The 57,127-nt window shown below is 68.5% G+C and carries 51 protein-coding genes and 1 pseudogene (2 of these 52 only partly in view); 31 read left to right on the forward strand and 21 right to left on the reverse strand.

Annotated elements, in window-relative coordinates; genetic code table 11:
* A protein-coding gene (locus A176_RS15555; protein ID WP_002640088.1) for a di-heme oxidoreductase family protein crosses the window boundary here: on the forward strand, positions 1–1,366 show its 3' portion. It extends 878 nt beyond the left edge of the window; the window shows 1,366 of its 2,244 coding nt (coding positions 879–2,244); its start codon lies beyond the left edge, outside the window; the stop codon is at positions 1,364–1,366.
* A gap of 65 nt (positions 1,367–1,431) precedes the next feature.
* Here A176_RS15555 and A176_RS15560 read toward each other — a convergent pair whose 3' ends face one another.
* From A176_RS15560 to A176_RS15575, 4 genes are all read right to left on the reverse strand, one after another.
* Positions 1,432–3,600, reverse strand: coding sequence for a sensor domain-containing diguanylate cyclase (locus tag A176_RS15560; RefSeq protein ID WP_002640089.1), 2,169 nt, complete (start codon positions 3,598–3,600; stop codon positions 1,432–1,434).
* Positions 3,597–3,878 (reverse strand): FtsB family cell division protein, encoded by a 282-nt coding sequence (locus A176_RS15565; protein WP_044890908.1) that lies wholly within the window; start codon positions 3,876–3,878, stop codon positions 3,597–3,599. Before A176_RS15565 ends, A176_RS15560 begins: the two co-directional genes overlap by 4 nt.
* Positions 3,879–3,959: 81 nt before the next feature.
* Positions 3,960–4,475: a TlpA family protein disulfide reductase gene (locus A176_RS15570; protein WP_002640091.1), complete on the reverse strand. Its 516-nt coding sequence runs from the start codon at positions 4,473–4,475 to the stop codon at positions 3,960–3,962.
* 4 nt (positions 4,476–4,479) lie between these two features.
* The gene (locus A176_RS15575) at positions 4,480–4,971 is read right to left on the reverse strand and encodes a Fur family transcriptional regulator (protein WP_002640092.1); all 492 of its coding nucleotides are present in this window, start codon (positions 4,969–4,971) and stop codon (positions 4,480–4,482) included.
* Between the two features lie 440 nt (positions 4,972–5,411).
* On the opposite strand from A176_RS15575, the gene A176_RS15580 reads away from it, so the two are divergent.
* The 4 genes from A176_RS15580 to A176_RS15590 all read left to right on the forward strand — a co-directional run bounded on the left by A176_RS15580 (position 5,412) and on the right by A176_RS15590 (position 7,989).
* Complete coding sequence (locus tag A176_RS15580) at positions 5,412–6,566, forward strand: hypothetical protein (RefSeq protein ID WP_002640094.1); 1,155 nt, start codon at positions 5,412–5,414, stop codon at positions 6,564–6,566.
* A gap of 31 nt (positions 6,567–6,597) precedes the next feature.
* Positions 6,598–6,924 (forward strand): FmdB family zinc ribbon protein, encoded by a 327-nt coding sequence (locus A176_RS38010; RefSeq protein WP_002640095.1) that lies wholly within the window; start codon positions 6,598–6,600, stop codon positions 6,922–6,924.
* 63 nt (positions 6,925–6,987) lie between these two features.
* Positions 6,988–7,191, forward strand: coding sequence for a hypothetical protein (locus tag A176_RS38685; RefSeq protein WP_002640096.1), 204 nt, complete (start codon positions 6,988–6,990; stop codon positions 7,189–7,191).
* A gap of 45 nt (positions 7,192–7,236) precedes the next feature.
* Positions 7,237–7,989, forward strand: coding sequence for a hypothetical protein (locus tag A176_RS15590; RefSeq protein WP_002640097.1), 753 nt, complete (start codon positions 7,237–7,239; stop codon positions 7,987–7,989).
* A gap of 19 nt (positions 7,990–8,008) precedes the next feature.
* Here the strand turns inward: A176_RS15590 and A176_RS15595 are convergent, their stop codons facing one another.
* Together A176_RS15595 and A176_RS15600 are read right to left on the reverse strand one after the other, a co-directional pair.
* The gene (locus tag A176_RS15595; RefSeq protein ID WP_002640098.1) at positions 8,009–8,740 is read right to left on the reverse strand and encodes a PHP-associated domain-containing protein; all 732 of its coding nucleotides are present in this window, start codon (positions 8,738–8,740) and stop codon (positions 8,009–8,011) included.
* Between the two features lie 62 nt (positions 8,741–8,802).
* Entirely contained in the window at positions 8,803–9,078 is a 276-nt protein-coding gene (locus tag A176_RS15600; RefSeq protein ID WP_002640099.1) for a hypothetical protein, read from the reverse strand.
* 229 nt (positions 9,079–9,307) lie between these two features.
* Between A176_RS15600 and A176_RS15605 the strand changes: the two genes are divergently transcribed.
* The gene (locus tag A176_RS15605; RefSeq protein ID WP_002640100.1) at positions 9,308–9,517 is read left to right on the forward strand and encodes a hypothetical protein; all 210 of its coding nucleotides are present in this window, start codon (positions 9,308–9,310) and stop codon (positions 9,515–9,517) included.
* Positions 9,518–9,574: 57 nt separating this feature from the next.
* Here A176_RS15605 and A176_RS15610 read toward each other — a convergent pair whose 3' ends face one another.
* Both A176_RS15610 and A176_RS15615 read right to left on the reverse strand, forming a co-directional pair.
* Positions 9,575–11,728: an alpha-amylase family glycosyl hydrolase gene (locus A176_RS15610; RefSeq protein ID WP_002640101.1), complete on the reverse strand. Its 2,154-nt coding sequence runs from the start codon at positions 11,726–11,728 to the stop codon at positions 9,575–9,577.
* 101 nt (positions 11,729–11,829) lie between these two features.
* Positions 11,830–13,707: a serine/threonine-protein kinase gene (locus tag A176_RS15615; protein WP_082282753.1), complete on the reverse strand. Its 1,878-nt coding sequence runs from the start codon at positions 13,705–13,707 to the stop codon at positions 11,830–11,832.
* Positions 13,708–13,795: 88 nt separating this feature from the next.
* Between A176_RS15615 and A176_RS15620 the strand changes: the two genes are divergently transcribed.
* Positions 13,796–15,181, forward strand: coding sequence for a sigma 54-interacting transcriptional regulator (locus A176_RS15620; RefSeq protein WP_002640103.1), 1,386 nt, complete (start codon positions 13,796–13,798; stop codon positions 15,179–15,181).
* 220 nt (positions 15,182–15,401) lie between these two features.
* Here A176_RS15620 and A176_RS15625 read toward each other — a convergent pair whose 3' ends face one another.
* Complete coding sequence (locus A176_RS15625) at positions 15,402–16,364, reverse strand: hypothetical protein (protein ID WP_002640104.1); 963 nt, start codon at positions 16,362–16,364, stop codon at positions 15,402–15,404.
* A gap of 12 nt (positions 16,365–16,376) precedes the next feature.
* Positions 16,377–17,075: a hypothetical protein gene (locus A176_RS15630; protein ID WP_002640105.1), complete on the reverse strand. Its 699-nt coding sequence runs from the start codon at positions 17,073–17,075 to the stop codon at positions 16,377–16,379.
* A 176-nt stretch (positions 17,076–17,251) separates the two neighbouring features.
* Between A176_RS15630 and A176_RS15635 the strand changes: the two genes are divergently transcribed.
* Complete coding sequence (locus tag A176_RS15635; protein ID WP_002640106.1) at positions 17,252–17,623, forward strand: hypothetical protein; 372 nt, start codon at positions 17,252–17,254, stop codon at positions 17,621–17,623.
* Between the two features lie 57 nt (positions 17,624–17,680).
* On the forward strand, positions 17,681–18,319 hold the full coding sequence (locus tag A176_RS15640) for a pentapeptide repeat-containing protein (RefSeq protein ID WP_002640107.1): 639 nt from the start codon (positions 17,681–17,683) through the stop codon (positions 18,317–18,319).
* A gap of 112 nt (positions 18,320–18,431) precedes the next feature.
* On the opposite strand, the gene A176_RS15645 is transcribed toward A176_RS15640, so the two are convergent.
* The 4 genes from A176_RS15645 to A176_RS15660 form a co-directional block, all read right to left on the reverse strand.
* Entirely contained in the window at positions 18,432–19,880 is a 1,449-nt protein-coding gene (locus tag A176_RS15645; RefSeq protein WP_002640108.1) for a sensor histidine kinase, read from the reverse strand.
* A complete protein-coding gene (locus A176_RS15650) occupies positions 19,877–20,551 on the reverse strand; it encodes a response regulator transcription factor (RefSeq protein ID WP_002640109.1) in 675 nt (224 codons plus the stop codon). The genes A176_RS15645 and A176_RS15650 overlap by 4 nt, the downstream gene beginning before the upstream one ends.
* A gap of 57 nt (positions 20,552–20,608) precedes the next feature.
* Entirely contained in the window at positions 20,609–21,580 is a 972-nt protein-coding gene (locus A176_RS15655; protein ID WP_044890905.1) for a dioxygenase family protein, read from the reverse strand.
* Between the two features lie 147 nt (positions 21,581–21,727).
* A complete protein-coding gene (locus A176_RS15660; RefSeq protein WP_002640111.1) occupies positions 21,728–22,327 on the reverse strand; it encodes a sigma-70 family RNA polymerase sigma factor in 600 nt (199 codons plus the stop codon).
* Between the two features lie 220 nt (positions 22,328–22,547).
* On the opposite strand from A176_RS15660, the gene A176_RS15665 reads away from it, so the two are divergent.
* The 4 genes and pseudogenes from A176_RS15665 (at position 22,548) to glgB (ending at position 29,751) form a co-directional block, all read left to right on the forward strand.
* A complete protein-coding gene (locus A176_RS15665) occupies positions 22,548–24,545 on the forward strand; it encodes an alpha-1,4-glucan--maltose-1-phosphate maltosyltransferase (protein WP_044890904.1) in 1,998 nt (665 codons plus the stop codon).
* A gap of 19 nt (positions 24,546–24,564) precedes the next feature.
* Positions 24,565–26,219, forward strand: a pseudogene (gene treS / locus A176_RS15670) (maltose alpha-D-glucosyltransferase).
* A complete protein-coding gene (locus A176_RS15675) occupies positions 26,216–27,550 on the forward strand; it encodes a maltokinase N-terminal cap-like domain-containing protein (protein ID WP_021781569.1) in 1,335 nt (444 codons plus the stop codon). Before treS ends, A176_RS15675 begins: the two are co-directional and overlap by 4 nt.
* Positions 27,547–29,751, forward strand: coding sequence for a 1,4-alpha-glucan branching protein GlgB (gene glgB / locus A176_RS15680; protein ID WP_002640114.1), 2,205 nt, complete (start codon positions 27,547–27,549; stop codon positions 29,749–29,751). Before A176_RS15675 ends, glgB begins: the two co-directional genes overlap by 4 nt.
* Before the next feature lie 89 nt (positions 29,752–29,840).
* On the opposite strand, the gene A176_RS15685 is transcribed toward glgB, so the two are convergent.
* A complete protein-coding gene (locus tag A176_RS15685) occupies positions 29,841–30,701 on the reverse strand; it encodes a pirin family protein (RefSeq protein ID WP_021781568.1) in 861 nt (286 codons plus the stop codon).
* 141 nt (positions 30,702–30,842) lie between these two features.
* A complete protein-coding gene (locus A176_RS15690; RefSeq protein ID WP_002640116.1) occupies positions 30,843–31,742 on the reverse strand; it encodes a LysR family transcriptional regulator in 900 nt (299 codons plus the stop codon).
* Between the two features lie 117 nt (positions 31,743–31,859).
* Here A176_RS15690 and A176_RS15695 point away from each other — a divergent pair, with 117 nt between their 5' ends.
* Entirely contained in the window at positions 31,860–33,038 is a 1,179-nt protein-coding gene (locus A176_RS15695) for an NAD(P)-dependent alcohol dehydrogenase (RefSeq protein WP_002640117.1), read from the forward strand.
* A 50-nt stretch (positions 33,039–33,088) separates the two neighbouring features.
* Positions 33,089–34,168 (forward strand): MBL fold metallo-hydrolase, encoded by a 1,080-nt coding sequence (locus tag A176_RS15700; RefSeq protein ID WP_002640118.1) that lies wholly within the window; start codon positions 33,089–33,091, stop codon positions 34,166–34,168.
* Between the two features lie 65 nt (positions 34,169–34,233).
* On the opposite strand, the gene A176_RS15705 is transcribed toward A176_RS15700, so the two are convergent.
* Positions 34,234–35,154, reverse strand: coding sequence for a LysR family transcriptional regulator (locus tag A176_RS15705; protein WP_002640119.1), 921 nt, complete (start codon positions 35,152–35,154; stop codon positions 34,234–34,236).
* Between the two features lie 110 nt (positions 35,155–35,264).
* Between A176_RS15705 and A176_RS15710 the strand changes: the two genes are divergently transcribed.
* Positions 35,265–36,281, forward strand: coding sequence for an aldo/keto reductase (locus tag A176_RS15710; protein ID WP_002640120.1), 1,017 nt, complete (start codon positions 35,265–35,267; stop codon positions 36,279–36,281).
* 31 nt (positions 36,282–36,312) lie between these two features.
* Positions 36,313–37,434: a Gfo/Idh/MocA family protein gene (locus A176_RS15715; RefSeq protein ID WP_044890902.1), complete on the forward strand. Its 1,122-nt coding sequence runs from the start codon at positions 36,313–36,315 to the stop codon at positions 37,432–37,434.
* A gap of 162 nt (positions 37,435–37,596) precedes the next feature.
* Here A176_RS15715 and A176_RS15720 read toward each other — a convergent pair whose 3' ends face one another.
* Complete coding sequence (locus A176_RS15720; protein ID WP_021781567.1) at positions 37,597–38,205, reverse strand: hypothetical protein; 609 nt, start codon at positions 38,203–38,205, stop codon at positions 37,597–37,599.
* Positions 38,206–38,595: 390 nt separating this feature from the next.
* Between A176_RS15720 and A176_RS15725 the strand changes: the two genes are divergently transcribed.
* The 4 genes from A176_RS15725 (at position 38,596) to A176_RS15740 (ending at position 42,333) form a co-directional block, all read left to right on the forward strand.
* The gene (locus A176_RS15725; RefSeq protein ID WP_002640123.1) at positions 38,596–39,837 is read left to right on the forward strand and encodes a hypothetical protein; all 1,242 of its coding nucleotides are present in this window, start codon (positions 38,596–38,598) and stop codon (positions 39,835–39,837) included.
* Positions 39,838–39,954: 117 nt separating this feature from the next.
* Positions 39,955–40,644, forward strand: coding sequence for a hypothetical protein (locus A176_RS15730; RefSeq protein ID WP_144429550.1), 690 nt, complete (start codon positions 39,955–39,957; stop codon positions 40,642–40,644).
* A gap of 121 nt (positions 40,645–40,765) precedes the next feature.
* Positions 40,766–41,527 carry a hypothetical protein gene (locus A176_RS15735; protein ID WP_002640125.1) on the forward strand — a complete coding sequence of 254 codons (762 nt, stop codon included), beginning with the start codon at positions 40,766–40,768 and terminating at the stop codon, positions 41,525–41,527.
* A 596-nt stretch (positions 41,528–42,123) separates the two neighbouring features.
* The gene (locus A176_RS15740) at positions 42,124–42,333 is read left to right on the forward strand and encodes a hypothetical protein (protein ID WP_002640126.1); all 210 of its coding nucleotides are present in this window, start codon (positions 42,124–42,126) and stop codon (positions 42,331–42,333) included.
* A gap of 189 nt (positions 42,334–42,522) precedes the next feature.
* Here the strand turns inward: A176_RS15740 and A176_RS15745 are convergent, their stop codons facing one another.
* The 3 genes from A176_RS15745 to A176_RS15755 are packed head-to-tail and all read right to left on the reverse strand — an operon-like array spanning position 42,523 to position 44,652.
* The gene (locus A176_RS15745) at positions 42,523–43,044 is read right to left on the reverse strand and encodes a gamma-glutamylcyclotransferase (protein WP_002640128.1); all 522 of its coding nucleotides are present in this window, start codon (positions 43,042–43,044) and stop codon (positions 42,523–42,525) included.
* A gap of 16 nt (positions 43,045–43,060) precedes the next feature.
* On the reverse strand, positions 43,061–43,657 hold the full coding sequence (locus A176_RS15750) for a GbsR/MarR family transcriptional regulator (RefSeq protein WP_002640129.1): 597 nt from the start codon (positions 43,655–43,657) through the stop codon (positions 43,061–43,063).
* Positions 43,654–44,652: a polyprenyl synthetase family protein gene (locus tag A176_RS15755; protein WP_002640130.1), complete on the reverse strand. Its 999-nt coding sequence runs from the start codon at positions 44,650–44,652 to the stop codon at positions 43,654–43,656. The genes A176_RS15750 and A176_RS15755 overlap by 4 nt, the downstream gene beginning before the upstream one ends.
* Before the next feature lie 205 nt (positions 44,653–44,857).
* Here A176_RS15755 and A176_RS15760 point away from each other — a divergent pair, with 205 nt between their 5' ends.
* From A176_RS15760 to A176_RS15805, 10 genes are all read left to right on the forward strand, one after another.
* A complete protein-coding gene (locus tag A176_RS15760; protein WP_002640132.1) occupies positions 44,858–46,342 on the forward strand; it encodes an MFS transporter in 1,485 nt (494 codons plus the stop codon).
* A 258-nt stretch (positions 46,343–46,600) separates the two neighbouring features.
* Positions 46,601–48,619 (forward strand): M36 family metallopeptidase, encoded by a 2,019-nt coding sequence (locus A176_RS15765; RefSeq protein WP_226994334.1) that lies wholly within the window; start codon positions 46,601–46,603, stop codon positions 48,617–48,619.
* A 147-nt stretch (positions 48,620–48,766) separates the two neighbouring features.
* Positions 48,767–49,279 (forward strand): TlpA family protein disulfide reductase, encoded by a 513-nt coding sequence (locus A176_RS15770; protein ID WP_002640134.1) that lies wholly within the window; start codon positions 48,767–48,769, stop codon positions 49,277–49,279.
* Positions 49,280–49,314: 35 nt separating this feature from the next.
* Entirely contained in the window at positions 49,315–49,617 is a 303-nt protein-coding gene (locus tag A176_RS15775; protein WP_002640135.1) for a hypothetical protein, read from the forward strand.
* A gap of 146 nt (positions 49,618–49,763) precedes the next feature.
* On the forward strand, positions 49,764–50,033 hold the full coding sequence (locus tag A176_RS15780) for a hypothetical protein (RefSeq protein ID WP_002640136.1): 270 nt from the start codon (positions 49,764–49,766) through the stop codon (positions 50,031–50,033).
* A complete protein-coding gene (locus A176_RS15785) occupies positions 50,034–51,401 on the forward strand; it encodes an efflux RND transporter periplasmic adaptor subunit (protein ID WP_021781565.1) in 1,368 nt (455 codons plus the stop codon).
* Between the two features lie 5 nt (positions 51,402–51,406).
* Complete coding sequence (locus A176_RS15790; protein WP_002640138.1) at positions 51,407–54,526, forward strand: efflux RND transporter permease subunit; 3,120 nt, start codon at positions 51,407–51,409, stop codon at positions 54,524–54,526.
* Positions 54,526–54,852, forward strand: coding sequence for a hypothetical protein (locus A176_RS15795; RefSeq protein WP_002640139.1), 327 nt, complete (start codon positions 54,526–54,528; stop codon positions 54,850–54,852). The genes A176_RS15790 and A176_RS15795 overlap by 1 nt, the downstream gene beginning before the upstream one ends.
* Positions 54,853–55,199: 347 nt before the next feature.
* Complete coding sequence (locus tag A176_RS15800) at positions 55,200–56,423, forward strand: TolC family protein (protein WP_002640140.1); 1,224 nt, start codon at positions 55,200–55,202, stop codon at positions 56,421–56,423.
* An 11-nt stretch (positions 56,424–56,434) separates the two neighbouring features.
* Positions 56,435–57,127: the 5' portion of an efflux RND transporter periplasmic adaptor subunit gene (locus A176_RS15805; protein WP_002640141.1), read on the forward strand. The gene runs 543 nt beyond the window's last position; only the first 693 of its 1,236 coding nucleotides appear in the window; its start codon is at positions 56,435–56,437; its stop codon lies beyond the right edge, outside the window.

Genomic DNA, 57,127 nt, shown 5'->3' on the forward strand with positions numbered 1-57,127 from the left:
GTACCTCTACATGGTCGGCTCGGGGGGCGTGGTGCCCTTCGACGTGACGGGCGCCATCCGGGACTCCATCCCCATGCCGCAGGCGGCGTGGAGCGGCGGACGCACCACGCTGAGCTCGCCGCAGTCCAACGAGCCCGACAACCGCTTCCTGCAGATGGCCAACAACCTGGCGCCGGTGAGCGCGCAGCCGTTCGTGGAAGGCCGCCGCATCCACCACACGAACTTCGGTGACGGCAGCCACTCCGAGCCGGGCAACCCCGCGCTCACCCAGCACCAGGGCAAGCTGGGCCCCAACTACGTCGCGCCGTCCTGCGTCTCCTGCCACGTGCAGAATGGCCGCGGTCTGCCGCCCGCCAACAACACCACGCTGACCAACTACGTGGTGAAGGTGAGCCAGGCCAACGGCGCCGCCGACCCGTTCCTCGGCTACCGGCTGCAGCCACGCCGCACCAGCGGCACGCCTGAGGGCGCCGCCCGCATCACCGGGTGGACGGTCACCTCCGGCACGTACGGTGACGGCACGCGCTTCGAGCTGCGCCGCCCCAACTACGGCTTCACCAACAACACGCCCACGAACTACTCGGCGCGCATCACCCCGCAGCTCGTGGGCATGGGCCTGCTGGAGGCCGTCCCGGAGTCGGCCATCGCCGCGTTGGCGGACCCCAACGACAGCAACGGTGACGGCATCTCCGGCCGCATGCACCAGGTGCGCGACCCGCAGACGGGCCAGACGCGGCTGGGCCGCTTCGGCTGGAAGGCCAGCACCGCCACGGTGCGCCACCAGGTGGCCGAGGCCCTCAACAGCGACATCGGCGTGACGACGTCCGTCTTCCCGGCGATGGACTGCGGTCCGTCACAGCAGGGCTGCTCGGGCACCAGCACGGAGCTGGCCAACACGGAGCTGGACAAGCTGTCCCGCTACATCGCCCTGCTGGGCGTGCCGGCGCGCCGCAACGTGAGCGACGGCACCGTCACGCGCGGTGAGACGCTGTTCAACAACGCGGGCTGCGCGCGCTGCCACACCGCCACGCTGACGACCAGCGCGTTCCACCCGCACGCGGAGCTGCGCAGCCAGACCATCCGTCCGTACACGGACCTGCTCCTGCACGACATGGGCTCGGGCCTCGCGGACAACTTCACGGACGGCCAGGCCATGGGCGCGGAGTGGCGCACGGCGCCGCTGTGGGGCATTGGCCTGACGGCGGGCGTCAGCGGCGGCGAGGCGTATCTGCACGACGGCCGCGCCCGCAACCTCGCCGAGGCCATCCTGTGGCACGGCGGTGAGGGCCAGGCGGCGCGCAACAACTTCGCCAACATGAACAGCACGGACCGCAACGCGCTGCTGACGTTCCTGCGCTCGCTGTAATCCGCTGAAGCCTCACCCGAGGAGGGCCGCGCGGAGCAGGCGGCCCTCCTTGCCGTACGCCGGACTCAGGAAGCGTTCGCCGCGTGGAGCTGCTTGCGGCCGCCCTGCATGATGGCCACGGTGACGGACTGGTTACGACCGTTGCGCTTCGAGTGGTAGAGGCACTGGTCGGCCAGGTCGATGAGCTGCTGCTTCTCCATGGCGCTGTCGGGGAAGGTGGCGATGCCCAGGGACATGGTGATTCGCAGCGGCCCCATCTCCGTCTGGAAGACCTCCGCCTGCACGGCCTCGCGGATGCGCTCGGAGATGGTGAAGGCGCCCTTGGCGTCCGTCTCCGGCATGACGATGACGAACTCCTCGCCGCCGTAGCGGGCGACGATGTCCGTGTCGCGCGCCATCGTCTTGATGATGCGGGCGACGCCCTTGAGCACCTGGTCGCCCGTCGGGTGGCCGTAGGTGTCGTTGACGCTCTTGAAGTGGTCCACGTCCGTGAGGATGACGGAGCACTTGCGCTGGTAGCGCCGCGCCTGGGCCAGGATTTCGTCCGCCTTCGTCTGGAAGGTGCGGTGGTTGAACAGGCCGGTGAGGCCGTCCGTGGTGGCCATGCGCTCCATCTGCTCGAAGAGCTGCGCGCGGAGCACCGCCTGCGCCGCCTGGATGGCGATGACTTCAATCATCCGCAGCACGTCCTGCTCGAAGGCCGCCTTCTTGCGCGAGCCCGCCACCAGCGTGCCCAGGATGCGGTCACCCGCCACGAGCGGGAAGATCTTCAGCGCGCCCAGGCCGCGAATCTGCGTCTCGTCGTCGAAGATGATCTGCCGGTCCATGGCCTTGATGTCACGGCCCGGCAGCGGCGCCCCGTAGCGGACCACGTTGGCCACGAGGCCATTGTTGTCCTCGAAGCTCTGGCCGGACAGCGCCTGCCCCTGTGCCGTCACGCCGGACATGCGCACCACGCGGTGCATGCGCTTGCCGTCCACCTCGGACACCAGCGTCACCGCGCAGAAGTCCAGGCCCGCGAGCTGACGGGTGCTCTCCAGCACCGCGACGAAGACCTGGTCCGGGCTGCCCGCGCGGTTGAGCTCCTCGATGGCGCGGAAGAACCGGTCCTTCTCGTCCCGCGTCTTGCGGATGTAGCTCATCACCCGCTCCACCTCGATGGAGCGCAGCACCTCGCCGGCGATGATGCTGAGCAGCTTCTCGTCCTGGTCGCTGAAGGGCTCGTTGGCCAGCCGGTCCGCCACCAGCACGCCGCGCACCAGGCCCGTGGCCTCCAGGATGGGCACCGCGAGCAGCGCCTGCACCGTGGGGCCGCCGCCCTCGTAGTGCGTCACGCCCTTGAGGCCGTTGGGCGAGTTCATCCGCACCGGCGCGCGGCGCTTGAGCACGCCGCCGATGATGCCCTCCCCCGCGTTGAAGCGCTCGCGCTGCACGCGCTCGGAGCCGGAGCGGCAGTCGTACAGCTTCAGGCTGCGGTCGTCCGACGTCAGCAGGAAGGCGGCGCAGGTGTTCGTGCGCAGGCCCGTCTCGGCGATCTCCAGCGCGGCCTGCACGGCGCCTTCAATCTCCTTCACGGAGGCCACCAGCCACTTCTCGTCGGAGCTCATCCCGCTGAAGCTGTCCTGCGTCCCGGAGGACACCAGCCGGAAGGTGCGGGCCCGCTCCTCCACCTCGCGGATGCGCTTCTGCACCGCGTCGCTCTCCGCCCGGCGCGCCGCCGCGATGCGCGTGGCGAGCACCAGGTGGTACAGCCCGGAGAACAGGGCCAGGAAGGCCGCGTGCGTCAGGTAGCCCGTGGCGTTGGGCACCGGCCCGCCCAGCGTCACCAGCGCGTCGAACACCAGCGCCACGCCCAGCAGCGTGAGGCCGGCGTTGCGCGGCAGGAAGGCCACCAGGAAGGCCATCAACAGATAGACGATGGGGAACAGGTCCCCGCCACCAATGGCCACCACGACGAAGGCCGCGGAGATGAGCGCGCCGCCCAGCTCCAGGTCGTCGCGCAGGTCGATGACGGCGCCCACCGCGCCGCGCATGGCCCGGCGCCAGGCCGCCACTGCGATGCCCACGAGCAGGCAGACCACCAGGGCCGCTTCCGTCCACCCCAGCGTCTGCAACCCCCGGAAGCCGCCGCGCGCCAGATGGATGAACGTGGCGAGCGCCGCGGCGGCGGGGATGGAACGGACGGCGAGACGCAGCAACCTTCCGGGAGACGGAAACTCGGGAAGCGACGTCATGGGGACTCCAGGTGGAAGACAAGCTCGCCCGGCTTCACGTAGCCGAGTTCCTCACGCACGGCGCGCTCCAGCGCGGCCGGGTCCTTGCGCAGCGCGGCGATTTCGTTGCGAAGGGCCTCATTCTGGGCGGACAGGGAGCGGTTCCGGGCCTGCACCGACTCCACGTCCTGGCGCAGGGAGAGGTAGCGGCGGAAGCCGTTGGCGTCCACGACGGACACCAGGCTCAGGGCCGCAGCCACCCCTATCGCCACCACCAGGAACTTTCGCCTCGCCGTCATGAGCGCGGAGGACCGTACCAGTGGCCCCCCGCCCCGCAAGATTTCCGCTCCAGACCTGTAGCAGCGTCCGGAAGGACCCTGTTACGGCGTCTGCGCGAGCAGCTTCTCCACGGCCTTGGCCATGTCGGCGTGGGACTCCACCCCGTGCCAGCCGGCCACGGCGCGGCCCCGGCGATCCAACATCACGGTGGTGGGCAGCCCCTGGATGACGCCGAACGCGCTGCGCCCCTCAATCATCTCGGTGTCCGCGATGAGCACCGGGTAGCGCAGCGCATAGTGGTCCGCGAAGGGCGCCAGGACCTTCGCGCCCTCCAGGTCCATCCCCACCGCCACCACCTGGAAGCCGCGGGCGCCGTAGTCCTTCTGGAGCGCCTCCAGCGTGGGCATCTCCGCCAGACAGGGGAAGCACCACGTCGCGAAGAACGAGACGAGCACCACCTTCCCATCCAGCGCGCGGAGGTCGTGCGGCGTGGGCCCCACGGAGGGGAGGTTCAGCGCGCTCAGGAAGGCATGGCCCGCGTCCACGGGGCGCGTGCCACGGCAACCGGCCAGGACGACCAGCGCCACCAGGGCGGCGCGGCGCAACACGCGGGACATGAACTCAGGCCTCCGAGGCAACCGGCCCGCCCCGCTGACACTCGCGGCACAGCCCGTACAGCTCCATCTTATGGGAGGTCACCTTGAAGCCGTGACGGCGGGCCACCGCGTCCTGCAGCGCCTCGATGCGTTCGTTCTCGAACTCGATGATGGTGCCGCAGCCGGTACAGACCAGGTGGTCGTGGTGATCGCGCCCCGCCGCCGCCTCGTAGCGCGTCTGCCCGTCACCGAAGTTCCGGGCATGGGCCAGGCCACACTCACTGAGCAGCTTCATGGTGCGATACACGGTGGCGACGGACACCTTGGTATCCTGCTCGCGCACCTTGTTCCACAGCTCCTCCACCGACAGGTGGCCCCCCACCGCGAAGAACGTGTCGATGATGAGGCTGCGCTGCCGGGTGCTCTTGAGCCCATGCTGGGCCATGTAGCGGGCGAGCACCTCGTCCTTGTCGCGGTCGTCGTCGTGGTGGTGATGGTGGCTGTGGCTGTTGCTCATGTTCAATCCTTCAATGTCGCCGACGGGCCGCGCCCGCGTCCAACGCGGCTGGGGAGGCCCGCCGCGGCCCCGCCCTCCGCTCGTGTTGTAACCAATCCGGTGAGCCACCGCGACCTGGGCATTTCCCAACGAAGGCACTGCACCGGAGAAGAATTCGTCACCGGCAAGTGTTGGGCTCCGAACGCGGCGGGCCTGATACTCCCGTCCAGTCCTCCCCGCAACGCCTGGCGTGCGGCCGAGGGGGGCATCGGTCCACCTGCCCGCCCGTCCCCGCGACTTGCACTCGCCGTAGGCTGTTTAGATTGGAATCGGACTGGCTCATTGACACCCGTCTGTAGGCGAAGATAGAGGCAACCGCCCTCGTAAACGAGCATTTTTCCGCGACATTCATGAACAGTCCCTGGCAGAGAAGACGACAGCCCGATGACGTCCCCACCCCCGTGGCGGTTGCCGTCTCGGACTTCTGCCGGCGCGCGAAGGCTCCCGCGCCGGCGCCCGAGGTCCGCGAGGCGCTGGCCCTCCTGGCCGAGGCTGATGACTTCCGCGTCCGCGCCTTGACGGACGCCGAGCCGGAGGCCTCCCCCCTGGGGCCCTTCGCGATCATCGACATCCTCAACGGCACCCAGGCCGCGGTGGCCGCCCAGCGGCAGGCCTGCGGCTACTACGACGTGGCCCGCGAGCTGGCCCACGTGCGCGATCAGAAGACGCCGCCGCCCGAGGCCGCCCCCCTCACCTTCGCCCCGCCGCCGGCGCCCGGAACGGACGCCCCCGAGGCGGCGAAGAAGGCCGGCAAGCCGTCGAAGGAGGACGGCGAGGCCACCGTCAAGGAGCGCATCGCCCCGCGCAAGCGCACCCCGGCCGAGGAGTCCTTCTCCGGCCCGGCCGACTTCACCGAGGAGCCCGCCCTCTCGCGCCGCGACCTGCCGCGCCCCCGGGGCCGCTTCACCCGCGTGGAGGCGCCGCGCGCGTCCTTCATGGAGCTGACGCGCCTGACGGGCAAGCCCATCATGGAAGCCGCGCTGGAGGCCAACGAGCACCGCTTCGCCCTGCTGCGCAACCTGTCCCAGCGCTTCAACGGCGCCCGGGGCGAGCTGACCCAGGTGGACCTGGAGAACGTCCTGCGCGACCACGCGCTGATGGACGCCCTGGTGGAGAAGGAGCGCCGCATGGTGCTCGACGGCTTCACCGGCCAGCGCGGCGCCGCCGGCCGCGTGGCCTGGGCCCTGGGCCTGAGCCCCTCCGAGCTTCAGCGGCTGGTCTCCATGCTGTCGCTGACCGAGGAGGTGGAGGCCCTGCGCGAGCGTTTCCGCCGCGAGGCGCTGGCCACCCAGCACCTGACGCACCGGTTGGATCTGCTCGGCCGTGAGAAGTACCTGACCGACCTGGGCATCCAGAGGAAGTTCACCGACGCGCTCCGCAAGGAGCTGGAGCACCTGGTCAGCGACGTCCTGGCGGACGCCGGCGACCTGCACGGCCTGGCGGACGCCGTGGCGCGCAAGCACGGCGCTCCCTCCGAGCTCGTCTTCCGCGCCTTCGAGCGACTGGGCCTGGCGGACGGACTGCGCAAGCAGCTCCTGGCCGCCTCCTCCCGCTGAGAATCAACACCCTGACGAGGCACTGAGAACCATGCCCATCTACGAGTACAACTGTCAGAGCTGTGGAAAGATGATCGACGTGCTGCAGAAGATCTCCGACCCCGCCCCTGCCACGTGCAGCGCGTGCGGCGCCGAGGGTTCGATGCAGAAGGTCGTCAGCCGCTCGAGCTTCGTCCTCAAGGGCGGAGGCTGGTACTCCGACCTGTACAGCTCCACGAAGAAGGACGGCAGCGCGTCGTCGAGCAGCAGCTCGTCGTCTTCGTCCTCTTCTTCCTCGGCGAGCGCGGCCCCCGCGCCCAGCGCGCCCGCTCCGGCGCCGGCCCCCGCGCCCGCCGCCTCCAGCAGCGACAAGAAATAGGTCCGGGGGGCGGGGAAGCCGAAAATTCGCTCTGGGCGTGGGAGCAACGCACACTCACGTCCCGTGCCCTTCCCCCCCTCCAAGCGTCCTCCCCGTCACTGCGCGCTGTGTGGCCATCCGGAGCTGACGGACACCCGCGGGCTCGGCCGTTTCCTGCTCGTCGCGGATCCCCTGGGCCGGGGCCCCATCTGCCCGTCCCAGCGAGGGTGCCGCGGCGGCAAGCGCGAGGCGCTGGCACCGTCACCGCTGACGCAGCCCGCCCGGTGAGCTAATCAAGACACCTTCCGCGCCCTGCTTCCCGCGAAAGGTGTCATGCCCCTCGCCCCTCTTCGAATCCAGTCGCTGTCCGTCCTCCTGCTGGCCGTGCTCGGCGCGGGCTGTGCGTCCCAGACGCGCATGCCTCCCGAGGCGCGCAACGCCCTGAACCAGTCCCTTTCGGGGCCCGAGGCGGAGCAGTACCTGCGCATCTCCAGCAACGTCACGCCCTTGTTCGGGGACGGCTCCAAGAAGCTGCTGACGCCCTACGCCCCCGAGGACGTGCAGTTGCTCGACGACACGGATGGCAAGCCCATCAACCCCGGCGCCGTGGAGCGCGTCCTGCCCGCGGGCACGAAGCTGCGCATCACCCGCGTGGAGTTCCCCACGTCCTGGGTCATCACCGAGCGCGTCCTCTACAGCCCGCGAAACTGGCCCTGGGTGTACCTCACGGAGGCCGGCGCGCCGCCCGACGCCCCGCCGCTCATCCTGGTGATGCCGCCCAACCTGGATCGCCCCGAGGACTTCCGCACGGAGCTGGAGAAGTACCTCTCCGCACGGGATGTGAAGCCCACGCTGGATGCCCTGCCGCCCGCGGTGCTCGAGGCCGTGCGCGAGAAGCGGCTGGTGGCCAACATGCCCGCGGACGCGGTGCGCATGGCCTGGGGCCCGCCGGAGACGGTGCGGCGCTCCCTGGAGGGTGCCACCCGGCAGGAGGAATGGATCTACCCCGGCGGTCGCCGCAAGGTCATCCTGGCGGATGGCCGCCTCGCGCGGGCCGAGGAAGCGGGCGCCCAGATTCTCCCCTGAGGCCCCGCGGACGGACAGGCTAACGGCGGCGGCGCTTGCCGCCACCCCCGCCACCGCCGCGGCCACCGGACTTGCGCGCCGCCTGGGCCTCGCCCGGGCGGGTGAGCCGGGGCAGGTCGCCCGCCATCACCGGCCAGAAGTCGCCCTTGAGCAGCTCCGCCACCAACTCGGCCTGCGTCTGGACCGGCCGCTTGAACATCGTGGCGCCGCGGCCCACCTCGTCGAGCGAGCCCCGCGCGTCGCTGCCACCCACGCACGGCAGCTTCATCGCCGTGGCGGCCTCGACGGCCAAGTCGTTGGACGTCTGCTTCACCCGGGCGTTGTAGCCCTCCACCGCGCTGAGCACGCTCAGCGAGCGGATGAAGTCCATGGCCGGGTTCTGCGAGTCCCGGTCATACGGCCGTGCGGCGACGATGGCGGCGCCCAACGCCTTGACCTTGGGCAGACACTCCGCCGCGCTCCACGGCTTCTCCCGGTTGCTGCCCCACATCTGCACCGGCTCCGGCGCCAGCTCCGGCTTCGGGAAGAAGCACAGATACTGCCCCCGGTCGGTGACGAGCTCCAACCCGACGAAGACCTTGAGCTTCGACTTCGCTCCGATGTCGAAGAGCTCGTCGCAGCCGTCCTGGGTATTCGTCTCGGTGAAGGCCACCCCGTCCAGGCCGAACAGCGCGGCCCGCTCCAGCACGGCGCGAGGGTCCAGTTCGCAACCCTTGGACAGGTGTGAATGGGCGTGCAGGTCAATGAGCATGGGCGCTGCTCCCTAACAGGCTCCCCCGAGGCCTGTCGAGCCTGCAACGCCCCGCCGGTGACTCAGGCGAAGGCGTAGGACTGAAAGGTGCCCTGGTTGGCCTGGGTGTTCTTCTCCTCGTACGTGCGGATGAGGTAGCCCATCAGCATCAGCGAGGACGTGTTCTCCAGCACCCGGGACGGGTCCTTGGAGATGAGATTCGCGCTGTAGTTCAGGAAGAACTGGGCCAGCTCCTCACCTGCCTCCTTGACGATGAGCGCATTCAGCGCGGAGGGCTCCATCGTCCGGATGGTGTTGATGAAGTCTACGGCCAGGTCCTTCTTGGTCTTCATGTCCACGGGCCTTCCCCCTTCCCCACTCCGCCGCCACTCGCGGCCCCCTGCCACGAGCGCCCCACGCCATCAGGTGCGACCCGAGCAACATAGGCATGCGCCGGAGGCTGCAAACCCCCAGGCACGGACGATCCACATCCCCACGGCAGGGAAGCCGGGTTTTTGACACCCCGGAATGCCACGTGCGATAACCTCCTATTGTCCTGAATCAGCACCGCACAAGGAGTGGCAGGCGATGTTCACGGGCGTGAAGGTCTTCTCCGCCACCAAGGCGAAGGAGCGCGAGGAGCTGGGTGAGAACGTCACCCGGTGGCTGAAGAGCAACTCCGACCTGGAGATTGTGGACCGGGTCGTGTGTCAGTCGTCCGACAACGAATTCCACTGCTACACCCTCGTGCTCTTCTACAAGCACGGCAGGAGCGAGCAGGCGGCCCCGCAGCCCTGAGCGGGATGTACCGGCGGAAGGGGACGGCCCACCCCTCCACCGGAACATCCCCCGTTCCTACTGCAGGCTGGGCACGTAGACCGCGACACCCCGCGCCGGAACGGAGAGCACCGTCTCGGTCCCGGAGAGCTGCAACGTCTGGCCGGTGAAGATGTCCTGGTAGACGTCCGTGCTCGCCGCGAGGCTGCCCATCAGCTCCAGCACCAGCGAGCGCTCCACCGCGCCGCGGTTGATGGCCACGATGGCCCCTCGTCCGTCCGGCAAGTCCCGCTGGAACACGTAGAGGTCGTTCTCCACGCGCAGCGTCCGCCGCGCGCCGGACTGCAGCGCCGCGTGCGACAGGCGCGCCTGCCCCAGCGCCTGCACCACCTCCAGCAGGTCCTTCTCCAGCCCCGACAGCGCGTCGCCGAAGCGCATGAACCGGCGGTTGTCCGGATCTCCCGCGCCCGGCAGGCCCACTTCGTCGCCGTAGTACACCAGCGGCACGCCCGGCTGGGTCAGCACGAAGGTGAACCCGAACTTGGCCTTCTCGAAGGCGGACGCGTCCGTCACCACGGACGCGGGACGGTTGGGGCCGAACGGGTCGCTCCCGTCACCCTGGAGCTGGCCCGCGGCCTGCGACATGAAGCGCGCCACGTCGTGGTTGCCCAGGAAGGGCGAGTTCAGCGTGCCGGGTGCGTAGTACATCTCGTTGGCGCGCACGGCGTCGTCCACGCGCTGGAGGCCCTGGCCATCCGCGAAGGCCTCGCGCACCGGCCAGTAGAGCGGGAAGTCGAACTGGCCATCCAGCTCGCGAGGGCTGATGTAGCGGGCGATCTGCGACCTCCCATCCGCGCCGACGAACGTCTCGCCCACCAGGTAGAACTCGGTGCCCGTCATCGCGGTGATTTCCTTCAGCTTCCCGCGGATGGTGCGCCCCGCCACCTGCTCCATGTGCTTCACGGCGTCCATGCGGAAGCCGTCGAAGTCCGCCTGCTCCAGCCACCAGAGCGTGTCCGCGGCGTACTGGTCCACGAAGTCCGACGAGCGCCAGTTGAAGTCCGGCAGGTAGTCCGTGAACTTGCAGATGAGGCGCTGCGCTTCCCAGTCACAATCCTGGGTGCCACACACGCAGCTCGCCGAGGTGTTGAACCAGCCGTCCTGCCCGTGGTTCGTCCAGTAGGGGTGCTCCTGGTGGACGTGGTTGAGCACCAGGTCGGCGATGACGCGGATGCCGTGCTTGTGCGCGGCGGACGTGAGCGCGCGCAGCTCCTCGATCGAGCCGAAGCGGTGCTGCGTCTCGCGGGGCTTCGTCGGCCAGTAGCCGTGGTAGCCCGTGTAGTACCGGCCGCCCGTGCCGATGAACCGGCCCTCGGGGTTCTGATCCACCGGGGAGATCCACAGCGTGCGGATGCCCATCGAATCGAAATAGCCCTCTTCGATTTTCTGGGTGATGCCCGCGAAGTCGCCGCCCAGGTAGTTCGCGATGGGGTCCACGTCCGCCACGGGCCCGTCGTTCTCCGGCCTGGCGTTGTGGAAGCGGTCGGTGAAGGCGAAGTACATCAGCCCCGAGTCCCAGCGGAAGCGCTCCGGCTCCACCCAGAACGGCAGGTACAGCGGCGCGGCCTCGCGGCCCGTGCTGTCGCGCGCCACCACCTTCACGTGGTGCTTGCCCTGCGCCAGTCCTTCCAGGTGCAGCACGAAGCGGCCCGTGGTCGCGTCGTACGCGTCCGGGCGGGCCACGCCGTCCAGTGACAGCACCACGCCCTCCCCCGCCGGGCCCGAGCGATCCGTCCCGTCGAGGTACGCGACGTCGACGTCCAACGTGCCCGTGGGCGTCACCGCGAAGCGCTTCAGCTCCAACACCGGCTGGCGGCAGTCCGGAACGGTGAGCCGCGAATACTCCTCGGAGCGAACCCAGCGCGAGTACGGGTTCTCCGGATCCAACTCATGCTTGTTGCCCACGACGAACCGGTAGCCGTAATCCCGAGGCTCCAGGCCCTCCAGGCGCAGGGTGTAGACGCCATCACCGCGGTCGTTCATGGCCTGCGCCGCGGCGGCGAAGTTGGTCCACTCGCCAGAGACCCGAACGGGCCCCGCGACGGACTGCTGCGGTGCGTAGGTCAACGTCACGTCGCAGGTCCGAACAGGGATGGAGTCAGACTCTCCACAGGCAGCGGCCGTCAGCAGCGCCGGGAGCGTCAGCAGTCGAGGGATGCGGAAGTGCGTCATGTGAGCCCCCTTCTACGGGAGGGGCGCTCGCTTTTCCAAGCCCCGGGCTCGGGGGGAGATAACTCAGCGCGTCGAATTCTGGACGCACCCCGGGTCGGGGCCTACCGGGCCTCGTACTCCTGCAGGATGCGCAGGACGGTGCTGGCCTGGGGATGGTCCGTGGGGGCCAGTTCCAGGAAGCGGTGGTAGTTCCGCGCGCCCTCGGGCAGCCGCCCGAGGTTGATCTCCACGGCCCCCAGCAGCAGGTAGCACTCGGCCTCGCGGGGCGCGAGCCGGACACACTCCCGCGCGGCCTTGCGCGCCTCCGCGTATTTGCCGTTGCGCTGCAGCGTCCGCGCGGATCCGAGCACCTTGTCCACGGGCCGGGACTCCCCCGAATGTGACGGCGACGTCACATCCACGCCCGCGAGGCGGCTTCCCTGAGCCAGCCGCGCCTGGCCTCGGGTGTTCGCGCCCATCCCGGAGGCGGGCTTGGCGCCACGAACCGGGGACACCGGGCGCGCCGAGGCGGAGCGCGAGGGCGCCGCGTCACTCGCCTCCACTTCTTCATCGTCCGCCGCGTCGGCCTCGGGCGGGAGGCTCTTCGCCGGCACGGCACCGGCCTTCGCGACTGGCGCCGTCGTGGGCACCGCGGCGACGGGGGCGGACGCGGCGGGATCGACGATGCGTTCGGCCGCGGGCGGGCCCGACGGGCGGGTGTCCTCCTTCGCGGCGGCCAGCAAATCGGACCCCACCCAGGTCACCGCCACCACCCCCAGCAGCACGGCGACCACCAGGCCGACGTTCGTCACCCACTGCGAGGTGCGACTGCCCTCCGCGAACAAGCCCACGCGCGTGACCCGTGGCGCCTCCACCGAGAGGGCGGCGGGAAGCGGCTCGGATTCGACTTCGTCTTCGGCGTCCACCTCATCGGAGTGGAAGTCAGGCTCCAACGCGGGCACGCCGTGCTGCGTGGGCGCGGGAATGGGCGGCGCCTCGCGCCAGAGCGAGATCTCCTCCTGGAAGTCCGAGGGCACGCGCGCATCCAGCCCGAGCACCTCCATGTCCTCCCGGTACAGCTCGCGCAGCAGGTACGCCACGGACATGGGCGAGAAGCGCGGCGTGGACGAATAGAGAAACCCGGCGAGCGCGTCGCTGAACGCGTGGGCGGACTCGAAGCGCGTCTGCTTGTCCATCGACAGCGCCTTGCGAAGGATGGCGTCCAGCGCCGCCGGAATGTCCGGCCGAAGCTCCCTGGCGGAAGGCAGGGGCTGCCCGCTGTTCAACCGGCGCAGCACCATGTGCACCTGCCCCTCCACCGGCAGCCGACCACACAGCATCTGGAACAGCACCACGCCGGTGGCCCACACGTCCGTGCGCGCGTCCACGGCCTCACCGCGGGCCTGCTCCGGCGAGAAGAAGAGGTACTTCCCCTTCACCACGCCCGGCTCGGTGTTGAAGCTGCGCAGCGAGCGCGCCTTGGCGATGCCGAAGTCGACGATCTTGACCTGGCCCTCGTAGCTGATGAGGACGTTGTCGGGAGAGATGTCGCGGTGGACGATGCCCAGGGGCTCGCCGCGCTCGTCACTGCGCGTATGGGCGTAGTGCAGACCGCGGCACATCTCCATGGCGACGAAGACGGCGATGGGCACCGGCAGGCAGTGAAACCCGGAGCGAAGCGCCCGCTTCAGGATGCGGTGGAGCGGCTGCCCATCCACCAGCTCCATGGCCAGGAAGTACTGGCCGTCCACCTTTCCAAAGTCGAAGACCTGGGCGATGGCGCCGTGCGACAGCGTGGCGGAGATGCGCGCCTCGCTGATGAACATCGAGACGAAGGCCTCGTCGTTGGCGTACTCCGGGAGCACCTTCTTGATGAGCACGGGCTTGGTGACACCCGCGGCGCCACGAAGCCGGGCGCGCCAGGTCTCCGCCATGCCGCCATGGCCCACCCGCTCCTGCAGTTCATATCGGCCGAATCGCTCTCGCGGAGCACGCGTCATCGCGGGTGGTACCCCCACTCCCAGTTTACAGTATAACCTGGGATTGCAGCGCCCAACCCCGCAAGGCGCCTGTGCTAGGCTCCCGGCCGTGGCGAGTCTGGGAGATGAGGACGGGTACGACGAACTGGTCCGCACCGATGCGTTGCCGGCCATTCGTGTCCAACGCGTGCGCACGCGGTTGGTGGTGGTGTCGGGGCCGGATGCGGGACGCGACTGGCCTCTGATGCCGGGGCGGTACCGCGTGGGTTCGGGCCGGGACGTGGACATCCTCCTGGCGGACCGCGCCGTGTCGCGGCTGCACCTGGTCCTCGACGTGAGCGAGGCGGGCGTGCGGGCGGTGGACCCGGGCTCTCGCAATGGCTCGTACTGCGAAGGCATGCGCTTCCAAGAGCTGGAGGTCCGCACCGGCGCGGTCCTCAAGCTGGGCACCACCGAGCTGAAGCTGATGCCGGAGAGCGAGCGCCCCCGGGCACGGGCCTTGTCGGCGCGCAGCGCCTTTGGCTCGCTGGTGGGCAACAGCCTCCGCATGCGGGAACTCTTCACCCTGCTGGAGAAGCTGTCCGCGGGTGAGTCGGATGTCCTCATCCAGGGCGAGACGGGCACGGGCAAGGAGCTGTGCGCGGAGGCCATCCACACGCACAGCCCACGCGCCAAGGGGCCCTTCGTCATCGTCGACCTGGCGGGCATCGCCCCCGCACTGCTGGAAAGCGAGCTGTTCGGCCACGTGAAGGGCGCCTTCACGGGGGCGCAATCCGACCGCGCGGGCGCCTTCGAGCGCGCCCATGGCGGTACCGTCTTCCTGGACGAGGTGGGGGAACTCCCGCTGGAGGTCCAGCCCCGCCTGCTGCGCGCGCTGGAGCGCCGGCAGGTGAAGCGCGTGGGCGCCAACGACTACCGGACGGTGGACGTGCGGGTGGTCGCGGCCACGCACCAGGACCTGGAGGGCGCGGTGCAGGCGGGCCGCTTCCGAGGGGACTTGTTCCACCGGCTCGCGGTGCTGCGCGTCGGCCTGCCGCCACTGCGCGAGCGGCCCGAGGACATCCCGCTGCTCGTGGACACCGTGCTGACGCGGATGGGGCGGCAGCCTGGCGCGCTGTCGGACCAGACGCGCGCGCTGCTCGCCCAGTACCCCTGGCCGGGCAACGTGCGCGAGCTGCGCAACGTGGTGGACCGCGTGGTGAACCTGGGCGACGAGGCCCTGCCGGACATCCCGGACGCGCCCGTCCCCGCCGACGAGCCCACCACCCTGCCCCCTCCCGCGGACGACCCGGAGAGCACCCGGCCCATCTCCCTGGACATGCCGTTCAAGGAGGCCAAGGACCGCATCATCGAGGGCTTCGAGCGCGACTACCTGCGCGCCCTCATCGACCGCTGCGAAGGCAACGTGTCCCGCGCCGCCCGCGAGGCCGGCATCGACCGCGTCTACCTCCGCAAGCTCCTGCGCAAGCACGGCCTGGACACCGGCCCCGCCTGAGCGCCCCACGGCGTTCGGCGGCGCGTGGCCGGATCCTCCCGGCCCGGGTCTCTTCAGGACAAAAGGCCCGGCATTTCGCCGGGGCCGCTCTGGAACTCAACCCGAGCGGCCTCGCCGGCCGTGGCCTGCACGGGATTTTATGGGGGCTGGCGCGGGGTCGGTTCCCATAGCGAGGCGTCGGGGCTTGCTCCCCGGCGCCTCGTTCTTTTGACGCCGGACCTCAGTAGACGACGAGCGGCTGCGGCGCGTGGTAGCTGACGATGGTCAGCACCGGGATGCGCGGCGCCTCGTCATCCGTCTCCGAGCCACCGGACGTCAGCCGAATCCCGTCGAAGCGCGCGAGGATGACGTAGTCGCGCCGCGTCTCCAGGAACGGGTCGGGCCGGGCCAGACGGCCCAGGGCCTCACGCCCGGTCTCGTCGGAGATGTTCTCCACGAAACGCCGCGTCGTGGTCCGGCTGGAGCGCTGGGCCGAGTTCACCGTGCCGCCCAACTGCCCCGGCCCCGTGAGCAGCGTCTGCCCGGACAGGTCGCCCGAATAGGAGGTGGCCGAGTCCGTGCGCTCCCCGTAGCCCACCGCCTCCTCCGTCTGCACGGAGCTCAAGGCGTGCTCCACCAGCCACACAGTGGGGCGCTCCCCTTCCGAGCGCTGGTCCGCGACCTGGGCGCGCAGCAGCACGTAGCGCCCCTTGTAGGTGTCCGGCCGGTCCATGGCCGAGGCCAGCGAGAAGATGGGAATCTGCTTCTCCTGGAGGTAGCGCAGCTCCCCCGGCACGCTGCCGCCGCGCTGAGCCACCACGCGGGCAATCAGCTTCGCCCCCTCCGGACGGACGCTCAGGTCCTGCGCCCAGGCGCGGCCCAACAGCGCGTTGAGCTGGGTGAAGGGCGTGTGCTCGATGCAGGCCTTCAAGCCATCCCACGCCTCATCCCGAGACGCCCCCTGGAGGCGCCGGGCGGCGGCCTCGCACACAGAGGGGTTCGCATAGCGCGCGGCGAAGCCCTTGGGGTCCTCCGTGGGACTGGGGGCGGGCGGCGGCGGAGGCGGCCGGGAGGAGAACGACATCTGCTGCTGTTCCGGGACCGGGTCCTCCGACCACGTCACATGCGAATGCGAAGCGCCGCAACCCGCGGCGAGCGGCCCCAGCAGGGCCCACGTGGACAACATCCAGGATGGACGGCGCATGGTGTGGAACTCCTAGAGGGAGGCGGAGCCAGGGCTGACGGAACGCTTGCGCTGCTGCTGCTGGACCGTGGGCGCGGGCTGCGGTCCGGAGCGCGGCAGCACGACGGCGCATGCATCCGCGCACCGGTCGCTGAGGCAGGCCTGCGTCTGGGGCGCGGTGGCCTGCTGTGACACCTCCGCGTAGCAGCGGTCGGCGGTGCCGGGGCAGTTCGACCGGGCGGCGCACTCGCAGCACGGCGAGGCCACCGTGGCCATGAACTGCACTTCTTGCAGGACGTTGGCGAGCGCGCGGTAGCAGGAGCGAGCCCCCGGAGCGAACCGGCCCTTCGCGTCCACCACGAACGACGTGCCCTCCAGGCCACACTGGTCCACGGCGGTGACGTAGCGGCGCTCACAGAGCGAGACGAGCGTCGCGTCCGGACGGCCTTCCCGGATGTTGCCCACCGCCTCCGAACACAGCGCGCGGCCCACGTCCTGGAGCATGCTCTTGTTGGACGTGTCCTGCGCGTCGCTGGGCGAGCCCGCGGACAGGTCCGCCTCGAACACGCATTCCTTCCCCGCGCGCAAGGTGTCGACGGTGCAGGCCCACGCCGTGGGAGACTCATCCGCCACCGGAGGCGCTGCGAGCGCGTCGGGAGGCATCGCGGGAGCCGCGCCCTCTGGCGCCGAACCCAAGAGGAAAAGGGAGACGAGGATCGCCTTCATGGACATGGCAGGTTAGGACGTTGCCTCTCCGAGCACAAACCATCCCTGTCATGACTGTTCCGTGAACAGTGGCGTGCTCCTCTTCCCTACCTTCGCTGACGTGAAGCTGCGTCCACCAGGGGACGCAATCCCAGCCTGGAGTCCTGGCTCACCCGCTCCGGTCCGCGCATGATGCCCAGCGGATGTCTCGGATTGAGGTGGAGCGCGTGGACGACGACGCGGTGTGGCAGCCCTACGAAGGCGGAAGCTCCCTGGGCTGGATGGGCACCCAGGGCGGCACCATCGCGCGGGACGAGGACTTCCAAGGCCAACTGCGCCTCACGTACGAGCTGGATGACAGCCGCTCCTTCCATGCCATCTCCTGCTCGGTGACGGGCTGGCTGCTCTACCACCGCTTCTTCGACAACGCGGGCGCGGCCCATGCCGCCTTCGAGGAGATGAAGCGCGCGCTCCGCGAACTGCTCACCCAGCTCCCGGAAGGCGGCGCCAGCCCTCCTGGGAATGCGCGGCTCGCGGGGCCGCTGCTGGCCGCTTTCACGGTGCGGTACGGGTAGTCCGGTGCGAAAGGCCTTGGCCTCGGCGACCGTCCTGGCATTAGTGACGCACCCGCCATGTCCGCACAACGCCTCCAGACCGACGCCGCCTTCGAGGATGAGACCTTCTCCGACCTGAACCTCCAGGAGGCGGACCTCCGCGGGAAGGAGTTCTACCGGTGCACCTTCAGCAACTGCACCCTCCAGGAGAGCCACTGGGGACGGGCCCGGCTGGAGGCCTGCGTCTTCACCGGCTGCGACCTCACCCGCGCGAAGTTCGCGGACACGTCGCTGCGTGACGTGCGGTTCGAAGGCTCGAAGCTGATGGGCATCGACTGGACCGACGTGGGCACCTTCCCCGAGGTCCGTTTCGAGGGCTCGAACCTGCGCTACTGCACCTTCGCGGGGCTCAGCCTGCGCAAGACGGTGTTCCTGAACTGCACCGCGCTGGAGATGAACTTCATCGACACGGACCTCTCCGAGTCGGACTTCAGCGGCTCGGACATCAGTGGCAGCAACTTCCGGGGCTGCACGCTCACCAAGACGGACTTCGGCGCCGCCGTGGGCGTGTTCATCGAACCTACACGCAACCGCGTGAAGGCGACGCGAATCCCCGTGGACGCGGCGGTGAACTACGTCCAGACGCTCGGGCTGGTGGTCGCGGGGCATGGGGATGCGCGGCCCGCGGCGAAGACGGCGCGCAAGAAAGGCCTCTGACCCATGCGGCGGCCCTTGTGCGTCGTCCGCGACGCCCGTGGCCACCGTTGAGCCTCGGCGCTGTTGGGCCGCGCGGAGCGGCCCCCGCGGCGAAGCCTGAGCTGGCACTCGCTCAAGTCGACGACGGGCCCTCCAGCACGACCTCCAGGCCTCCGTACTCGGACGCCGCGAGCGTCAGTGCCCAGCCATGCACCTGCGCGACATGCTGGGTGATGTGCAGGCCCAGTCCCTGCCCCGCGAGCCCTCGTGTGCGCGCGGCGTTGCCACGGAAGCGCCGCTCCATCAACCGGGCGCGCTCCGCTTCGGGGATGCCCGGGCCATCGTCGATGACGCGCAGCCGGAAGCGCTTCTCGCGAGAGTGCTCGAGCACCACCGCCACGTGGCCATCCTCGCGGCCGTGGTGGATGCCGTTGAAGACGATGTTGCTCACGGCCTGCTCGATGAGCGTCACGTCGCCGTGGACGCAGACGGCCGCCTCCGGCACGCCGCTCTCCAGCGCGATTCGCTGCTGCCGGGCGATGGGCTGATGCCGCCCCAGGACGCGTGAAATCACCGCGTTGAGGTCCACCGCCGCGAACTCGGCCTGAGGCTGCCCGGCTTCGAGCCGCGCGGCCGCCGCGAGGTTGTGGACCAACGACGCGATGTAGTGCGCCTCGCCCATCGCGTCCCCGACGACCGCGGGGTCCAGGGCATCCCCTCGGCGAAGCCGTTGCTGGAGCGTCGACAGATGACCTTGAAGCACCGTGAGCGGCGTCATCACGTCATGCGTGGTGTTCGCGAGAAAGTCCCGCAGCGCCTGCTCTCGGGCCTCCTGCTGGGAGAGTTGGTGCTGGATTTCGGCCCGGGCCTCCTGGAACGCGCGCGCCAGCTCGGTGACCTCGTCGTTGCCACGCACCTGCACGGGCGCCACGTAACGGCTGCTCGCGGAAGCGCGCACCTCCGAGGTGAGCTGACGGACACGCCGGACCATGGGGCCCAGGGCGACCACCATCGCGAGCACGGCGAGGAATGGAATGGCCAGCACCTCGGGCGGAGGCATCCCTCCGAGTGGCGGGCCGCGGGGCGCCAACCGCCGCGCGAGGACGAAGGCACACGGCCCCTCCGACCAGGGCATGCGCACCAAGACGTCGAGCTGAGACTCCCCGTTCTCCGACGTCCGCCGGACCACGGAGGTTCGTCCCTCCAGTGCGTCACGCCGCACCGACTCCGACACCACCGGAGCACGCGGGTTGCGCGATTCGAGCCGGGCGTCATAGGCGAAGTGCATGACGACACCAGGACCGCCTTCTGGAGGAGGACCACCGGGTCCCTCCGGTCGAGGCGGACGGTCCGGCGCCCCCAGTCCCTCCGGCCGAGGCGGGCCTCCGCGCCGCGTTCGCCATGTCTCCGGCTGCGCCTCACAACGCTCGCGCTCACCCGCCTGCATCCGCGCCAGCGTGGACGCCTCCAGCACCTCGGCCTGGTTGCGCTGGCGCAGCGAGTGCTGCACGTACCCCAGGCCCGCGACCATGGGCACGGAGACGGCGACCACGGTGAGCGCCAGCCGCAAACGCAGCTTCACGCGCCCTCCCCCGAGGCGAGCCGGTAGCCCACGCCCCAGACGGTCTCCACGCCATGCCGCGCGCCCAGCTTCCGCCGCAGCCGGGACACATGCACATCCAGCGTCCGCTCCGTGCCCTCCCGCTCCGGGTCCAACACGTGCTCCAACAACCACTGCCGCGTCACGGCCTCCCGAGGCCGCCGGGCCAGCGCCGCCAGCAGCGCGAACTCCACCCGCGTCAACTCCACCGGCTGCCCGTGCATCCAGACCTCATGCGTCTGGAAATCAATCCGCAGCGGCCCCACGTCCACGGCGGCCCCTGTCTTCTGCAACAAGGGCCGACGCAGGCGTGCCCGGACGCGCTCGATGAGTTCCTCCGGCCAGAACGGCTTCGTCAGATAGTCATCCGCGCCCAGCTTCAACGCCCGCACCTTGTCCAAGGTGTCATTGCGCGCACTCAGGATGAGCACGGGCACGTCCGAGAACGCCCGCAGCGCCTTGAGCATGTCGAGCCCGTAGGTCCCCGGAAGCATCAAATCCAGCACCACCAGGCTCACCTCGGGCAGCTCGCCCGGAGCGAGCACCCGGCCCTCCCGCCACCACGAGGGCTCCAGGCCCGCGCCGCGCAGGTGCTCGACAATCTGCGCGCCGAGCTGCGGGTCATCCTCCACGAGCAGGATGCGCTCGCCCATGCCCTCTGCCTCCTCGTCCGCCGGGGGCGGTGTGAGCCGCCCCCTCATTCAACACGCTCAGGGAAGCACGCCCTCGCCCCCGGGCGGCGGACCCATGCCGCCGTCCCAGTCCGGAGGAGGCCCCATTCCGCCACCACCGCCCGGCGGAGGGCCCCCCGGACCACCGCCACCGCCATTCCCTCCCGGCACCGAGCACCGCGCATCCGCCAACGACGAGCGAACGACCAGCGTCTTCCACGCCAGCATCGCGCCGTCCTCCATGCGCTCGGTCTGGAACACGTAGTCCGCCACGGCGTCGCCCGAGATGACAGTGTCGTTCTGATTCGTCGTATCCCGGGGCCCGCGAGCATCGTAGAGCGGCTGCGTGTCGATGACTTCGTCGTTGAGCGCGTCATCGAAGAAGAGCTGCGAGGTGACGAACTCGCTGCCGTTCACCCGGACGGTGAAATGGATGTGAATGGTGCGGCTGCTGTACCACCCCGGGAAACACGTATCGAAGTTCACCCGGCCCTGGGCATCCGTGGTCTGCACGCCGCGGAACCACCGCGCCGCCCGGGCCTCGGCGTCGCCTGACGTACAGAAGTCACTGGCATCCTCGCCCGAATACAGCCCCCCCGGCCCCGCATGCCAGATGTCCACTGTCGCACCTGGAATGGGCTCGCACTGTTCATCCACCACCAACAGCGCCAGGCGGACGGGCAGCCCGTTCTCGCCTTCGCTGATGTCCTGGCGCTCCACGGTGGTCGCGTAGCACGGCCCCAGCGTCGCCTCGCAGGTGAGCGCGCACGCCGTCCCGATGCCCGCGGCGAACGGGTCCGGATAGGACGCGGCCCGGGTCATCGCGGCGGTGCCGCCGGTGGCCCAACCCAAGCCGCCGGTCCCCGAATCCGGAGACACCCCGGTGTCCAAATCGTCGATGGGGTCGGTCCCCACGCCGCATGCCGCGACGAGGCGAGCGAGCGGAAGGGTCGCCAGCGCCACACCCATGCCTTTGAGAATCCGCCGGCGGGTCATGACATCGCTTTTCATCCACAGCCTCCGTTCCAATCGGTGACGTGCCCGCTTCGAAGGGCACGACCCCGTTCTGGACGGCAAAGCTTGCGCGAACCTTAAGCGCCACCCGGCACACCGCGGCGAGAGCCCCACCCGGGCGCCGACCGCTTGGCCCCTCGCGCGCTACGCCTGGGGACGAAGCACCTCCAGCAGGCCGCCCAGCTTCTCCAGCGCCAGCCGCGCCCGCGTCTTCACCGTGCCCAGCGGGTCACCGGTGCGCTCGGCAATCTCCCGCTGGGAGAGCCCCTCGAAGTAGGCCAGCTCCACCACCTCGCGCTGCTCGGGAGGAAGCTGCGCCAGCGCCGCCAGGACGCGGACGCGCGACTCGCCCTGCCCCGCGGCCTCATCGGGTGCCGTGGGCGTCGCGCTGACGGGAGGACCCTGGTGCGAAACGCCTTCCACGACCCGCGCCATCGTCCCCAGCGAACGGACCCGGTCGATGGCGCGCGTCCGGGCAATGGTCGTCACCCACGCCTCCAGCCCCCCCCGGGCCGGGTCGAACTCGCGGGCCCGGCGCCAGACCTCCAGGAAGGCCTCCTGCATCACCTCCTCCGCATCCGCGCGGGACGGCAAGAGCCGCAGGGCGATGGCGAAGCACCGGCCGCCGCAGCGCGCGTAGACCTCCCGCATCGCCTGGGCGCTGCCCAAGGCCACCTGGCGCAGGAGCGCCTGGTCCGACGCCGGGTCGCTTGCTTGGAGGTCAGCGGTGGGAGGAGGCGCCATGTTCGTCCCGGATAGCTCATTCAGCGGGGCAGTTCCCAGCTTCAAGTATCGGCAAGCGAGCACCCGGGCGCGCTTTGCCTTCCAGGGTGGGCAGCGCCAACCCCCATCCTTAACGTTCACGAGCCAACGCGGCCGGCATGGAAGCCGTCCAGCATCGACACCAGGCACGATTCGCCGCCAGGCAAAGACAACCCAAGACCTATAAGGGCCGCCAGCCACCATGACTGAACGACTCGGAAGCGTATTCATCGAGGGAGTGAGCCCCGAGCTGGATGCGGGTCGTCACGCCGTGAAGCGTGTCGTCGGCGAGCAGTGCACCGTCAGGGCGGACGTCTTCAAGGAGGGCCACGACGTCCTGGTCGCCGTCATCCGCTGGCGGCAGGTGACGCCGAAAGCGCAGCAGACCGACTGGGCGGAAGTGCCCATGCGCTTCCTCGGCAATGACCGCTGGGAGGGAGAATTCCCCCTTCGCCACAACGGCCGCTACGAGTACACGATTGAAGCGTGGCCCGACTTGTTCCGGACCTGGACCTCCGAGCTCAAGCGCAAGGTGGACGTGGGCCGGGACGTGCGCAGCGAGCTGCTGGAGGGCGCCGCGTTGTTGGAAGGCGCCGCGAAGCGGGCCCGCGCCGCGAAGCAGGAAGACGACGCGCGGGTGCTGACCGAGGCCGCCACCCGCATGCGCCAGGCGCCTTCACCGGACCTCATCGCCGTGGCGCTGGCGCCGGAGCTGGCCACCATCGCCTCCACGTACCCCGACCGGACGCTCGCGCGGCGCTACGACAAGGTCCCCGAGGTGTTCGCGGACCGCGAGAAGGCGCGCTTCAGTTCCTGGTACGAATTCTTCCCGCGCTCGGCGAAGCGGGACGGCGTCACGCACGCCACCTTCCGCGACGCGGAAGCCTGGTTGCCGTACGTCCAACAGTTGGGCTTCGACACCGTCTACCTCCCGCCCATCCACCCCATTGGCCGCACGGCGCGCAAGGGGAAGAACAACAGCCTCACCGCGACCGCGGACGACGTGGGCAGCCCCTGGGCCATTGGCGCCACGGAGGGCGGGCACAAGGCCGTGCACCCCAAGCTGGGGACGCTGGAGGACTTCCGGCACTTCGTGCAGGCGGCCCAGAACCACGGCATCGAAATCGCGCTCGACCTCGCCTTCCAGTGCTCACCGGACCATCCCTACGTGAAGGAGCATCCGGAGTGGTTCCAGCAGCGGCCGGACGGCACCATCAAGACGGCGGAGAACCCGCCCAAGCGGTACGAGGACATCGTCAACTTCGACTGGATGGGGCCCGGGCGTGAGTCGCTCTGGGCGGAGCTCGAGTCCGTCGTGCTCCACTGGGTGAAGCAGGGGGTGAACACCTTCCGCGTGGACAACCCCCACACCAAGCCCATGCAGTTCTGGGCGTGGCTCATCCGCCGCGTGCAGGAAGCACATCCCCAGGTCCTCTTCCTGTCCGAGGCCTTCACCCGCCCCAAGGTCATGAAGGCCCTGGCCAAGGTGGGCTTCACCCAGTCGTACACGTACTTCACCTGGCGCAACTTCAAGGGCGAGCTGCAGGAATACCTGGAGGAGATCACCCAGCCGCCGGTGTCGGATTACTTCCGGGGCAACCTCTGGCCGAACACGCCGGACATCCTCCCGGAGTTCCTCCAGAACGCGGGCGCCGGCGCCTTCCGCCTCCGCGCCGCGCTGGCGGGCACGCTGTCCTCCGTCTGGGGCATGTACTGCGGCTATGAGCTGTGCGAGGGCCGCCCCATTCCCGGCAAGGAGGAGTACACCGATTCGGAGAAGTACCAGCTCGTCGCGTGGGACTTGGACCGGCCCGGCAACATCAAGGATTGGATTGCGCGCCTCAACACCGCGCGCCGCACCCACCCGGCCCTGCACCAGTACGGCACGCTCCAGTTCTTCACGTCGAACAACGACCGAATCCTCTTCTATGGCAAACGCACACCGGACCGCTCCAGCCTGGTCCTGGTGGCCGTGAGCCTGGACCCGTACGCCGCCCAGGAGGCGCTGCTGCATGTGCCCCTGGAATGGCTCGGCGCGCGGCCCGACGAGACGTATCAGGTGCACGAGTTGATGTCGGACCAGCGCTCGCTATGGCAGGGTCCCGACGTGCAGGTGCGCCTGACACCCGAGCAGCCCGCGGCAATCTGGGCCGTTCATCGCTTCCGCCGTACCGAGAACGCGTTCGACTACTACGAGTGAGTGACAACCCGAGAGGCGTATGGACCAAGATCCCCTCTGGTACAAGAAAGCCCTGATCTACGAGCTGCACCTTCGCGCATTCCATGACTCGAATGGAGACGGCCACGGCGACATCCCCGGTCTGATTGAAAAGCTGCCGTACCTCCAGGACCTGGGCATCAACTGCCTCTGGCTCTTGCCGCACTACCCTTCGCCGCTTCGCGACGACGGCTACGACATCGCTGACTTCTACGGCGTGCACCCCGACTACGGCACGCTCGCGGACTTCCAGCGACTGGTGGACGAGGCGCACAAGCGCGACATCCGCGTCATCACCGAGCTGGTCGTCAATCACACCAGCGACCAGCACCCCTGGTTCCAGGAAGCGCGCAGCGACCCGAACAGCCCCAAGCGCGACTGGTACGTCTGGAGCGACACCGACGACCAGTACAAGGGCGCGCGCATCATCTTCCTCGACACGGAGCGCTCCAACTGGACGTGGGATCCGGTGGCCAAGCAGTACTTCTGGCACCGCTTCTTCAGCCACCAGCCGGACCTCAACTACGACAACCCCGAGGTGCAGGAGGCCATGCTGGACGTCATGCGCTTCTGGCTCAACATGGGGGTGGACGGGTTCCGCTGCGACGCCGTGCCCTACCTCTTCGAGCGCGAGGGCACCAACTGCGAGAACCTCCCGGAGACGCACGCCTTCCTCAAGCGTCTGCGGAAGACCATCGACGCCGAGTACCAGGGGAAGATGCTGCTGGCCGAGGCGAACCAGTGGCCCGCCGACGTGCGCGTGTACTTCGGCGACGGCGACGAGTTCCACATGGGCTTCCACTTCCCGGTGATGCCCCGCCTCTTCATGGCGGTGCGCCGCGAGGACCGCACGCCCATCGTCGAAATCATGCAGCAGACGCCGGACATCCCGGACAACTGCCAGTGGGCCATCTTCCTGCGCAACCACGACGAGCTCACGCTGGAGATGGTGACGGACGAGGACCGGGACTACATGTACCGGGAGTACGCCACCGACCCGCGCATGCGCATCAACCTGGGCATCCGCCGCCGGCTGGCGCCGCTGATGGACAACGGCCGCCGGCGCATCGAGCTAATGCACAGCCTGTTGTTCACCCTGCCGGGCACGCCCGTCCTCTACTACGGGGACGAGATTGGCATGGGCGACAACATCTACCTCGGTGACCGCAACGGCGTGCGCACGCCCATGCAGTGGACGGGTGACCGCAACGCGGGCTTCAGCCGCGCGGACTACTCGCGCCTGTACGCGCCCGTCATCGCCGACCCGGTGTACGGCTACCAGTCCATCAACGTGGAAGCGCAGGAGCGCGTGAAGTCCAGCCTCCTGCACTGGGTGAAGCGGATGATTCGCATCCGCCAGCGCTACCCCGTCTTCTCCTTGGGGAACCTGCGCTTCCTCCAGACGGAGAACCGCAAGGTGCTGGCCTTCGTCCGTGAGTGGGAGGGCCAGACGGTGCTGGTGGTGTGCAACCTGTCGCGCTTCGCCCAGCCCGCGGTGCTCGACCTTCGTGATTGGGAGGGCACGGTGCCGGTGGAGCTGATTGGTGAGACGCCCTTCCCCGGGTGAGCGAGCTGCCCTATCAGCTCTCCATGGGCCCCTACATGTTCCTGTGGTTCCGGCTGGACAAACCGCAGCAGGGAAGGAGCCTCGAGTGAACACCTTGGATTTGACGAAGCTCCCCGACTACCTCAAGCACCAGCGCTGGTTCAGCGGCAAGGCGTGGCCCATCAAGCACGTCACCGTGATTGACCATGCCACCATCGAGTCCGGGGACTGCGCCTTCAGCCTCGCCGTGGTGGAGGTCGTCTACGAGCTGGGGAGCCCCGAACGCTACCTGCTGCCCGTGCAGCCCTCGTCGGAGGGCGTGCGCGACGCGCTGGAGAGCGACGAATGCATGCGCGGCCTCTACGACCTCATCCGGACCTCCGGCCAGGTCGCCTCCGGTTCCGGGCGCGTGCAGGGCGAATGGATTGGTGGCCAGGAAGGACTGCTCGCCCTGCCCTCGCCATTGAGCGTGCGGCGGCTGATGGTGGAGCAGAGCAACACCTCCGTGGTGCTGGGTGAGAAGGTCATCCTGAAGATCATCCGCAAGCTGGAGGCCGGGGTGAACCCCGAGCACGAAGTGGGCCGCTTCCTCGCCACGAAGACGTCCTTCCGCGCGACCCCGACGCTGCTCGGCGCCCTGCACCTGGAAGGGACCGCGGGCGCCACGCTGGCTGTGGCCCATCGCTTCGTGCCGGACGCCACGGATGGCTGGAAGTACACCCTGGACCGCCTGCGCCAGGAGCGCGCGGTGGGCGAGCGGTTCCTGACGGAGATGCGCGAGCTGGGCATGCGACTGGGGGAGCTGCACCTCGCCTTCGCCTCCGCGACGGAGGAGGAGCCCGCCTTCACGCCGGAGCCGCTGCTCCAGGAAGACCTCCAGCGCTGGAGCGCATCCATCGTCGGCGAGCTGGGCGTGACGCTCGCGGACGCGGCGCGGCTGCACCCGGACCTGGAGCACCGCCGCGAGTCCCTCATCGACTACGCGAAGCGGCTGGCGCAGGTGACGCCGTCCGGACAAAAGATTCGCATCCACGGCGACCTGCACCTGGGCCAGGTGCTGCGCGCCAACGACCAGTGGATTCTCTTCGACTTCGAAGGCGAGCCCGCGCGCTCCTTCACCTCGCGCCGGGAGAAGTACAGCGCGCTGCGCGACGTGGCCGGAATGATTCGCTCGTTCGACTACGCGGAGGCCACCGTGTCCCTGGAGGGCGGGACGCCCCACGAACGCGTGGGGCCCATCCGTGACGCCTTCGTGGAGGGCTACAAGCAGGTGACGCGCGGGGCAGCGTTCCTCCCCACGGATGAAGGCGCCTTCGACATCATGCTTCGTGCCTTCGAACTGGAGAAGCTGCTCTACGAAGTGCGATACGAACTGCAGAACCGGCCCGACTGGGTGCGCATCCCCGTGTCGGCCCTTTTGCGCATGGAGGCACCCCAGTGAGGAAGCCAGCCGACAAGGCCCAGGTCGACGCGGAGGTTCAGCGCGTCGTGGAGTTGAGGCATCCGGAGCCCCACTCCGTCCTCGGCATCCACCCGGATGGGGATGGCGTGGTGATTCGCGCCTTCCGCCCGGACGCCGTGGCCCTCCACGTGCTGCCGGAGTCGGGTGGCCGCGTCGCGATGACGCACCGGCAGGGCGGCGTCTTCGAGGCCCGCATCAACGGCAAGGACCAGACGTTCAACTACCTGCTGGAGGTGGAGTACCCCGGCAAGCGCGTCTTCACGCTCCGCGACCCGTACAGCTTCCTCCCCACCCTGGGTGAGATGGACCTGTACTACGCCGGTGAAGGGCGCCACGAGCGGCTCTGGGAGCGCATGGGCGCGCACCTGCTCCACCACAACGGCGTGCGTGGCACCTCCTTCGCGGTGTGGGCCCCCACCGCCGCGGGCGTGTCCGTGGTGGGTGACTTCAACGGCTGGGACGGCCGGCTGCATTCGATGCGCCGCATGGGCTCGTCCGGCATCTGGGAGCTCTTCGTTCCCGAAGTCGGAGAGGGCACGCGCTACAAGTTCGAGATTCGCCCGGGCCAGGGAGGCGCCAACGTCCTCAAGGCGGACCCCTTCGCCTTCCGCACCGAGGTCCCCCCGGCCACCGCGTCCGTGGTCCATGACCTGGCGCGCTACCAGTGGAACGACGCGGCCTGGTTGGATCAGCGCGCGCAGCGGCATGACGTGCACCACCAGCCGTGGAGCGTCTACGAGATTCACCTGGGAAGCTGGCGGCGCGTGGTGGAGGACGGCGACCGGCCCATGACGTACCGCGAGCTGGCCCCCGCGCTGGCCGAGTACATCAAGTTCACCGGCTTCACCCACGTGGAGCTGCTCCCCGTCGCCGAGCACCCCTATGGCGGCTCCTGGGGCTATCAGGTCGGCGGCTATTACGCCCCCACGGCGCGCTTCGGCCACCCGGATGACCTGCGGTTCTTCATCGACCACATGCACCAGGAAGGCATCGGGGTGCTCGTGGACTGGGTGCCCGGCCACTTCCCCCGGGACTTGCACGCGCTGGGACAGTTCGACGGAACGTCGCTGTACGAGCACGCGGACCCGCGCAAGGGCGCGCAGCCGGACTGGGGCACGCTGGTCTTCAACTTCGGACGCAACGAGGTCCGCAACTTCCTCATCGCCAACGCGCTGTTCTGGATCGAGGAGTACCACATCGATGGTCTGCGCGTGGACGCGGTCGCGTCGATGCTCTACCTCGACTACAGCCGCAAGCAGGGCGAATGGATTCCCAACCGCTGGGGTGGCCGGGAGAATGAAGAGGCCATCCACTTCATGCGCGAGCTGAACGAGACGGTCCGCCGGAAGCACCCGGGCGTCGTCGTCATCGCGGAGGAGTCCACGGCGTGGCCCAAGGTCTCCTCGCCCGTGGAGGAAGGCGGGCTGGGCTTCCACTTCAAGTGGAACATGGGGTGGATGCACGACACGTTGTCGTACTTCAGCAAGGACCCCATCTACCGGCAGTACCACCACAACCAGCTCACCTTTGGTCTGCTGTACGCGTTCAGCGAGCACTTCATGCTGCCGCTGAGCCATGACGAGGTGGTCCACGGCAAGGGCAGCCTCTATGGCCGCATGCCGGGAGACCCGTGGCAGAAGCGGGCCAACCTGCGTGCGCTGTTCGCCTGGATGTGGGCCCACCCCGGCAAGAAGCTGGTGTTCATGGGCGGCGAGTTCGGCCAGCCGGCGGAGTGGAACCACGACAAGAGCCTGGACTGGCACCTCACGCACGAGCCCGGGCATCGCGGCATCCTCCTGTTGATGGCGGACCTCAACCGCATCTACCGGGACATGCCGGCGCTGTATGACGCGGACAGCGAGCCCATGGGCTTCCAGTGGCTCCAGCCGGACGCGGCGGCGGACAACGTCTTCGCCTTCGTCCGGCGGTCGCGCCAGCCAGGGCGCCACGTGGTGTGTATCGCCAACCTGTCGCCGGCCGTGCGCGAGAACTACCGCGTGGGCTTCCCGCTCCAGGGCCGCTACGTGGAGCTGCTCAACACGGACGCCGAACAGTACGGCGGCTCCAACCGCGGCAACATGGGGCAGCTCCAGACCGAGCCCACGGGCTGGGATGGTCAGCCCGCCTCGGCCACCATCACCCTGCCCCCGCTGTCCGTGCTGTGGTTCACGCCGGGCTAGAGCGTGTCAGCCCATCAGAGTCCGAGGCGGATGTCGGCGAGGTGCACCCTCGCCGGCATCTGCCGTGACCGGCGGGGCGCCGAAGACGTTCAGGACAGGGTGACGGGGCGCATCGCGCCGGCATGTGGGAACTTCCCCTGCCGGTACGCAGCGTAATAGCCGGCAAGCTCCTCATGGGAGCCGGCAATGAACGGCCCCCGCGCCACCGCTGAGACGTTCTGCGGCTGCCCTGCATAGAGCAGAAGACGGGCGCCGACGTCACCTGCCTGCAGCCGGAGCGAACTCTCCTCGTCACCCGCCGGACGGGTCCAGCCGACGTCGCCGACGCGCAGCGTCTCGGCGTTGTTTCCGGCCGTCACCTGGCCATCGAGCATCACGGCGAAGGCGTTGTAGGTGGCCGGGAAGCGCGGTTCGAAAGCGGCCCCCGCCTCCAGGCGATCATCGATCAGCGTGACCGGAACCGCGTTCATCGTCGGCGCGGTCAAGCCCGCCAAGTCGCCGCTGAAGAGGGTCGCCGAGACACCCGGTTCGACATGCACCGGCATCGCGCCCTTTCGCAGGATTTGCACCCGCGGGGCCATGTTGCGCTGCTTTTCGGGAAGGAGCAGCCAAAGTTGCAGGAGACGCATCCCCGTCGACACCCTCGCGTTCTCGGCATGAACGATGCCGCTGCCCGCCGTCATCCATTCAACGTCGCCCTCCTCCAGGCGGCCGCCGGAATCCTCCATCGTACCGTGGAGCATGAAGGTCACCGTCTCCAGGCCGGCATGTGGATGCGCCTCGCCGAACGGCCCCTCCAAGGTGATGTTGTCGTCGGCCATCAGGAAGAACGGGTCCGTGGAAGGCAGGTCGCCCGGAGCCACGACCAGCGCGGCCTTGTGCCGCTCGCCGTCGAAGCCCGGCCCCAGCGCAGGCGTCCTGGTCACACGGTCGATGGTTCTCTGAAGCATGGGCCAGGTCCTCACGTGGGTTCGAGGCAGTCCTTGAAAGCTCAAGTGCCGCCGGGTGGATGCGCCATTCATCTCGGAAAGCACGGGTTCGGTACAAGGTGCGGATTCGCGAACACAGTGTTCCGAAATGCGGAACCCACTTCAGATTTCCCGGTCGAACTTCTCGAAGAGGAAGTTCACCAGGGCGCGCACGCGGGCAATGCCCGCCCGCGCGGGTGGCATGAAGATCTGAAGGTCCCCGCCCTCATGCGGGAAGTCAGGCAGAACGGCTTCGAGTGCGCCTGACTCGAGCGCATCTTCCACCATGAAGAGCGGGACCAGCACGACCCCCAATCCCGCACGCGCGGCGGCCAGCAGCATCTGCCCATTGTCCGTGCGGAATCGCGAACGCATGCGGACATTTTCCCAGCCATTCGGTCCGTGAAAACGCCAGCGGCCTGTATCGAGGGCGTAAAGGATGGTGTCGTGCGTCGCCAGGTCACCAGGTTTGGCGGGACGCCCCCGAGCGCGGAGATAGGCCGGGCTTGCCACCACCGCCCAGCGGACCTTGGCGAGCTTTCGGGTGACGAGGATCGAATCCGGAACCGCGCCAGGCCAGATGGCGAGATCATAGGCTTCCGCGATCATATCCACCTGACGATCCGTGAACCGGACGTCCAGTTGGATACGCGGATGGCGCAGCGCGAACTCCGCCAGCAAGGGTGCGAGACGAAACTCGCCGAACGCAACCGGCACCTGAATGCGCAACTGGCCAGAGATTTGGGTCGTCGATTGGGTGACCACCTCCTGAGCGGATTCCAGCTCAGACAGGCCGGCTGCGGCGCGCACATGGTACTCGCGGCCGATATCGGTGAGCGTCGCGCCCCTCGGCGTGCGCGTCAGCAAGGCGGCCCCGAGGACCGTTTCCAGGCGACTGACGCGACGGCTGACAATTGATTTCGCGATGCCCAGACGTGCGGCTGCATTCGCGATGCTGCCCGTCTCCACGACCCGGATGAACGCGATGACATCGAGCAAGTCAATCGGTGGGGGTTCCTGCATCAGCAACTCCAGGTTCCAAAGGTGGTGGCTACTGCAACCCTAGGGGATCGGTATCTTCCGTGGAAGTGGCGCGAAACACAGTCGCCGCTCGAAACAAAACCCTCGTGGAGCCCCTCGATGGAACCGACGGAAAACACCGAAGCAACGGCTGTCCACCGTGATGCCGGAACGCATCGCATGACGACGAGAGCCCGCGCCGCGGTCGTCGAGCGGAAGGACGGTCCTTTCGTGATCCAGGACGTGGTACTCGAAGCGCCGCGGCCGGACGAAGTCCTCGTCCGCATGGTCGCGACCGGCATCTGCGCCACGGATGCGCATGTGCGCCAGCAGTTGATGCCGGCACCCTTGCCCGCGATCCTGGGACATGAGGGCGCCGGGATCGTCGAACGTGTCGGGGCTTCGGTCACGCATTTGAAGCCGGGCGACCCTGTCGTGCTGTCCTATCATTCATGCGGACAGTGCAAGCCGTGCCTGTCGTCCCATGCCGCCTATTGCGAGCATCTGTGGGCGGCCAATTTCGCCGGGGCAAGGCTCGACGGGAGCATCGGGGTCGAGCGGGACGGCGCGACCGACCTGCACGCCCACTTCTTCGGCCAGTCGTCGTTCGCGACCCATGCCCTCGCCCACCAGCGCAATGCCATCAAGGTTGCGCGCGACGTGCCGCTGGACATCCTCGGCCCGCTCGGCTGCGGCTTTCAGACCGGGGCCGGCGCGATCCTAAAGGCCATGAAGGTGCCGGTCGGTGCGACCGTCGCGGTCTTCGGCGTCGGCGCGGTCGGACTTGCCGCGATCATGGCGGCCAAGGTCGCGGATGCGGCGACGGTGATCGCGATCGACGTGAACGCTGAACGTCTCGAGCTCGCGCGAGCGCTTGGCGCGACGCATGTCGTGAACCCTCGCGAAGCAGGCGATGTCGCCGCCGCGATCCGGCGGATCGAACCGCGCGGTCTCGAGTTCGTCCTCGATACCAGCGGCCGCAAGGAGAACCTCGACGCCGGAGTCGGCGCGCTCGCGCCCATGGGCCATTTCGGCTTCGTCGCGTTCAACGCGCATTCGGGCGCGGTGGTCGATGCCTCGCGGCTGACGGTCGGCCAGACGCTCCAGGGCATCATCCAGGGTGACGCCGTCTCCGCGCTCATGCTCCCCGAGCTGATCGGCCTGTACCGCAGCGGCCGCTTCCCGTTCGACCGGCTGATCACCTTCTACGACTTCACCGACATCAACCGGGCGTTCGACGACGTCGCGGCGGGGCGCGTCATCAAAGCGGTCCTCCGGATCGGCTCCGAACCCGGCTGAACGCCCTCGGCCCACCCTCCCCTCACACGCCAACGAAAAGGACGCAGACCATGTGCGACAACCATCAGAAGCCCATCACGGCCACCGATACGCCGGCCTTCTTCGCGATCGACAACTACGGCTTTCCCGAGGCGGGCGAACACCCGGCCGACCCTCCGAACTACTACCCGCCCTACTTCACGAGCGAGCGGTTCAAGAAGCTGGGCTACCACGTCGAGGAGCTTCGCGGCGGATTCTACTGGGTGACGAGCGGCGGCTATGACGCGGCGTTCGTCGTGACGGAGGACGGTGTGATCGCGATCGACGCGCCGCCGACCCTCGGCGAGAACATGCTGGCCGCGATCGAGGATGTCACGGACAAGCCTGTCACGCATGTGATCTACAGCCACTGGCACTCCGACCACATCGGTGCCGCATCGGTGTTCGGGCCGGGGGTCCAGATCGTCGCGCACGCGATCACGAAGGAGCTGCTGGAACGCTTCCCCGATCCCAACCGGCCTGTCCCGACGCTGACCTTCGACACGGACTACACGCTGACAGTCGGCGGGGTGACGCTGGAGCTGTCCTACAAGGGCGAGAACCACTGCCCGGGCAACATCTTCATCTATGCCCCCGCGCAGAAGGTGCTGACCGTCATCGACATCATCAGCCCCGGCAGCGCCACCTTCATGCACTGCGATGCGTCGCAGAACATCACCGGGTGGTATCAGGCGCAGGAGCAGTTGTTGAAGTTCGACTTCGACTTCCTCGTCGCCGGACATCACATGCGTTATGGCACGCCGGAAACGGTCAAGGCGTCGATCGAGTACTTCGCCGACGTCCTGGATGGCGCGCAAGCGGCGGTTGATCGGTTCTCCCGATCGGATGCGCTCATCGGAATCCTGGACGGCGCCGGCTGGGACAAGGTGTTTGTCGGTACCGAGAACTGGATCAACTCGATGGCGAACTACGCCACCCGCTATGTGCTGGAGAAGCGCACCAGCAATGGACAGCTCTGGTCGGAGCGGCTCGCCGGCGTGACCACGCAGACCAAGTACCATGCGTACACAGTGCTGGAATCGATCCGCCTGGAACGACCGCGCCCCAATTATCGCCTGCGCGGCGAGAACCCTCCGCCGTTCCTCACCTGACCCACAATCCGCGTCGCCACCGACAGAGCGGGGCCCCTGCCTTGGGGCACCGCTCGGCCCCCCGGCTACAGCAGCGACATCCCCTTCCGTTTCTCGATCAAGAAGTCGCGCAGGGCGCTGACCTTCGATGGCATCTGCTCTCGCGAGGGGGAATACAAATAGAAGCCCTCGTGGTGGTATGACCAGTTCCGCAGGACACGGACCAGCCGACCGTCGGCCAGATATTCCTGAACGGCGATGTCGAGGTGCTGGATCAGCCCGATCCCCTGGACCGCCGCGCGCATCATGTTCTGGTCGTCGCTGGTAATGAGATTGCCGGCCACTGACTGGGTGAAGTGCCGCCCCTTCTTGCCGGGTGCATTGAAATCCCATTCACGGAGCGCACCGCTGCGCGAGCGTCGATAGTTGATGCAGTTGTGCTGCTCGAGGTTATCGGGCGTCGCCGGCACGCCGTGTCGTTCGAGATAGGCGGGAGAACCCACCACCACCATCGCCAAGGCGGGACTGATCGGTACCGCGACGACGTGGTCCGCGAGGCTTTTCCCCAGGCGGATGCCGACGTCGCTCCCATTGGCGATGATGTTCGACAAGGTGTCGTCCATGATCAGCTCGAGGCTGACCTTCGGGTAGCGCAGGTAGAACTCTGCCAGGTGAGGCTCAATCAGCGCCTTGGCCGCCAGGCGCGATGTATTGACCCGGAGCATGCCGGATGGCGCGCGACCCGAGTCGGCGAGGTTCTGGACCGTATCCGCGATCTGGCTCAGCGTGGGCTGCAAGGTGTCCAAGAGCCGCTGTCCGGCTTCGGTCAGGGACATGTCGCGCGTGGTGCGGTAGAGCAGACGCACACCCAGTTGACGCTCCAAGGCCTTGAGGTTCTGCGAGAGCGCGGCCCGCGTCACCCCCACCTCTTCCGCCGCGCGCGTGAAGCTGCGGTGGTGGGCGATGCGCGCGAACCAGGCCAGTGACGGGAGCAGCGAAGGATTCATGCGTTCGATTGTAAATGGATGCTTACCAGTCATGTATAAATTGGGGGCCTGTCCATACGCAATCCGAAAGGTATCTTGCTGCTTGTGAGTACGTGTTGGGAGAACACGCCATGCGCATGCGCAAGCTTGGAAACAGCGGACTGTTCGTGTCGGAGCTGTGCTTCGGCGCAATGACCTTCGGAGGAAGCGACGGCCTGTGGGGCCAGGTCGGCAAGCTCGATCAGGGCGAGGCCGACGCGCTCGTTGGCGCGGCCCTCGAGGCGGGCATCAATTTCTTCGACACGGCGAACGTCTACGCCCATGGCCGCAGCGAGACCCTGCTCGGCCAGTCGCTGCGCAATCTCGGTGTATCGAGAGACGACGTCGTCATCGCCACCAAGGTGGCGTCCGCCATGGGCGAAGGGCCGAACATGCGCGGCGCGGCGCGCGGTCACATCCTGAGCCAGAGCCGCGCGAGCCTCAAACGGCTCGGTCTCGACCATATCGACCTCTACCAAATCCACGCATTCGACCCGGCGACGCCCCTCGAGGAAACGATGGACGCGCTCGACACGCTCGTCCGCGCGGGTGACGTCCGCTATATCGGTCTGTCGAACTGGGCCGCCTGGCAGGTCATGAAGGCGCTTGGCATCGGCCGGGCAAAAGGGCTCGCGCCGATCATCTCGCTGCAGGCGTACTACACGCTGGTGGGCCGGGAGCTGGAGCGGGAGATCGTCCCGATGCTGACCTCCGAGCAGGTCGGATTGATGGTGTGGAGCCCGTTGGCGGGCGGCTACCTGACAGGGAAGTATTCCGGAGGCGATGGCGGCGCCAGCGGCAGGCTGACGGAGCTGGATTTCCCGCCGATCAACCGCCAGCGCGGCGAACCGCTGCTCGCGGTCCTGAGCGCCGTTGCCCGCAAGCATGACTCCACGCCGGGACAGATCGCCATCGCCTGGCTGCTGCATCAGCCCGCTGTGACGACCGTCATCCTCGGCGCCAAGCGCGTCGAGCAGCTTGTGGAAAACATGCAGGCGACCCGGATCCGCCTGGACGAGGCCGATCTGTCGGAACTCGACGCGGTCAGCAAGTTGCCGCTCGAGTACCCCGGATGGCTCCTGGACCGGTCGGGCGACCGGAACTCCTGACACTTTCCAAGACATACCCTGGAGTCGAAACATGTCGACCAAGCCATTACGCGTAGGAGTCATTGGTGCCGATACGAAGGCGAGCTGGGCAGGCGCCTCTCACATTCCGGCCATTCAGGCGCAACCCGCTTTGGTGCTTGCCGCAGTCGCGACCCGAAAGGAAGAGAGCGCGAAAGCAGCGGCCAAGGCCTTCGGTGCCGAGCGCTGGTATGCAGACCCCTACGAACTCATCCGTGACGAGCGCATCGATATCGTCACCGTCGCCGTCAAGGTGCCGGCCCACCGCGAGCTGGTGCTCGCGGCGCTGGAGGCAAAGAAGGCTGTGTACTGCGAGGCACCGCTGGGCGCGACCCTGGCTGAAACGGAGGAAATGGCCGCCGCGGCAGGGGCGCTTCACACCGCGATTGGCCTGCAGGGGCGAATGAACCCCTCCGTGCGCCGCGCCGCGGAGCTCATCGCCGCTGGCAAGATCGGCCGGTTGATGTCGGCCCACGTCACAGCGACCACGTTCGGTTACGGTCCGCAGTCGTCCAGTGTCTACGACTACTTCAACAAGGCAGCGTCCGGCGCCAGCTTCATGACCATCACGGCCGCCCACGTCCTCGACGTCGTCGAAGCCCTGCTTGGGAACATCATCGAGGTCGACGCGCGCACCGAGCTTCTCTGGCCGGAGGTTCAACTGCTCGACACCGGCAAGACCTCGGTGCGCGAGATCCCCGACCACCTCGACCTGATCGCCAAGACGGCACGCGGCGCCTCGGTTTCCGTCCAGGTGCTCGCGGGCGTGCCGGCGGGTGAGGCCCAGTTCGTTCTGGCGATTCGCGGTTCGGAAGGCTGGCTGAAGCTGACCGGCAACCATGTCGCGGGCGTCCAGGTTGGCGACCTGATCCTGTCAGCGAGCGTAGGATTCGAAGCGCCCGAAAGGGCCATCGCATCGGGCGCGACGGCCGCCGATTTCTGGAAGGGCGCCGCCATCAATGTCGGCGAGGTATACGCCTGCCTGGCGCGCGATATCTCAGCCGGCACCTTCGCCACCCCGGGCTTTTCGCACGCGGTGCACAACAGCCGACTGATCGCCGCGGTCGAACGCGCGGCGCAGACCGGCGAGCGGCAGCGAGAGTTCGCAGGGTCCAAGGCTGCCCCTGCCGTGTGAGGTCAGGTCGTCGAGGACACGGGGGGCCGGCCGACCTGGTATCCGCGTCAGCGACAACTGAGGCGATGGGCTCGACCGCTCCCATCACCTCCCCGAGCAGCATGACCGAGGCAGCAGGCCCCGCCGCCAAGCCTCATCTGGCCAGAGGTGCGCGGCGCGGCCTCACGGGAACGCCGCGACTGTCGGCGCCGTGGTGCTGGTGAAGAAGTTCGGGAAGCTCGCGGTGTAGCGGCTCCCGCTGCCACTCTCTCCCCAGATGACGCCCGTCTTCGTGCCCGAGACGGTGACCGTGGTGCCGTCCGCGGCAATCGCCACGTTCTCCGACACGATGTTGCCCGCCCCCAGGTGAACCCCCAGGCTGTTGGTCCGGATGACGGCCAGCGTGGCAGGATCCACATGGTGCACGCTGAGGGTGATAGGCGCACTGCCGCTCACGCTCGACTTCCGGGTGTAGCTCGCGGCGATTCCCAGTGCGTTGATCGCCACGGACCGCGTCGGCTCATAGACGACGGACGTGCCCAGGGTCACGGTGCCGAACCCATACGCACACGTCGGGATGGGCTGGCGGAACAAACGGATGTCATAGACCGTGGGCGTCACGCCCGGCTGCGGATAGGCGGAGATGCTGTAGATGCACCCATCAAGCGCCGCGGATGTCGCTGCTGACTCCTGCTGTGCCAGCGCGTCATCCTGGCCCGTCACGCCTTCTCCGCCGCAGGCGGAGACGAGAACGGCGGTGCAAAGAGAGACAGCCCGGTTGAAGAATCGCATCGTGCAATAGCTCCTTGGCTTGAGGGGAAGAGCGCGGAAGCTAACAGCAAAGCGATTCGCTTCGTGGACGAACTGCACGCATCCACGCATTCTGCAATGACACCACAGGGGTACCAATGACCCCTAGCCCAGGAGATACGGCCTACACCTGCGAAGCCAAAGGCACAATGGCCTCCGAGGCACGCCTCTATTTATCTGCAATTCGCGCCGACAACCAAGAACCGGCCACGCATGGCTCCCGCTCCGAATCCAAGTGACTGGTCACCGCGGGAATCCCCATTCGTCATGCCCACCGCCCACGTATCTGGCGCGCCCGCGCACGTGATGAATTGTCTCGCACTGGCGCTCACCCTTGCCGGCTGCAGCTCGACCACCCCACCTGACGCGTCCATGGACTACGTCCATCCATTGGCAGAGGGCACGTCCATCTGCGGGCGGGCGGACTTCAACGAGATGTTCCCCTACTCCCTCCGCTCGCGGACGTTGCCGGTGCTTGTCCACTACTACAGGGAGGTGGAACGGGAGACGGCGCGACAGGTCCTGGCCTACGTCGAAAAGGGCTGGGATTTCCATGTGACTCGACTCGGCATGCGGCCCGCCATCACGGATCAGGGCGAGTGCGGCCCGGATGCGGCGTTCGACGTCTTCGTGTGGAAGGGCCACCGAAGCTGCCTGGTCGACGTCCTCTCCGGCGACGTCTCCACCCCTTGGGACGACCGGCGCAGCTTCATGATCGTCGACCCCTGGGGGCCCTACGGCGGCGAGGAACTCGAAGAGACCGTCGTCCATGAAATGGCGCACGCCTCACAGGCCTCGGATGACTGGTACGAATCCCCTGTGATGTTCGAGATGTCCGCCGTGTTCACGGACCAGATGTACGCGAACCGCTACATCAAGACGTACTTCGATGACTTCCAGGCCCATCCGGACTGGGCCCTCGACCGTGATGACAAGTATGAGACCTGGTACATGTATGGGGCCTCGCTGTACCTGCTCTATTTGAAAGACCGCTTCTTCGACGGAGATCCAAGGTTCCTGTCACGAATGTGGCTCGCGTCTCGCAATCCACCCGGAGCGGAGACTGACCCCGCACTCAACGAGCCAGACTTCGCGGATGCGCTCGACGCGATGCTGGCGGACAAGGGCTTCAGCTACGTCGAAACCGTCCCCGAGTTTTCACGCTGGCGCTGGTACACGGGTGACCACGTCGACGACCGTCACTTCCGCCACTTCGAGGGCGGGCTGGACCACTTGAAAGCCGCGAGGCTCGCGCTGGCCGTAGACCAGGAAGCCACCCCTGGCATCCTGAGTGTCACGAAGGACGCGCCGATGATGCTGGGGACCAGCTACTTGTCACTGCGGGCCGGAGCCAACACGCCGGACGCCGTCTACGTGGCCCTCGATGCCCCAGCCGACGCACGGCGTCGCTTCGTGGTTCAGGCCGTGCCTGGATTGTCGCCCGACTCGGATGGCGAGACGCTGGACCTCGCGTCGGGCCCGAAGCGGCTTCGCTTCGCCCCGGACTCGACGCGGACGCTCATCGTCACCGTCCTGCCCACCGGGCCCTATGACCCAGACCTCCGAGATGAGGACAGGTATCCGTTCTCGATGGTCCTCTCAGCTCACCGCTGAGGCCGCAGCGTCATGATGCGTCTGGATTCCCCGCGCCCCCCCCGAGAGCGATGGAGGCATATTGACTTCAAGATTCCCTGGGCCTAGAAATTTCATGACAGGAAATGGGGAGGAAACTTGAACCAAAAGACATCTCGGCGCGTGGTCCTTCAGCAAGGTCTCGCGACGCTAGGAGCGGCGATTGGCTCGACCAGAATCATTGAGTCGGCAATGTCCCTCTGTCCCGATTTCGAGTTGATTCCGACGGCCCGCGCACAGGGAGCCGCGCTCCAACAGCAAGGCGCAGTGGCGGCCTACACGCAACAACTCCAGGCCATGCAGTCCGAGCGCGCCTGGATGACGGAACAATACGTAAACTCGATGCAGTCGCTGCTCAACCAGTACGAAAAAGACGACTATTCCATCGACACCCCCTTCCCAATGGACACCATCAAAAGTGTCTACGCCAACGCGTCACGCCAAGGCCAGAGCGTGGTATTGGGCGTGACGCGCAAAGGCACGCGCGTCAAAATCGAAGGCACCGCAGCAAGGCTCATCGAGTTCATCAAGCATGACGTCAGGGATAGCAAATGGAGTCAAGCAGACCTCGAGAAGGCGTCTGGCCCTCAATCTGATTCAAAGCGCTCAAAAATCCGCACCCACTACAGCTCCAAAACAGTACCTGCCGAGGAGTATCGGACCGTGAATGGCGTGGCCAAGGTGAGCGTGAGCAAGGTCATGGACGACTACACGGAAGAATTCGGTTACCTCATCGAGTTCAGCGGACCCAAAGGCAAGACTCACCGCACGTTTAGAATCGTCGAATAGGCGCAGGCGCCCCGACACGCACGGGACCGTCGATCAGTCCAGGGGAGCGGCGGTCGGCTTCGGCGACGGAACCGTGAATGCGCCACGGGTGTCTCGTGTACACACCTGCTGGAGGTCCACCGTGTTGACCGTCGTGTTGCTGAGCCTGCTGGCCGTGCCTCCCGTGGAGGTCGAGGTCTTCGTCCCGCTGTGCGACAACGCGTTGATCGAGTGCGGCCGCCCTCCCGCGGGGAATCCACGAGCGCTGGAGACGAACCTCTACTGGGGGGCGATGTACGGTGCGGAGCGGTTCCTCTCTCGGGCTCCTGGCTTCAAGGTGGTGAGCCGAGCGCCGGGCCCCAATGACTCCGCCGTGCTGCGCGAGCTCGTCCTGGAGCGGACCGCGGCAAAGGGCGAGCGGCCCGTGCGCATGAGGCTCCGTGCCTACGCGGGCGACGCGATAGACACGGCGCTGGAGGATTTCCTGCGTGCGGCGGCGGGCGCGAGTCGCGCCGACCTGTTGGTGTGGGCGGGACATGACCGGCTCATGGATCGCGAGCCTCCCCGCGTGGACTCCCCGGCGGGGGCGACGCCCAGGCCCGTGGTCGTCCTGGCGTGCATGAGCGAGCAGTATTTCGGTCCAGTGCTGAAGACGCTGGGCTCCAGCCCCATCGCGCTCACGCGAACGATGATGGCGCCCGAGGCCTATCTGCTGGAGGCGCTGGCCACCACCGTTGCGCGCCATGGGCCCACGGAGACCACGGCCATGCGCACGGCGCTCGTGGAGGCCTATGCACGCTATCAGCGCATCTCTGTCCGTGCCGCGGGTTCTGTCTTCTCGAAGCTGCCCCCGTCGGAGGCCGCGCCATCGCGCACGATGGAGTCCACAGGAACCGACATTTAACGTCTATGTTTCAAAATCAAAGACAATCAACAAAGACAAATGTCTTGCAATTATTTCCCCCTCTCGGTCCCCCAAAAAACCACTGATAGTTCGAGCATGTAGGCATACGGGACACGCGCTGAACACGAGAGCATGTGGGCATGGCTCGGAAAACCACCGCGAGAACCACTGAACATCCTGACAGCTAAATCAGCAGGATCAGATCGCGCCAATTGCCTGAACATCCAAACAGTGTCGTCGCGATTTGGACACCGCCGAAAACCACTGACAACATGTTCAGATATGTGTCGGACACCCAAATGAACGACTGATCAGCGAACCAAGCCCCTCGGGGCGCGCGACACTCAGGCTGCTCAAAGATTCATGTAGGCACCACACTCCAGCATCGCCAGCGGACCCACTGTCAATGCGTTCATGTAGGCATTGCCCTCGCCAGCAGGATCAGGAACCACTGAACATCCAAGCAGACCCAGGCAACCCCCCCCTCGCTCGCCTGGCCGCTGATCGCCGGAGCCTCGGACGGGTGCGCACAGCAACGCTTGTCCCCTGGCCTCGGAGCCCCCAGCGTACCGATGGGCTCATTCAAAGGACGGGGGATGGCGAAGAAGAAGATCGTCGAAGGGTACGGAGGGACGAGCGAGCAGCGTCAGCGCCACCTTCAGAACGACAACTTCTCCGAGCGGGCGCCGGAGACGCCGGAAGAAGTCGAAGCGGTCCGAAGCACGCCGGACAAGGACGGACGCACGGTCACCATCCATCCGCTGGGCTCGGAGGACTCGGACGACCTCTGGCGCGGCGAGCCGTGAGCCGGCCCCTTCAGCGCATGAACAGGAAGTAGAGCACCGCGCTCAAGGCGACGGAGACCAGGATGCTGCCGATACAGCCGAGCCGGTTCGAGAAGAAGAAGAACATGCGCGCGCGCAAGCTGCGCACTCCCGGCTCGAAGTGAAGCCGGGAGCCCGCCGCGATGTCCTGAGGTCTACGAAAAGGAGCCGCTAAGCTCCGCGCTCGAGGCGCGCCACGTAGTCCGCGGGCAACCCCGCGGCCCGGGCTCCGCGCACCAGCGCCTCCACGAAGCGCGAGCTGATGGGGCCGTCGGACGAGGCGCGGCGCGGATTGGTGACGAAGGCGGTGGCCTCCACCTCCTGACCGTCCACCCGCACGCGCACCGTGCGCTCCACGCACATGCTCGTCACGAAGCCTTCTTTGTGCTGGATGATGGGCCAGTCCTGCCCGCGAATCTCGAACAGGCGGCCATGGACCTTCTGCCCCGCTGCGTCCGTCAGCCCCGCGACGCGGCCGCCCCACCAACGGGACGGGAAGTCGTAGACGAGGTCCACGTCCAGCGCCTCGGCCAGGCGGCCTTCCGGCAGCTCGAAGAAGTCGTAGCTGTGCTGCGAGCGCCACTCCTCGAACGCCGCGCGGTCCAGGATGGTCGAGTACGCGAAGTACAACCGCGTGGCGGACGGGTCCGCGCCCGCGCGCGCCTTCATCACCTGGTCGTAATGCGAATCCATGTCCGCCCCTCTTCGGTTACTTCGAGCCCCGGCGAGAGCCCGAGCCGTCGTCCCGGAAGACGGACAGCACACCGGACACGTCCAGCCGGGACGTCTTGATGAACAACCGGAGCGCGCGCTCCACGTGCTCGGCCAGCGTCGCCATCTTCTCCAGGCGCTGGAGCCGGTCGCGGGGCAGCTCGGCCTGGGACTCGGCCAACCGCCGGGCCTCCGCCAGGTCGGCGCGGATGCGCGCGACGAAGCCCGCCTCGCGCTCCTCGATGACGTGCGTCACCATCCGCACGAGGTCATTCTCGGCGCCGTAGCGCCACACGGTGTCCTGGGGCAGCCGCACACGCTGGATGACACCCCAGCGCTCCAAGTCGCGCAGCAGCATGGAGACGCCGCCTTTGGACAGGTCCAGCTCGCGCTCGATTTCACCGGCGGTCAGCGGCTCCCCGCGCAGGTACAGCAGGGCCCACACCTTGCCCTGGTTGCGCTTGAACCCCCAGAATTCAATGACGTTTCCCACCGCATCCACCGCGATGGCTTCCCAGGGCGCGAGCCGGCCATCCGCTGGCGGCGCCTCCGAGGCAGGGCTCCCGGGTCCCCCCGTCCACAGGTAGCCTTTCATGCAGCGCGCCCCTGGACTTGCTCGGCGATGCCGGCCGACAGCCGCCGCGCCCAGCTCACCAGCTCCGCGCCGGTGGGCTCCTCGGCGAAGTGGCCCAGCTTGTCGAGCGCGGCCTCGATCTCCGCGTTCATGCGCTCCATGGACGCGTCCACCGCGCCCGTGGCCTCGATGGCCGCGCCAATCTCCTTCGTGCGCTCCGGGGTGATGGCGGAGAACGCCCACGCATCCTTCAGCTTCCGGCGCAGCGACTCATCCTTGGCCACCGCCAGGAGGATGGGCATGGACGGCGTGCGCGAGTGCACGTCCGCGTAGCGCGGCTTGCCCACGTCCGTGCCGAGGATGTCCCGGATGTCGTCGGCGATCTGGAACGCCACGCCCAGGTGCCGACCGAAGCCGTCGAAGCGCTCCACCGCCTCGGGCCGATCCGCCAGCGTCGCCGCCGCGTTGCCACACCAGCCGAAGAGCGACCCCGTCTTGCCCTCGGCGATGAAGCGCAGCCGGTTCATCGGCAGGTCCAGGTCTCCCCGTGCTTCCACCTCGGCGATGGCGGCGCGCGTCATCTCCGCCACGACGGACAGCGCGCTGCGCGTCAGCCGCGCGTCCAGCAGGGACAGTTGGTGCAGACCGTTGGCCAGGATGAGGTCGCCGCTCATCACCGCGACGATGTTGCCCCAACGCGCGTTCACCGTGGGCCGGCCGCGGCGGAACATGCCCGCGTCCACCACGTCGTCATGAAGGAGGCTGGCCGAGTGGATGAGCTCCGCGGCCACCGCCACGTCCACCAGCCGCTCCGCCGGCACCCCCACCGCGCCGCCGAACAGCCGCGTCAGCATGGGACGCGCGCGCTTGCTGCCGCTTCCCAGGCAGAGGTGACGGGCAGCCTCCATCAGCGTGTCACCCTTCACGCCCGGACCGGCGTCACCATCCACCAGGGTGCTGCCAAGCCGCTGCTCCACCGCCCCCAGAAAGTCCGTCAGCTCCCGAGCCAGATCCATGTGCGCCGTCTCCTCGTTCGTTCATATAGTTCAAGACCGCTTGAACTGCACCTGATTCCAGCGCTGCTCAGCAGCCGGGCACGGCGCCGTGACAGGAGATGTGGGACAGGCGGCTCCCTCCCGCCCGGAGAGCGGCCGGACGGCCTGGGGCATCCCCGGGGTGGATTGAGGCCGCCCTCTGGGGCGTGCGACACCCAGCGGACCCGTGAATCACGCAGCCTTTCGTCGGCAGTTTCTCCGCAGCTTCGCTTCGCTCGCTTCCGCGATTCCGCTGTTCCGGCCGGGTTCGTCCCTGCCCGGCTCGACCGCTCCGCTGCTGGGAGCGCCTCCCGCGGATGGGCCCGGGCCCCGGCTCGCCGAGTCCCACGGCAGGCTGCGTCAGACGCTGGGCGTCTCCGTGATGGAGGGCATGTTCGCGGAGGTCTTCACCGCCTGCGCGGGCGCGACGGTGCTCACCGCCTGGGCCATTGCCCTGAAGCTGGGCCCCTTCCTGGTGGGCGTGATGACCGCCCTTCCCTTCTTCGCGCAGTTCGTCCAGTTCCCCGCCGCGTGGCTGACGGGCCTGTTCGGACACCGGCGGGTGGCGCTCACCGCGGTGTTCCTGTCGCGCGTGGTGATGTTTCCCCTGGCCATTCTTCCCTGGCTGGGATTGCCCTTCGAAGGGCAGCAACGCCTGCTGATGACGGTGGCGGGCGTCTCCGCCGCGCTGAGCGTGGTGGGCAACAACGCCTGGGTGTCGTGGATGGGGGAGCTGGTGCCCCGCGCCATCCGAGGCCGCTTCTTCGGACGGCGCACCGCGCTCACCACGCTGGCGGGCACCCTGGCCTCGCTCGGCGCGGGGCTCCTGATGGACCGGCTGCGCCCCGAGGGGGGTGTCGGCGTGGCGCTGCCGCTGCTGGCCTTGGCGTCGTGCATCATGGGCATCGTCACCACCTTGATGATGGCCTCGCAGCATGACCCGGCGCCTCCTGGCACCACGCCCCCGCTGGAGCTGAAGGGCGCGCTGGTTCCCTTCAAGGATGACAACGCGCGCCGCGTGCTGACCTACCAGATGGCCTGGAACGCGGCCGTGGGCGTCTCCGCGCCCTTCTTCGCGCTGCACAGCTTGCAGAACCTCAAGATGACCTTCGTCATCATGGCGCTCCACGCCGCCGCGGTGGCGGGGGTGCGCATCCTGGCGGCGCCGCTCTGGGGCCGCGCCATTGACCGCTGTGGCGCCCAGCCCGTCCTGATGGCGTGCTCCCTGGGCATCGCCTTCATCCCCGCGCTCTGGCTGCTGCCCTCCGCGGGCACCCTGTGGCCGCTGCTCTTCGACGTCCTCCTCGCCGGCGCGCTGTGGGGTGGCCACGGCCTGGCCATCTTCGAGCTGCCCCTCGCCGTCGCCCCTCGGAAGAACCGCCCCTTCTACCTCGCGGCCTTCGCCACCGCGGGCGGCCTGGCCTACGCCGCCGCCGCCGCGCTGGGGGGCGGCATCGCCGCGGCGCTGCCCACCCACTTCACGCTGGGCGGCCACTCCTGGGTGAACCTGCACGTCCTCTTCGTCCTGTCCTCGGTGGCCCGTCTGGGCGCCGCCCTGCTGACGGCGCGCATCCTCGAGCCCGGCGTCCGTCCCGCGCGTTCGGTGGGCGCGCTGTTGGAACGCCTGCTGCCTCGCCCAATCGCTGCTCAGCGCACTGCGTTGGACAAATAACAAACACAAACAATAACAGCGTCAGTGCGGGTCCTACTGCGGGACTGTGCAATTCCTTGGCACCAAAGCAGATCTTTCCAGGATAGCTGGTGATTTGCCTTTTTCACGCAAAGTGTGTTTTCTGCCGCGCCAGTACCGTCCCCTTTCGAGGGGCGCGGTCAACCCGCAGCGCAGGAGCACGACATGTCCTCAGGTCCTTACCGAAGGCGCCTTTTTCATGCGGTGTTTCTCATGGGAACCCTTTCGGGTTCTGCGGCAATGGCAGTCAACTCGCAGCATGACGAACACCGCAATTTCGACGCACGCGACGCGTACAATGCCCAGGCGAAGTTTGGCGTTTCCCGCGCGCAGTCGGCCAGCCAGACGGCCCTGCGACAGGCCGTCCCTGGCCTCCTGGTGGAGTTCGACGAGTCCAACGGCCTGGTGCGTTCGCTGACCAATCCGGTGGGCGCGCTGTCCGGCCCCAGCAGCGGAGACCCGCTGGCCATTGGCCTCGACTTCGTCCAGAAGCACCGCGATGCGTTCGGGCTGAGCCTGAACGACCTCGCGAACCTCGAGGTCACGGACCGCGTCTTCTCGAAGCTCAGCGGCATCACCAACCTGTACCTGCGCCAGACGTTCAAGGGCGTGCCCGTCTACAACGCGCAGCTCCAGATCAACGTGGGCCGTGATGGCAGCGTGCTCAGCGTGCACAGCGACTTCCTCCCGTCGCTGGAGTCCGCGATCGCCGGCACCACGCCGCGCCTGGGCGCCGCCGAGGCGGTGGCCGGCGTGGCCAAGCACCTGGGCGTGCGGCTCGCGACGGCGCCCCAGTCCCTGAAGGCGGCGGAAGGCGCGCGCCAGCTCACGCGCGTCGCGGTGGAGGGCCTGTCCTCCGAGCCCATCGACGCGGAGCTGGCCGTGCTGCCGGTCCGCGTGGGCGAGGCGCGCCTGGTGTGGCGCTTCCAGGTCCACACGCTCGACAGCGACCACGCCTATGACCTGACGGTGGACGCGCAGACGGGCAAGGTCTGGACGCGCTTCGACTGGGTGGCCGCGGACTCCTACCGCGTCTATCCCATGCCGGTGGAGAGCCCCATCCACACGACGCCGCTGCCTCCCGCGGACGGCCGCGTGCTGGTCAACAACCCCGCCAACGCCACGGCCTCGCCCTACGGCTGGCACGACACCAACGGCGTCGCCGGGGCGGAGTACACCATCCCGCGCGGCAACAACGTCCACGCCTACGTGGACGCCAGCAACACGGGTCAGCCGCCCGCCACGCAGCCCAACTGCGGCGCGACGCTCAACTGCGACTTCCCCATCAACCTCACGGCCGCGCCGTCCACGTACGTCCCCGCGGCTGTCACGAACCTCTTCTACTGGAACAACATCATCCACGACGTCCACTACCAGTACGGCTTCGACGAGCGTTCCGGTAACTTCCAGGTGAACAACTACGGCCGTGGCGGCGTCGGCAACGACGACGTGCGCGCCGAGGCCCAGGATGGTGGCGGCCGCAACAACGCCAACTTCCTCACCCCGCCGGACGGCCAGCGTCCGCGCATGCAGATGTACATCTGGAACACCGTGACGCCGAACCGCGACGGTGACCTCGACGCGGGCATCATCGTCCACGAGTACGGCCATGGCATCTCCAACCGCCTGGTCGGTGGCCCCAGCAACGTGTCGTGCCTGAGCAACCGCCAGCAGCCGGGCGAGGGCATCAGCGACTTCCTGTCGCTCTTCTACACCGCGCGCGCGACGGACACCGGTCCGCAGGGCCGCGGCGTGGGCACGTACGCGCTGAACCAGCCCACCACCGGCGTGGGCATCCGGCCCCAGCGCTACAGCACCAGCCCCTCCGTCAACACCTGGACCTACGCCAGCATCAACGGCCAGGCCGTTCCGCACGGCGTGGGCGCGGTGTTCGCGCAGGGCATGTGGGAGGCGTACTGGGCGCTCGTCGACGCGCACGGCTTCGACGCCAACCTCTACAACGCCACGGGCAACGCGGGTAACCAGCGCATGATGCTGTACTTCACGCAGGGCCTGAAGAACACGCCGTGCAGCCCCACCTTCACCCAGGTGCGTGACGGCATCATCACCGCGGCCACGGCCCTGCACGGCGGCGTGGACGTCTGCCGCCTGTGGCAGGCCTTCGCCGCGTTCGGTCTGGGCACCAACGCCGTCTCCGGTGGCTCCGGCAGCACCGCGCCCACCAACGGCTTCGCGGTCCCCACCGCGTGCGTGTCCCTCGCTCCGTCGAGCGCCGCTCCGGCCGACGTGACGTTGTAGTCTGACTCCAGGTCAGGCCGGAGCGGATACCCGCGCTCCGGCCTGGCCGTACCACCGCCGCAGCCGCGCATCGCCCTCCCGTCGCGAGCCGCATTGGCGCCACGAGAAGCATTACGCCCAGCGCGCCATGAGGTATCACCCCGTGCGATGCGCACTCGCACCGCGTGGAGCCTGCTGTGGCTGCTTGGCCTTTCGCCGCTGACCGGGGCATGCAAGCGCGAGCCGCCTCCCGCCTATGTCCGGCTCCAGGGGACCGCACCCGCGCTCGCCGAGATGCCGGCATCCCGCGCGCTGCTCGTCGTCTTCTGGGCGTCCTGGTGCCCGCCCTGCGTCGAGGAAACGCCCCAGCTCCTCGCCCTGGCCAAGGCGCCGCCCAAGGGCCTCCAGATCGCCGTCATCAGCCATGACGAGACGCCTCAAGCCGTGGAGTCCTTCTTCCAGGGGCCACCGCCAGCGTCGCTCCACCTCCGCCTCGACCTGGACCAACGCGTGGGTGGCGCCTTCGGCGTGGACCAGCTCCCCGTCAGCTTCCTCATCGTCGACGGGCGCCTGGTCGCCCGCTTCTCGGGCCCTCGGGGCTGGGATGCGCGAGAGATGCGCCGCCTGTTGGAGAAGTTGATTCGCGAAACCCCAGGACCGGCGTCCGGTGCGCCGGATTGACACCCCCTCGACTCCTTTTGTAAGCCGCATCCTGGATGCAGTCCCTTCTGCGACTCCTCGCGGTGCTCCTGGTCCTGATGACCGGCGGCGTCTTCCAGACGCTGGCCTTGGCGTCGGATGAGCACTCGGATTGCGCGGACGAAGTCACCGACGACTGCGAGGACTGCTCGCCCAACTGCGTGCTGTGTGTGTGCTGTCCGCTGAGGGCCGCCCCAGGCCCCACGGTGCCCACCGCCCAGGTGATGCTCCCGCCCCGGCCGTTGCCAGTCCCCTCGCGCGTGACGGAGCCAACGCTCTCCGGCGTGGGGTTCGACATCTTCCAACCCCCCAGAGCCTGACACCGCCCTTCACGGGAGACGTGTGTCTTGCGAAGCCCGTGGCCGGACGTGTGCGCACGTCCGCCCGCGCCCCGTCCCATCTTCCCGCGCACCTTCGCGCGGGCCATCACCGCCGTGGGCTCGCGCCCCGGCAGGAGCGCTTCATCATGCACTCGCTGCGTTCGCTGTCCGTCGTCCTGTCCCTGTTCGCCGCCCCCGTCCTGGCCGAGACGCCCAAGCCCGCCCCCCAGGCCCAGACGTCCGAGGCCGAGAGGCCGCGCTGTGAGCACGGCGTCCAGAAGACCCTGTGCGCCCGCTGCAACCCGAAGCTGGCCCCCGTCTTCAAGGCCAAGAAGGACTGGTGCCCCGAGCACGCGCGGCCCGAATCCCAGTGCGTCCTCTGCAACCCAGAACTCGCAGAGAAGGGTGTGAAGTAGATGCGCGCCTCCCGAGCCGGCCCGTGTGTCCTGGCGGTGCTGCTGGCACTGATCACCGCCCGTTGCAGCCAACAAGCAACGCCCCCCACGCAGAAGGCACCGTCATCGCCGCCAGCCGCCTCGGGAGGCGCCCCCACGCTGTGCGAGCACCGCGTCCCCGCGGAGCTGTGTACCCGCTGCAACCCCGACCTCGTCGACGTCTACAAGGACCAGGGCGACTGGTGCGGCGAGCACGGCGTCCCTGAATCCCAGTGCTTCCAATGCAACCCGGGCCTCACCTTCACGGCCCAGCCCTCCGCGTTCCCGGAGCCAGGCACGCGCGTCCGCCTGGCCTCCGCCGAAACGGCCCGCGAGGCAGGCATCCAGACGCACCGCGTGCGGAAGCGGCCCTTTGCCCGGACCCTGGACGTCGTCGGCCAGCTCGACTTCAACCAGAACCGCCTGGCGCAACTGGCCGCGCGCAGTGAGGCGCTGATCACCGACGTCCGAGCGGATGTCGGTGACGAGGTGAAGGCGGGACAGCCCCTCGTGCTCGTCACGTCGGGGACGGTGGGCGCGGACCAGGGGCGATTGTCGGCGGCGCAGTCGCGGCTGTCCGTGGCGCGCTCGGCGCTCGAACGGGAGCAGAAGCTGGCCGCGAGCGGCATCAGCGCCCGAAAGGACGTCGAAGCCGCCGAGGCGGAGGTCGCCGCGGCCGATGCCGAGCGCAACGCAGCACGCGCGGCCCTGTCCGCCGCGGGGGCCAGTCTCCATGGCAACCAAGGCACCTATGCGCTGTCCGCCCCCTTCGCCGGCACGGTGGTGGCGCGCGATGCCGTCGCCGGACGCTACGCCGCCTCGGGCCAGGCGCTCATCCACATCGCGGACTTGAGCACGATGTGGGCCCTGCTGGAGATCCCCGAGGCGGACGCGGTCCAGGTGCGCGCGGGGCAACGCGTGAGCCTCGCGTTCGACGGCCAGCCCGGGCAGACACGGGACGCCACGCTCACCCGCATCGGCGCCTCGGTGGACCGGGCCTCGCGCACGGTGCGCGCCCGTGTCGAGCTACCCAATCCGGACGGAGCCCTCAAGGCCGGGCTCTTCCTCCAGGCCCGCATCCAACTCGCCGCCGAGCATGAAGCCGTGATGGTCCCCCACGCCGCCATCCAGCGCGCCCAGGGCACGACGCTCGTGTTCGTCAGGAAGAAGCCAGGACTCTACGAGCCCGTCGTGGTGGCGCTGGGCGCCAGCACGCGTGAGGAGGTGGAGGTCCTCCAGGGCCTCGCGGAGGGCGCGGAGGTCGTCACCACCGGCGCCTTCCTGCTCAAGACGGAGATCCTCAAGGACTCCATTGGCGCGGGCTGCTGCGAAACCTCGGGGGATGAGTAGCCACCATGCTCACCCGGGTCATCGAATGGTCCTTGTCCCACCGTGGGGCGGTCCTCGTGGCGACGGCGGCCCTCGTCATCTCGGGGCTGCTCGCCTTCCGCGCCCTGCCCATCGACGCGCTCCCCGACACCACACCCACCCAGGTCCAGGTCAACACCGTCGCGCCGGCGCTCACGCCCATTGAAGTGGAGCGACAGCTCACGGTCCCCGTCGAGCAGGCGCTCGCGGGCCTCCCCCGCGTCAGCGAGCTGCGCTCCCTCTCCAAGTTCGGCCTCTCCCAGGTCACCCTCCAGTTCGAGGACGGCACGGACCTGTGGTTCGCGCGGCAGCGGGTGGCCGAACGGCTGGGCCGCGTGCAACTGCCCGCGGGCATCGCGCCGCCCTCGCTCGGGCCCGAAGCCACGGGACTGGGCGAGGTCTTCCACTACCTGGTCAAGAGCCGGACGAAGCGGCTCGAGGAGCTGCGCACCCTGCATGACTGGGTCATCGCGCCGCAGCTCCGAAGCGTGCCCGGCGTGGCGGAGGTGAACGCGTGGGGCGGCGAGGAGAAGCAGTGGCACGTCATCGTCGACCCGCGCCGCTTGCAGCAGTTCAACCTCTCCCTGGGAGACATCTACCGGGCGCTGGAGGACAACAACGCCAACGTCGGAGGAGGCGTCCTGGAGCGAGGCGGCACGGCGACACTCGTGATGGGCGTCGGGCGACTCACGGACGGCGGCTCCATCGAAGACGTGGTCATCGCGGCGCGCCAGGGCGTCCCCGTGCGCATCCGAGACGTGGCCCGCGTCGAGGTGGGCCATGAAATCCGGCGGGGCGCCACCACCGCGGATGGCGAAGGCGAGGTGGTCCTGGGGCTGGGCTTCATGCGCGTGGGCGAAAACTCCCACACAGTGACGCAGGCGCTTGCCCAGCGCCTGGAGGACATCACCCGGCGGCTGCCCGCGGACGTCAACGTCGAGCCCGTCTACCAGCGCACCGAGCTGGTGGACCTCGTGCTGCGCACCGTGCGCACCAACCTGCTGGAAGGCGCGCTGCTCGTCATCGCGGTGCTCTTCGTGTTCCTGGGCAACTGGCGCGCGGGCCTCATCGTGGCCGCGGCCATCCCCCTGTCCCTGCTGTTCGCCTTCAACGCGATGCTGCGCTTCGGCATCGCGGGCACGCTCATGTCGTTGGGCGCCATCGACTTCGGGCTCGTCGTCGACTCATCCGTCATCCTGGTGGAGAACGCGGAGCGGCGGCTCTCCGAGGCCCGGGACGGACGCTCGCTGCTGGAGGTGGTGCGCGACGCCGCGGTCGAGGTGCGCAAACCCACGCTCTTCGGTGAGCTCATCATCATGGTGGTGTATCTGCCCATCCTCGCCCTGGAGGGTGTGGAGGGAAAGCTGTTCCGCCCCATGGCGCTCACCGTCATCTTCGCGCTGCTGGGCAGTGCGCTGCTGTCCATGACGCTGATGCCGGTGCTGGCCTCCTTCGCGCTGAAGCGTGGCGGCGGCGCGCATCCCGAGCCCAGGCTCGTGCGCTGGCTCCAGCGCGCCTACCGGCCCCTCCTGGAATGGGCGCTGGCCCACGCGCGGCTCATCCTGACCACCGCCGTGCTCCTCGTCGTGGCCGCCGCTGTCGCCGCCACGCGCCTGGGCAGCGAGTTCGTCCCCCGCCTGTCCGAAGGCACGCTCGTCATCAACACGGTGCGGCTGGCGGAAGTCTCCCTCACCGAGTCCATCCGGTATGGCACGCAGATCGAGCAGGTGTTGCGCGACCGGTTCCCGGACGAAGTCCAACGCGTGTGGACGCGCACCGGCACGGCGGAGGTGGCCACGGACCCCATGGGCATCGAGCTGTCCGACGTCTTCATCACCCTCAAGCCCCGGGGCGAATGGAAGCGCGCCAGCACCCAGGAGGAGCTGGTGAACGAAATGAAGGCCGAGCTGGCGGACCTCCCGGGTATGCGCATGGCCTTCCTCCAACCCATTGAAATGCGCGTCAACGAGATGATCGCGGGCGTGCGCAGTGACGTGGGCATCAAGCTCTTCGGCGACGACCTGGAGCTGCTCAAGACCAAGGCCCGCGAACTGGAGGCGCTGGTCCGCGGCGTCCCCGGCGCCGCGGACGTCACGGTGGAACAGGTGACGGGCCAGCCCGTGCTGGAAATCACGGTGGACCGGGCCGCGGTGGCCCGCTACGGCATCCCCACCCGCTCTGTCCTCGACGTCGTGGAGGCGGTGGGCACCCGCATCGTCGGCGAGGTGCGCGAGGGCGAGCGGCGCTTCGACCTCGCCGTGCGCCTCTCCGAGGAGTACCGCCAGGACCCCGCGAAGCTCGCCACCATCCCCGTGGACGCCCCCGGCGGCGAGCGCGTGCCGCTGGGACGACTGGCGACCCTGCAGGAGACGTCCGGCCCCACCACCATCCAACGGGAGTGGGGACAGCGGCGGCTGGTCATCCAGGCCAACGTGCGAGATCGCGACCTGGGGGGCTTCGTCGCGGAGGTCCGCCGCACGCTCGACGAGAAGCTGGAGCTGCCCGAAGGCTACTTCCTTCGCTACGGCGGCCAGTTCGAGCACCTCGAACGCGCCCGGGCGCGACTGAGCATCGTGGTGCCCGTCGCCTTGGCGCTCATCTTCCTGTTGCTCTACATCACCTACCAGCGCGTCCTGGACGCCGTGCGCATCTTCGCGGGTGTTCCCTTCGCGCTCGTGGGGGGTGTGCTCGCGCTCTACGCTCGGGGCTTGCCCTTCTCCATCTCCGCCGCCGTCGGCTTCATCGCCCTCTCCGGCGTGTCCGTCCTGGGGGACATGGTGCTCGTCTCCCGGGTGCGAAGTCTGCTGGAGCAGGGGTGGGAGTTGGGCGACGCCCTCCGCCAGGCGGCCGTGTCCCGCCTGCGCCCCGTCTTGATGACCGCGGCGGTGGCCGCCATCGGCTTCGTGCCCATGGCCCTCAACACGGGCGTTGGCGCGGAGGTCCAACGCCCGCTGGCTACGGTTGTCATTGGCGGCGTCCTGTCGTCCACCCTGCTCACCCTGCTGGTGCTCCCGGTCCTCTATTCCGTCTTCGGCGCCAGGCAGCCCACACCCATGGACTCAGGCGTCTTGCACTCCCCCGCCAACGGCATTACGAAGGCATCGTGATGCGCGTCCTGCTGTTGCTGATGCTCGTACACGGGCTCGTGCCTTCCTTCGGGGAGGCCGTCGAGCTCGTCGTGCATTACGCGGCCACGGGACACGTCGCGCACTCCGAAGAGGATGAGTCGGATTTGGGGGACCTCGGCCGGGAACATGGCTGCGGCCCCACGGACCATCAGTGCGGTTGCTGCCCCAGCCAGGTCAGCACGCCCGTCTCGTCGGTCCTCACGCTCTGGCTCGCCCGGGGAACGCCCCCGAAGATCGCGGGCACGCCGCAGCAAGCGGCGGAGGCCGTGAGCCCGCGGCTGTTACGCCCCCCCATAGCCGCCTGACAGCCGGCCGGGTTCTCCAGGCCCTGGGACGCGTGGGTGACACCCCACGTCCGCGCGGGCGCCTGTGCGTCCGCGTGGACACGCATGCGTCCTGGACAGGCCTGTCGGCTCCGTCTCCGCGTGCCTCCCGCACGTGAACGGAAACCCGCCCGCTCCACGAACGCCATCTCTTCTCGAGGCCTCATGGGCGCGTCACACGGGCGCGCACATGCCATCGCCTCCGCTCGTCACGCCTCGGCGGTTGTCGGCGCTGACGGCCGCGCAGGTCCTGGCACCGCATGTCGCCAGACCTCGCGCGCCGCTCGGCCATGGCTCCGCGGGCAGGTCCTCTTCGAGGTACGCGCAACGTGTCTCCGACCCTTCGCCTCATCAACGCCCTTCTCTTCCTACCCACCGCGGCCCTCGCGGCCCGTCCCTTGACGATGCAGCAATCCGTCGCGCTCGCGCTCGAACAGAGCCCCCGGCTCATCGAGGGGCGCGCCGACGCCGCGGCCGCCCAGGCCCAACTGGAGGGCGCCTCCCTCCTGCTGCAAAGCAACCCACAGCTCCAGGCGGCCGCGGGCCCCCGGCTCCGCGAAGAGGGCACGACGCTTGAGCTCAACCTGGGCGTGAGCCAGCAATTGGAGGTCTTCGGCCAACGCGGGGCACGGAAGGACGCCGCGCGCGCCACCGCCTCCGCGAGCCAGTCCCGGCTGGAAGCCCTCAAGGTCGACCTGGCCGCCGAAGTCCGTCAGTCCTTTGGCCGGGCCTTGGCCGCCGAACGCGCGCTGCGACTGAGTGAGGACGGATTGGCGCTGGCGGAGGAAGGCCGCAAGACGGCCGAGGAGCGCCTCAAGGCCGGCGCCGCGTCGCACATCGAGGTGAACATCGCGCGGGTGGAGCTGGGACGGGCTCAGCGAGAGAAGGTCCGCGCCACCCAGCAACGCCTCCAGTCCCTGGCCGAGCTGAAGCTCCTGCTCAACCTGGACGCGAGCGAGGACGTCACGCCCGAGGGAGAGCTCAGTACGGTCGTGCTCGCCCCGCCCGCCTTCACGGTGCTCGTCGAACAGGCCACCCAGCAGCGGCAGGACCTTCGGGCAGCGCGGGCGGACTGGGAAGCCGCGCGGGCGGAGGTCCGCTTCGCCAGCCGGGACGCCCTGCCCCGGCCCAGCGTCGGCGTGAGTTATGGCCGCGAGGAGAACGACAACATCGTTCAGGGAACGCTCAGCATCGACCTGCCGGTCTTCAACCGGAATCCGGCGGGGAAAGGGACGAGCCTCGCCCGGGAGCGCCAGGCACAACAGCGGCTCGCCGCCACCGAGCGTTTCGTGCGCACCGAGGTCGAGCTGGCGCTGAACCGGTACCGCGCCGCGCAGGCGACAGCGAGCGTCTACGGCGCCGACGTGCTGTCCGCGCTCCAGGAGAACTTGAGCCTCGTCACCGAGGCCTACCGGGCCGGCAAGGTGGACTACCTGCAACTGCTCATCATCCGGCGAGAGGCCCTCGACGGACGCCGTGGCTACATCGAAGCGCTCGAGGAACTGAACGCCGCCAGTGCCCAGCTCATCAAGTCCGTGGGGGCCCTCCAATGAACGCACGGTCCATGATTCCCGCCCTCCTCGTGGCCACGGCCCTCTTCGCGGCGGGTTGCTCGGAGAAGCCACACGCCCATGGGGCGGACGCGCCCGCCGCCGCGCACGATGATGACCACGCGCCTGCCGGCGGCAAGGACGCCGCGGTGACGGGACACGACGCGCTCGTCACGCTCACCGCCGAGGCCGTTCGTGCGGCGCGATTGGAGCTGGCGACCGCCCAGGTGAAGCCCCTGGTCTCCAGCCTCGTGGTGCCCGCGCGCATCACCTTCACCCAGGGGGGCGTGGCCAAGGTGGCCTCACGCGTTCCCGGGCGGCTCGACACGCTCGGTGTCGTGCTGGGCCAGAAGGTGAAACGCGGGCAGGTGCTCGGGTACCTGGACAGCCCGGAGCTGGGGCAGGCACGTGCGGACTTCCTCTCCGCCGCGACCAAGGCACGTGTGGCCGAGGCGAACTACAAGCGCGAACAGGAGCTGCTCGCGAAGGGCATCACCAGCGAGCGGGAGATGCGCGAGGCCGAAAGCGCCTTCGTCACCGCCCAGGCCGAGACCAACGCCGCGGACGGCCGGCTCCATGCGCTGGGACTCTCCGACAAGGAGATCTCCCTGCTGCGGGCCAATGACCACTACAGCTCGCGCTTCCCCGCCATCAGCCCGCTGGACGGCACCGTGGTGGAGATTCAAGTCACGATTGGACAGGCCGTG

Origin of the sequence: Myxococcus hansupus (genome assembly GCF_000280925.3) — a bacterium.
Taxonomy (GTDB): domain Bacteria; phylum Myxococcota; class Myxococcia; order Myxococcales; family Myxococcaceae; genus Myxococcus; species Myxococcus hansupus.

What these genes read in the sequence shown, in the direction of transcription:
- A176_RS15560 (WP_002640089.1), bottom strand. Translation starts at nt 3,600, where the DNA reads ATGACGTCGCTTCCCGAGTTTCCGTCTCCCGGAAGGTTGCTGCGTCTC.
- A176_RS15565 (WP_044890908.1), bottom strand. Translation starts at nt 3,878, where the DNA reads ATGACGGCGAGGCGAAAGTTCCTGGTGGTGGCGATAGGGGTGGCTGCG.
- A176_RS15570 (WP_002640091.1), bottom strand. Translation starts at nt 4,475, where the DNA reads ATGTCCCGCGTGTTGCGCCGCGCCGCCCTGGTGGCGCTGGTCGTCCTG.
- A176_RS15575 (WP_002640092.1), bottom strand. Translation starts at nt 4,971, where the DNA reads ATGAGCAACAGCCACAGCCACCATCACCACCACGACGACGACCGCGAC.
- A176_RS38010 (WP_002640095.1), top strand. Translation starts at nt 6,598, where the DNA reads ATGCCCATCTACGAGTACAACTGTCAGAGCTGTGGAAAGATGATCGAC.
- A176_RS15590 (WP_002640097.1), top strand. Translation starts at nt 7,237, where the DNA reads ATGCCCCTCGCCCCTCTTCGAATCCAGTCGCTGTCCGTCCTCCTGCTG.
- A176_RS15595 (WP_002640098.1), bottom strand. Translation starts at nt 8,740, where the DNA reads ATGCTCATTGACCTGCACGCCCATTCACACCTGTCCAAGGGTTGCGAA.
- A176_RS15605 (WP_002640100.1), top strand. Translation starts at nt 9,308, where the DNA reads ATGTTCACGGGCGTGAAGGTCTTCTCCGCCACCAAGGCGAAGGAGCGC.
- A176_RS15610 (WP_002640101.1), bottom strand. Translation starts at nt 11,728, where the DNA reads ATGACGCACTTCCGCATCCCTCGACTGCTGACGCTCCCGGCGCTGCTG.
- A176_RS15615 (WP_082282753.1), bottom strand. Translation starts at nt 13,707, where the DNA reads ATGACGCGTGCTCCGCGAGAGCGATTCGGCCGATATGAACTGCAGGAG.
- A176_RS15625 (WP_002640104.1), bottom strand. Translation starts at nt 16,364, where the DNA reads ATGCGCCGTCCATCCTGGATGTTGTCCACGTGGGCCCTGCTGGGGCCG.
- A176_RS15630 (WP_002640105.1), bottom strand. Translation starts at nt 17,075, where the DNA reads ATGTCCATGAAGGCGATCCTCGTCTCCCTTTTCCTCTTGGGTTCGGCG.
- A176_RS15635 (WP_002640106.1), top strand. Translation starts at nt 17,252, where the DNA reads ATGTCTCGGATTGAGGTGGAGCGCGTGGACGACGACGCGGTGTGGCAG.
- A176_RS15640 (WP_002640107.1), top strand. Translation starts at nt 17,681, where the DNA reads ATGTCCGCACAACGCCTCCAGACCGACGCCGCCTTCGAGGATGAGACC.
- A176_RS15650 (WP_002640109.1), bottom strand. Translation starts at nt 20,551, where the DNA reads ATGGGCGAGCGCATCCTGCTCGTGGAGGATGACCCGCAGCTCGGCGCG.
- A176_RS15655 (WP_044890905.1), bottom strand. Translation starts at nt 21,580, where the DNA reads ATGAAAAGCGATGTCATGACCCGCCGGCGGATTCTCAAAGGCATGGGT.
- A176_RS15660 (WP_002640111.1), bottom strand. Translation starts at nt 22,327, where the DNA reads ATGGCGCCTCCTCCCACCGCTGACCTCCAAGCAAGCGACCCGGCGTCG.
- A176_RS15665 (WP_044890904.1), top strand. Translation starts at nt 22,548, where the DNA reads ATGACTGAACGACTCGGAAGCGTATTCATCGAGGGAGTGAGCCCCGAG.
- A176_RS15685 (WP_021781568.1), bottom strand. Translation starts at nt 30,701, where the DNA reads ATGCTTCAGAGAACCATCGACCGTGTGACCAGGACGCCTGCGCTGGGG.
- A176_RS15690 (WP_002640116.1), bottom strand. Translation starts at nt 31,742, where the DNA reads ATGCAGGAACCCCCACCGATTGACTTGCTCGATGTCATCGCGTTCATC.
- A176_RS15695 (WP_002640117.1), top strand. Translation starts at nt 31,860, where the DNA reads ATGGAACCGACGGAAAACACCGAAGCAACGGCTGTCCACCGTGATGCC.
- A176_RS15700 (WP_002640118.1), top strand. Translation starts at nt 33,089, where the DNA reads ATGTGCGACAACCATCAGAAGCCCATCACGGCCACCGATACGCCGGCC.
- A176_RS15705 (WP_002640119.1), bottom strand. Translation starts at nt 35,154, where the DNA reads ATGAATCCTTCGCTGCTCCCGTCACTGGCCTGGTTCGCGCGCATCGCC.
- A176_RS15710 (WP_002640120.1), top strand. Translation starts at nt 35,265, where the DNA reads ATGCGCATGCGCAAGCTTGGAAACAGCGGACTGTTCGTGTCGGAGCTG.
- A176_RS15715 (WP_044890902.1), top strand. Translation starts at nt 36,313, where the DNA reads ATGTCGACCAAGCCATTACGCGTAGGAGTCATTGGTGCCGATACGAAG.
- A176_RS15720 (WP_021781567.1), bottom strand. Translation starts at nt 38,205, where the DNA reads ATGCGATTCTTCAACCGGGCTGTCTCTCTTTGCACCGCCGTTCTCGTC.
- A176_RS15725 (WP_002640123.1), top strand. Translation starts at nt 38,596, where the DNA reads ATGGACTACGTCCATCCATTGGCAGAGGGCACGTCCATCTGCGGGCGG.
- A176_RS15740 (WP_002640126.1), top strand. Translation starts at nt 42,124, where the DNA reads ATGGCGAAGAAGAAGATCGTCGAAGGGTACGGAGGGACGAGCGAGCAG.
- A176_RS15745 (WP_002640128.1), bottom strand. Translation starts at nt 43,044, where the DNA reads ATGGATTCGCATTACGACCAGGTGATGAAGGCGCGCGCGGGCGCGGAC.
- A176_RS15750 (WP_002640129.1), bottom strand. Translation starts at nt 43,657, where the DNA reads ATGAAAGGCTACCTGTGGACGGGGGGACCCGGGAGCCCTGCCTCGGAG.
- A176_RS15755 (WP_002640130.1), bottom strand. Translation starts at nt 44,652, where the DNA reads ATGGATCTGGCTCGGGAGCTGACGGACTTTCTGGGGGCGGTGGAGCAG.
- A176_RS15765 (WP_226994334.1), top strand. Translation starts at nt 46,601, where the DNA reads ATGGCAGTCAACTCGCAGCATGACGAACACCGCAATTTCGACGCACGC.
- A176_RS15770 (WP_002640134.1), top strand. Translation starts at nt 48,767, where the DNA reads ATGCGCACTCGCACCGCGTGGAGCCTGCTGTGGCTGCTTGGCCTTTCG.
- A176_RS15775 (WP_002640135.1), top strand. Translation starts at nt 49,315, where the DNA reads ATGCAGTCCCTTCTGCGACTCCTCGCGGTGCTCCTGGTCCTGATGACC.
- A176_RS15780 (WP_002640136.1), top strand. Translation starts at nt 49,764, where the DNA reads ATGCACTCGCTGCGTTCGCTGTCCGTCGTCCTGTCCCTGTTCGCCGCC.
- A176_RS15785 (WP_021781565.1), top strand. Translation starts at nt 50,034, where the DNA reads ATGCGCGCCTCCCGAGCCGGCCCGTGTGTCCTGGCGGTGCTGCTGGCA.
- A176_RS15790 (WP_002640138.1), top strand. Translation starts at nt 51,407, where the DNA reads ATGCTCACCCGGGTCATCGAATGGTCCTTGTCCCACCGTGGGGCGGTC.
- A176_RS15795 (WP_002640139.1), top strand. Translation starts at nt 54,526, where the DNA reads ATGCGCGTCCTGCTGTTGCTGATGCTCGTACACGGGCTCGTGCCTTCC.